The 52,591-nt window shown below is 45.7% G+C and carries 42 protein-coding genes; 25 read left to right on the top strand and 17 right to left on the bottom strand.

Annotated elements, in window-relative coordinates:
* From H6F98_RS00245 to H6F98_RS00215, 7 genes are all read left to right on the top strand, one after another.
* On the top strand, positions 1-507 hold a 507-nt coding region (locus H6F98_RS00245; RefSeq protein WP_199348225.1), incomplete at its 5' end, for a hypothetical protein.
* Between the two features lie 42 nt (positions 508-549).
* On the top strand, positions 550-1,182 hold the full coding sequence (locus H6F98_RS00240) for a restriction endonuclease subunit R (protein ID WP_192216666.1): 633 nt from the start codon (positions 550-552) through the stop codon (positions 1,180-1,182).
* 10 nt (positions 1,183-1,192) lie between these two features.
* Positions 1,193-1,822 (top strand): type I restriction endonuclease, encoded by a 630-nt coding sequence (locus H6F98_RS00235; RefSeq protein ID WP_192216665.1) that lies wholly within the window; start codon positions 1,193-1,195, stop codon positions 1,820-1,822.
* A 120-nt stretch (positions 1,823-1,942) separates the two neighbouring features.
* Positions 1,943-4,852, top strand: a complete 2,910-nt coding sequence (locus tag H6F98_RS00230) for an ATP-binding protein (protein WP_192216664.1) — start codon at positions 1,943-1,945, stop codon at positions 4,850-4,852.
* A gap of 168 nt (positions 4,853-5,020) precedes the next feature.
* Positions 5,021-6,106 carry a hypothetical protein gene (locus H6F98_RS00225; RefSeq protein ID WP_199348224.1) on the top strand — a complete coding sequence of 362 codons (1,086 nt, stop codon included), beginning with the start codon at positions 5,021-5,023 and terminating at the stop codon, positions 6,104-6,106.
* A gap of 328 nt (positions 6,107-6,434) precedes the next feature.
* Positions 6,435-7,961, top strand: a complete 1,527-nt coding sequence (gene xisF, locus H6F98_RS00220) for a fdxN element excision recombinase XisF (RefSeq protein ID WP_192216663.1) — start codon at positions 6,435-6,437, stop codon at positions 7,959-7,961.
* Between the two features lie 16 nt (positions 7,962-7,977).
* A complete protein-coding gene (locus H6F98_RS00215; RefSeq protein WP_192216662.1) occupies positions 7,978-8,370 on the top strand; it encodes an IS1 family transposase in 393 nt (130 codons plus the stop codon).
* Between the two features lie 29 nt (positions 8,371-8,399).
* Here H6F98_RS00215 and H6F98_RS00210 read toward each other — a convergent pair whose 3' ends face one another.
* Positions 8,400-12,815 (bottom strand): plasmid replication protein, CyRepA1 family, encoded by a 4,416-nt coding sequence (locus tag H6F98_RS00210; RefSeq protein WP_192216661.1) that lies wholly within the window; start codon positions 12,813-12,815, stop codon positions 8,400-8,402.
* Positions 12,816-12,820: 5 nt separating this feature from the next.
* Positions 12,821-13,012 carry a hypothetical protein gene (locus H6F98_RS00205; RefSeq protein ID WP_192216660.1) on the bottom strand — a complete coding sequence of 64 codons (192 nt, stop codon included), beginning with the start codon at positions 13,010-13,012 and terminating at the stop codon, positions 12,821-12,823.
* Positions 13,013-13,704: 692 nt separating this feature from the next.
* Here H6F98_RS00205 and H6F98_RS00200 point away from each other — a divergent pair.
* The 3 genes from H6F98_RS00200 to H6F98_RS00190 all read left to right on the top strand — a co-directional run bounded on the left by H6F98_RS00200 (position 13,705) and on the right by H6F98_RS00190 (position 14,817).
* A complete protein-coding gene (locus tag H6F98_RS00200; protein ID WP_192216659.1) occupies positions 13,705-14,088 on the top strand; it encodes a helix-turn-helix domain-containing protein in 384 nt (127 codons plus the stop codon).
* Between the two features lie 82 nt (positions 14,089-14,170).
* A complete protein-coding gene (locus H6F98_RS00195) occupies positions 14,171-14,404 on the top strand; it encodes a hypothetical protein (RefSeq protein WP_192216658.1) in 234 nt (77 codons plus the stop codon).
* Positions 14,405-14,463: 59 nt separating this feature from the next.
* Positions 14,464-14,817, top strand: coding sequence for a hypothetical protein (locus H6F98_RS00190; RefSeq protein ID WP_192216657.1), 354 nt, complete (start codon positions 14,464-14,466; stop codon positions 14,815-14,817).
* Positions 14,818-14,928: 111 nt separating this feature from the next.
* On the opposite strand, the gene H6F98_RS00185 is transcribed toward H6F98_RS00190, so the two are convergent.
* A complete protein-coding gene (locus H6F98_RS00185) occupies positions 14,929-15,231 on the bottom strand; it encodes a hypothetical protein (protein ID WP_192216656.1) in 303 nt (100 codons plus the stop codon).
* A 294-nt stretch (positions 15,232-15,525) separates the two neighbouring features.
* On the opposite strand from H6F98_RS00185, the gene H6F98_RS00180 reads away from it, so the two are divergent.
* Positions 15,526-16,389, top strand: a complete 864-nt coding sequence (locus H6F98_RS00180) for a tyrosine-type recombinase/integrase (protein WP_192216655.1) — start codon at positions 15,526-15,528, stop codon at positions 16,387-16,389.
* Between the two features lie 111 nt (positions 16,390-16,500).
* Here the strand turns inward: H6F98_RS00180 and H6F98_RS00175 are convergent, their stop codons facing one another.
* From H6F98_RS00175 to H6F98_RS00140, 8 genes are all read right to left on the bottom strand, one after another.
* Complete coding sequence (locus tag H6F98_RS00175; protein WP_192216654.1) at positions 16,501-18,369, bottom strand: aspartate kinase; 1,869 nt, start codon at positions 18,367-18,369, stop codon at positions 16,501-16,503.
* 53 nt (positions 18,370-18,422) lie between these two features.
* Positions 18,423-19,289 carry an LD-carboxypeptidase gene (locus tag H6F98_RS00170; RefSeq protein ID WP_192216653.1) on the bottom strand — a complete coding sequence of 289 codons (867 nt, stop codon included), beginning with the start codon at positions 19,287-19,289 and terminating at the stop codon, positions 18,423-18,425.
* Between the two features lie 65 nt (positions 19,290-19,354).
* Entirely contained in the window at positions 19,355-20,641 is a 1,287-nt protein-coding gene (locus H6F98_RS00165) for a succinylglutamate desuccinylase/aspartoacylase family protein (protein WP_192216652.1), read from the bottom strand.
* Positions 20,642-20,658: 17 nt separating this feature from the next.
* Complete coding sequence (locus tag H6F98_RS34560; protein WP_192216669.1) at positions 20,659-20,979, bottom strand: GNAT family N-acetyltransferase; 321 nt, start codon at positions 20,977-20,979, stop codon at positions 20,659-20,661.
* Positions 20,980-21,002: 23 nt separating this feature from the next.
* Positions 21,003-21,842 carry a class I SAM-dependent methyltransferase gene (locus H6F98_RS00155; RefSeq protein ID WP_192216651.1) on the bottom strand — a complete coding sequence of 280 codons (840 nt, stop codon included), beginning with the start codon at positions 21,840-21,842 and terminating at the stop codon, positions 21,003-21,005.
* A 93-nt stretch (positions 21,843-21,935) separates the two neighbouring features.
* Positions 21,936-23,198, bottom strand: a complete 1,263-nt coding sequence (locus H6F98_RS00150; RefSeq protein WP_192216650.1) for a homoserine dehydrogenase — start codon at positions 23,196-23,198, stop codon at positions 21,936-21,938.
* 40 nt (positions 23,199-23,238) lie between these two features.
* Positions 23,239-24,831, bottom strand: coding sequence for a lysine--tRNA ligase (gene lysS, locus H6F98_RS00145; RefSeq protein WP_192216649.1), 1,593 nt, complete (start codon positions 24,829-24,831; stop codon positions 23,239-23,241).
* A 190-nt stretch (positions 24,832-25,021) separates the two neighbouring features.
* Positions 25,022-25,549 carry a GNAT family N-acetyltransferase gene (locus H6F98_RS00140; RefSeq protein ID WP_192216648.1) on the bottom strand — a complete coding sequence of 176 codons (528 nt, stop codon included), beginning with the start codon at positions 25,547-25,549 and terminating at the stop codon, positions 25,022-25,024.
* 458 nt (positions 25,550-26,007) lie between these two features.
* Here H6F98_RS00140 and H6F98_RS00135 point away from each other — a divergent pair, with 458 nt between their 5' ends.
* Positions 26,008-27,519 (top strand): tetratricopeptide repeat protein, encoded by a 1,512-nt coding sequence (locus tag H6F98_RS00135; protein WP_192216647.1) that lies wholly within the window; start codon positions 26,008-26,010, stop codon positions 27,517-27,519.
* 108 nt (positions 27,520-27,627) lie between these two features.
* Here the strand turns inward: H6F98_RS00135 and H6F98_RS00130 are convergent, their stop codons facing one another.
* Positions 27,628-28,137 carry a glycine-rich domain-containing protein-like gene (locus H6F98_RS00130; protein WP_192216646.1) on the bottom strand — a complete coding sequence of 170 codons (510 nt, stop codon included), beginning with the start codon at positions 28,135-28,137 and terminating at the stop codon, positions 27,628-27,630.
* Positions 28,138-28,334: 197 nt separating this feature from the next.
* Between H6F98_RS00130 and H6F98_RS00125 the strand changes: the two genes are divergently transcribed.
* Positions 28,335-29,183, top strand: a complete 849-nt coding sequence (locus H6F98_RS00125; RefSeq protein ID WP_192216645.1) for a DUF1822 family protein — start codon at positions 28,335-28,337, stop codon at positions 29,181-29,183.
* 33 nt (positions 29,184-29,216) lie between these two features.
* On the top strand, positions 29,217-31,301 hold the full coding sequence (locus H6F98_RS00120) for a CHAT domain-containing protein (protein ID WP_192216644.1): 2,085 nt from the start codon (positions 29,217-29,219) through the stop codon (positions 31,299-31,301).
* Positions 31,302-31,340: 39 nt separating this feature from the next.
* Here the strand turns inward: H6F98_RS00120 and H6F98_RS00115 are convergent, their stop codons facing one another.
* The 3 genes from H6F98_RS00115 to H6F98_RS00105 form a co-directional block, all read right to left on the bottom strand.
* Positions 31,341-33,206, bottom strand: a complete 1,866-nt coding sequence (locus tag H6F98_RS00115) for a serine/threonine-protein kinase (protein ID WP_242058245.1) — start codon at positions 33,204-33,206, stop codon at positions 31,341-31,343.
* 72 nt (positions 33,207-33,278) lie between these two features.
* Positions 33,279-34,631 carry a serine hydrolase gene (locus H6F98_RS00110; protein ID WP_199348223.1) on the bottom strand — a complete coding sequence of 451 codons (1,353 nt, stop codon included), beginning with the start codon at positions 34,629-34,631 and terminating at the stop codon, positions 33,279-33,281.
* Between the two features lie 15 nt (positions 34,632-34,646).
* Positions 34,647-36,197 (bottom strand): IMS domain-containing protein, encoded by a 1,551-nt coding sequence (locus H6F98_RS00105; RefSeq protein ID WP_192216643.1) that lies wholly within the window; start codon positions 36,195-36,197, stop codon positions 34,647-34,649.
* A 461-nt stretch (positions 36,198-36,658) separates the two neighbouring features.
* Between H6F98_RS00105 and H6F98_RS00100 the strand changes: the two genes are divergently transcribed.
* The 6 genes from H6F98_RS00100 to H6F98_RS00075 are packed head-to-tail and all read left to right on the top strand — an operon-like array spanning position 36,659 to position 43,308.
* Positions 36,659-37,957: an FHA domain-containing protein gene (locus H6F98_RS00100; protein ID WP_192216642.1), complete on the top strand. Its 1,299-nt coding sequence runs from the start codon at positions 36,659-36,661 to the stop codon at positions 37,955-37,957.
* A 41-nt stretch (positions 37,958-37,998) separates the two neighbouring features.
* Entirely contained in the window at positions 37,999-38,274 is a 276-nt protein-coding gene (locus H6F98_RS00095) for a hypothetical protein (RefSeq protein WP_192216641.1), read from the top strand.
* Between the two features lie 41 nt (positions 38,275-38,315).
* Positions 38,316-38,744 (top strand): hypothetical protein, encoded by a 429-nt coding sequence (locus tag H6F98_RS00090; protein ID WP_192216640.1) that lies wholly within the window; start codon positions 38,316-38,318, stop codon positions 38,742-38,744.
* Positions 38,745-38,796: 52 nt separating this feature from the next.
* The gene (locus H6F98_RS00085) at positions 38,797-41,889 is read left to right on the top strand and encodes an ATP-binding protein (protein ID WP_192216639.1); all 3,093 of its coding nucleotides are present in this window, start codon (positions 38,797-38,799) and stop codon (positions 41,887-41,889) included.
* A 27-nt stretch (positions 41,890-41,916) separates the two neighbouring features.
* A complete protein-coding gene (locus H6F98_RS00080; RefSeq protein ID WP_192216638.1) occupies positions 41,917-42,456 on the top strand; it encodes a hypothetical protein in 540 nt (179 codons plus the stop codon).
* A 57-nt stretch (positions 42,457-42,513) separates the two neighbouring features.
* Positions 42,514-43,308, top strand: a complete 795-nt coding sequence (locus H6F98_RS00075; protein ID WP_192216637.1) for a hypothetical protein — start codon at positions 42,514-42,516, stop codon at positions 43,306-43,308.
* Between the two features lie 172 nt (positions 43,309-43,480).
* Here H6F98_RS00075 and H6F98_RS00070 read toward each other — a convergent pair whose 3' ends face one another.
* A complete protein-coding gene (locus tag H6F98_RS00070) occupies positions 43,481-43,870 on the bottom strand; it encodes a hypothetical protein (protein ID WP_192216636.1) in 390 nt (129 codons plus the stop codon).
* Positions 43,867-44,454 (bottom strand): ParA family protein, encoded by a 588-nt coding sequence (locus H6F98_RS00065; protein WP_192216635.1) that lies wholly within the window; start codon positions 44,452-44,454, stop codon positions 43,867-43,869. The genes H6F98_RS00070 and H6F98_RS00065 overlap by 4 nt, the downstream gene beginning before the upstream one ends.
* Positions 44,455-44,544: 90 nt before the next feature.
* Between H6F98_RS00065 and H6F98_RS00060 the strand changes: the two genes are divergently transcribed.
* From H6F98_RS00060 to H6F98_RS00040, 5 genes are all read left to right on the top strand, one after another.
* A complete protein-coding gene (locus H6F98_RS00060) occupies positions 44,545-48,096 on the top strand; it encodes a helicase-related protein (protein ID WP_192216634.1) in 3,552 nt (1,183 codons plus the stop codon).
* Between the two features lie 33 nt (positions 48,097-48,129).
* A complete protein-coding gene (locus tag H6F98_RS00055; protein ID WP_192216633.1) occupies positions 48,130-49,299 on the top strand; it encodes a pentapeptide repeat-containing protein in 1,170 nt (389 codons plus the stop codon).
* A gap of 91 nt (positions 49,300-49,390) precedes the next feature.
* Entirely contained in the window at positions 49,391-49,735 is a 345-nt protein-coding gene (locus H6F98_RS00050) for a DUF6883 domain-containing protein (RefSeq protein ID WP_192216632.1), read from the top strand.
* Positions 49,732-50,136: a DUF2281 domain-containing protein gene (locus H6F98_RS00045; protein ID WP_192216631.1), complete on the top strand. Its 405-nt coding sequence runs from the start codon at positions 49,732-49,734 to the stop codon at positions 50,134-50,136. The genes H6F98_RS00050 and H6F98_RS00045 overlap by 4 nt, the downstream gene beginning before the upstream one ends.
* Positions 50,133-52,591: DUF1156 domain-containing protein (locus H6F98_RS00040; protein WP_192216630.1), on the top strand; the 2,459-nt coding region annotated here is incomplete at its 3' end. The genes H6F98_RS00045 and H6F98_RS00040, both read left to right, overlap by 4 nt.

Here is a 52,591-nt window from a genome sequence, read left to right as displayed (position 1 = left end):
CGCTACGAATATGGAGAAGCGATCGTAGAGTTTGACGAAGCCAATACCTTAGCGCGGGGTGTCGGTATCGAACTTGACGGTGCTGGTGGCTTAACTGATGGCAAACTCGCCCTCGTCAAAAAGACCAAAAACCAAGTACAACTGCAAGATTATAGTGATCGCGGTGCTTTTGAAGACTTAGGCATCCAGAAAACCGAGAAACAACAGACTTTCAACGTCAAACCCCAAGCCATTGGTGCTGCACCCACCCTCATCGACATCCTGCACCGCCTCTTGTGGCTGTCCGAACACAAACCCCTAGAAATTCCTAACTTCCTCGCTTTAGCACAACCCGACGCCACCCAACTGCGTCTGGTTGCCCAAGCTTTAGCCGGACGCGCCCTTACCCCAGAACCGGGACAGGAAGATGGGATACAAGGGCGCACTCAAGAACAACAGGCGATCGATACCCTACTCGCCTCTTGGAAACGAGTTGTAGAAGAGAACTTGTTTACTCAAAGAAAGTAACCTTTCCTTGTTCTATTCCCTATTCTCCATTCCTTAATAACTATGGTTCAGACAATTCAAGCCAAAGATATAGACTTACGCTACTTAATCGACAATTTTGGTCTTCTACTCGTTCAGGATGACCAATTTTTCTCAGAGTGGCAAGAGAACCTACCAGAAATCACGGATTTAGACAAGCGACTTCTAGATAAAGTAAAGGCGGGTTATTTTAATCTCCTTAATTACCCACCTCTTTTAGAAGATGTTATTAGAATGGCAATCCTCGACCCGCTTCTCTTCATTGGAGACTTTTATTTAGCTCCCTTTTATGTGAAATCAGAAGAATCTGTAGATATTGCTGTAGAAGATGAGGGGACTATTGTCAAGGGAAAAATTGATACGTTAGTTTTGAAAGACCAATTTTGGGTGATGGCGATTGAGTCAAAAAGAGCATCTTTTTCCATAGAAGCAGGACTCTCGCAGATTATTACTTATATGTTGGCAAACCCCCATCCAGAAAAACCAAGCTTCGGCATGATTACCACAGGTGGGAGTTTCATCTTCATCAAATTAGTCAAAGGCGAAACACCACAATATGCCACATCTGATATTTTCGATATTCGCAATCGCGGCAATGAGCTATACAGCGTCCTCAGTATCTTAAAAAAACTAAGTCAAATAGTCATTAGTAATTAACGCACTCATTATGGTTAAAACTCTTCAAGCCAAAAACCTTAGCCTGTACGACCTAGAAAAGAAATTTAACCTCACCCTAGCTGAAGATGAGCAATTCTTTACCGAGTGGAGAGAGGACTTACCCGCCATCACTGACTCCCAAAAGCAAGCCCTAGACCGGATTAAAGCCAACTATCTCAATTTAAACAGACGCCGCCCCATGTTAGAAGACATGGTAAAAATGGTGGTGCTGTCTCCCTTGCTGGATTTAGCCGATTTTTATAATCAAGATTTTGATATTCAAACCGAGGCTGAGGTCGAAATTTTTCTGGAAGATGAAGATGAAATTATCAAAGGATATATTGATGTCTTGACCCTCAAAGACGACCTCTGGATACTGGTTATCGAGTCCAAGCGAACTCAAGTCGATGTCATGTCGGCACTTTCCCAACTTCTATTTTATATGCTCAATAATCCCAACCCGGTTCAAGAAACGTTTGGATTAATGACCAATGGTCGGGAGTTTGTTTTTATCAAACTGACCCAACAAGAAACTCCCAAATATGCTTATTCTAAAGCGTTCGATATCCAGACTCGTGAAAATGAGCTGTACTCTGTCCTGAGTATATTAAAGCGTCTCGGTTCGCGGGTAAGCAGATAGCTGCCACCCACTTCTTCAGGAAAAAAAGTCAGAAAAGTTGCGTCTACCCCAATCAGATGGGAACACTCTTAAAAGAGACCTCCATGCTGACCGACCCCCAATCTCTCCCTCGAAGAATATATGAGTAGCGCCTATCAAATCAAACCCTGGACGCAAGTCGTTACCCCCCACCCAGATATCCTGGCGGGTAACTTAGATAATGCCACCTATGCCGCAAGCCTGGGTGCTGTGATTCGTCAAGAACCCAAATGCCCCAAGGTTTACCGTGACGCTCGTGACTTCTTCGCCGCCACCTATCTTACCAAGGAACTGAGAAAGTTACTCGAAGATGTTCTTAAAGGCTTGCGGGGAGAACCTGGCGATCGCGTCCTGCAACTGCGTACCCCCTTCGGCGGCGGCAAAACCCACGCCTTAATTAGCCTTTATCACATTACCAAACATCGCCAGGAACTACAAGGATTTCCGCAATTAGACACGCTTCCAGAACCCGGTACGGTACAGGTTGCCACCTTAATCGGTCTGGACATCAGCGCCAGTACCGGAATTCAGATTGAAAACGGTCCCCGCATTCTTACACCTTGGGGCTACTTTGCATGGCAGCTCGGTGGACATCAAGCCTACTCCCTGGTAGAAACCGAAGACCAGCAGCGCATTGCCCCTGGTAACGACGTGCTGCGGAAAATATTTGGCGATCGCTCTATCCTACTCCTGATCGACGAATTTCTTGTCTATATCGAGAATGCGATGGGGTTACAGGTAGGAGACTCAACCTTCGGTCGGCAGGTTCTCACCTTCGTGCAGAAACTCACCGAACTGGTTCGAGACCTCCCTAAGACAGTTTTAGTTTATTCCCTCCAAGCCAGCGTTCAGGAATCCTTTGGCAATGAAGGTTTGCTGAGTGCTTTGGATAAACTCGTCAGCCGAATTGATGCTAAAAAAGAACCCGTTTCCGGCGATGAAGTGATGAAAGTCGTCCAGCGGCGTTTGTTTACCGATGTGGGCGATCCAGCGATTATCACTGAAGTCGCACGGCAGCAAGCCGAACTCTACCGCAAGTTCCGCGAGAGTTATGCCGATACCAACCGGGAAAAACAGGAAGTCCAACAACAAGCTGATTTACTGGCAGATCGGATTCAATCCAGCTACCCCTTTCATCCTGACTTACTGGATTTGATGTATCACCGTTGGGGTAGTCTTCCCAGTTATCAACGCACTCGCGGTGCGCTGCAATTCCTCGCCAGTACTGTTTATGCTCTCCGCGAAGCCCAAGACCCCTCCTGGCTGATTAGTCCGGGCAATGTTCTCTTTAGCCATGAAGCGGTGAGAAATGCGTTCTTCACTCAGGTGGGAGAGCGAGATGCCTACACTTCCGTGCTAGCGGCGGACATTACGGGGCGTAAGGCGAAGGTGAAAATCGTCGATAACCGCATTGCCCAAGATGCACCCGCCCTCTCGCAGTTAAAGGTGGGAACTCGTCTGGCTTCAGCTATCTTAATGTATTCGTTCGGGGCAAGAAGCGGCGAAGACCGAGGTGTTTTGGAACAGGATATAACCGGGGCTTGTTTGACAGCAGGGCTTGACCGCACGACGATAACGGCAGCTCTAAGTGACTTGCGGGAACAGTTACTTTACTTGCACTATGTCGGGCGTCGCTATCGGTTTGAAACCAAGCCGAATCTCAACAAGCTGATTACCGACGAAGAAAGTAAAGTGAGCGGGGATGAAGTTTTAGAACAAATCCGCTCTGAGCTAGATAAGGCATTGCAGACTCAACGCGGCAAGGTGGTGGTATGGCCTGCCCAGTCTAGTCGAATCACTGACCAAGTGCCGCAGTTTAGCGTAGTTTATCTCGACCCTAGCTGGGCACAGAAGAGTCCGGAGGCGGCTATCGAGGATGCCCTCTCATGGTTGGAAAACCGAGGCAACGACAAGCGAGAATACAAGAATGCGATCGCGTTTGTGGTTCCCAATCGAGCGCAGATGGATAAAGCCCGAAAAGGTGCGAGAATGGCACTAGCGATCACCTCACTCATCGAGCAGAAGAAGAAGTACAAGTTCACTGCTGAAGATGCCGATGAACTGACTGCCAAAGGCAGAGATACTGCCAACGAAGTGAGCGCCGCGATTCGCCGCCTCTATGACTATGTTCTGTTACCACTGCCCGACCCTAATGGCTCCAAACCCGTCCGCCTAGAAACAATTGATTTACAGTCCCAACTCAACACCAGTCAGAACCTACAAGACCGAGTGTTAGACGCGCTGAAAAATCACGTCTTTGAGTCCATTACCCCTGGCAAATTGGTACGGCTGTCTGGTTTAGAGAACCCGGATACTGAATATATTACGGCAGAGGAACTGGTCAGTTATTTCTTCCGCTTCCCCAACTTTCCCAAGATGTTAGGGGTAGAACCCATTAAAAGAGCCATTCTCAAAGCGGTAGAACAAGGCATTCTGGGTTACGTCCCCTCGATGACGGTTTCCTCCGATGGCACGCCGCTGGTGGAAAATCCCAGTCTAGTTAGCTTGAACCAAGTGATTCCGCCTGACGAGTTAGACATTTCCGGCTATCTATTGTCACCCAGCCTAGCCACTCAACTGCGTACTCCGACTTTAGCTGATGAAGAACTGGATAGAACATCAGAGGACGATTCCGAAGATGACACCAACCAGCAAAAAACCACACTTGACTATCGGGGTGGCATCAGCACGGCTCAAAAGACGGTAAGGGAAGATACAAAGGCTGTTGAATACAAGTCTCAAGGCAGCAGCGTCAAACGTTCAGTCTTAGTAGACATTGTTAATGGTAAACAACCCGCTCGCCACTACAAACTGACTTCTACAACGAACAAATCTCAAATCTTTCAACTGTTTGAAGTGCTGCAAGCGTTATCTGACAAAGCTGATGATATGACAATCAGCATTGAAGTGCGAGCGCATACGCAAAAGGAATTTGATGCCACTTGGATTCGCAATGCGATTGAAGAACCGCTGGATGAGATGGATATTCAAGCGTCTACTCAACTGGAATAGTTAGAAGAAAACAGAGAAACAGCAGGAAGATACTCACCAGAAGCGGGAACACAGGTAATGAAGTCCTGAGAATTAAAGAGTTCAAGACGGCAAAGTTTTGCGAACAAGTGTACTATTCTCCGTCAAGGTAATAAACTAATTCTGAACTGTTCGCTTCACTTGCAACCCGTGCTGCATTCCTACAAAGTTCCGACTGACGTAATTCCAACTACCGAACAAGACAAAAGAGCTTTTGCCGAACGGATATTGCAGCGGCAACCAGCTCTGCTGGAATTACCTCTTATTCTCGTCCCAGAGCATCTTCTTCATATCCCAGAAGAATTTCGTCAGCAGAAGGCAGTTGTAATATCTGCCTTAAATCGATGGATGACACGAGCAAAAGAAGAAGACTTGCGACTGAATATTGAGCGACCTTGGATTCCCACAGCAGAGATATACATCCCTAACACTCTTAGGGGAAAAAGATTTTTCAAAATCGCTAAAGCGATCGGAAAAATTCCCTCCACCCTTAATATCGTCCCTAAAAACCAGAACCAGGCTTACTGGCTTCTAACTATGCGCTACTTCTGGCAGGCAAGAGGAGTACTTTTCGCTCATAAGCTTTTGGGAATCATTCCCAACCCAATAGAAGAACAAGGCGTTCTCTTGCGTTACTTACCAGAAACGAGCCTTAAAAACCTGGAATTAATTACGGACATAGACTTGGCTTGCTTCAAACTTCTAGTTAGGGGAGGGCGATACATCAGAGAGTGGGCAGCAACCAAGAAGATTCGCTACCCCTTCAAAAGCCCGATGGATCTATTCCTGAAAATTCAAAGGCAGAGTTTTCTAATAAGTTGGATACTGGGTCCATGTGACTCAGAACCCAATTGGCTATCTAATGCACAACAAAGAGATAACATCTCTGCCCGGATACGACTTCTAAAAAAGAAGCGTTGGCTAGAACCTGCTGCCATGAGACAGCCTTACTTAGAGATGGAACAAGCCTATCTTGACTTTCTTCAGAAAGTCGGCTGGTACGGTTACTGGCTCCTGGCGCTGCGAGACCACTTTGACGAAGAGCAATTTGAGGAAAAGCTTCTCAGCGGTCATTGGCAGGATTACATCAACGCCTTGAGAGCTGGGAAAGAGTTATTTATCTCGGAGTTCGACTGGCGTGGGGGACAACCCTACAAGACAAAGACAACCAGCAAGATGCAACGAGTTGAAGGATTTATAGACTTACTGGGCTATATTCACTGGGTCTGGACGTAATATTTCTTAACAAGTTCAAAAAAACCGCTTCCCTAAGTGTTCGGGTTGGTAGTGTCTATAGCAACCTCTCAAATGTTGATAGACAACAGCCCGTCTCATGATTAGTTTGCTCCTACCAAGAAGATTATTAATATTAGATACTTTAAGGACTTACTTTCTTAAAGCTAAGCCCGAACAATTCAGACTAATTAACTTAGAGAAAAAGAGATTCTTTCGAGTTCTATTCGAGAGTTTTTGACGAATGTTTGTGCATATCCAGTGGGCAGTGGATATGCACAAACATCGGTTAAAATTTTTCAATGTACTGCCGAAATTTAGGATTGATAAAATGGCAAAAGTTGTTGGTTATGCTAGAGTTTCTTCCCGCGAACAAGCTGTTGACTCTCATGCTTTAGAGCAACAGATAGCCAGATTGGAAGCGGCTGGCGCTACGGAAATCTTTAAAGATATCCAATCGGGGAGCAGAGATGACAGACCTGCACTTAATGAGCTAATGGATTTGGTTCATCAACGGAAAGTTGATGAAGTCATTATTACCAGAATCGACCGACTTGCTAGGTCTTTAACTAAACTGCGCGAGTGTATTGATGTCTTTCAAGAAGTTGGTGTCAATCTCAGAATTTTAGACCAACAAATTGACTTAAGTACATCGCAAGGCAAGTTGATGGCTAATGTCTTGGGGTCTCTTGCCGAATGGGAAACCGATTTGCTATCAGAACGAACTCGACATGGCAAACAACACCGTAGAAATAAGAGAACAGCCTGTGACACATCTCCTTGGGGTTATCGAGTCGTTAAAGACAAATATGAACTAGATTATCGCCTCTTCCTCTGCCTGATTGAAAACCGTCCTGCCAACTATCTAGACCTTTATAGTGAAGTTCCCGAAAAGCTTCCAGGTCTGACAATCAAACAGATTGCTAGAGACTGTATTGATATTTTTCTCCAAGAGAGAGGGGTTAGTCGGGCAGTTCGAGCGATTTTCAAAAAATATGGCATCGCCAAGACAAGTGCACACAAAAATGGTGAAGACGGAATCTTTCATTGGACACCTGGTGGCTTCAATCGCTGGTTAACTAACCCCGTGTTATGTGGGCATACTGTTTATTTCAAGAAGCTTACTATAGGCAAAGGGAAGAGAAAGCTAAATGACCCAGCTAATTGGCAAATTATCTCTGATACTCATCCTGAACATCGCTTGCTTACTGATGAAGAAGCTACCGAGATTAAGCAAATCATTAAATTTAACTCAAGAGTGGGACATTTTAGCCTTAATAAAGACCCTTCTCAGCCTGATATTTATCGAGAACATACCTATCAGAGCGGTCTGGTTTTTTGTGAGGAATGTGGGTCAAAATGCATCTCAAAAAGTGCTAAGAAGAAGCAAGGACATTATTACTATTTTGCCTGTAGATATGCGGGAATGGGATGCGGAAACCTCAAATCCACTCGCAAACAAACAATTGAAGATGTCCTAATTAAGACGTTAGTGCAGACCTCTGCAACCCTCGGTCAGGAATCCAACGCTCAACGCTTATCCTCCCCAGAAAAATCAGACAAGTTGAAGCAATTGGAAGCTCGGCTAGAGGCTCTTGAAAAGATTCCGGGCTTTGACCCTGATCTGGAAAGTCTCAAAGCTAAGACTCGTCAACAAATTACCGAAGAAATTAATCCATTTTTGTCCGAGTCCCTAGCTTCTAAAACAGCAGAAGAGATTATTCGAGCTGGTAACAACTTAGCCATCTGGCACACCCTGAGTAACGACGATAAGTTCAAGATTTACCGCAAAATTATCCAGCGAATCACTATCCACAACGGAGAAGTGAAATCGGTAGTTCTCAAAATTTCTAATTGAATTCATTGAGGTTTTTATGAATCCACAAGAAACTTTTTATCTCAATAAGCTGCGCTGTGAAGTAGCCATGCAGCAAGCTTTGAAAGACTGGCAATCCTCACCCCAATTTTCGGGTATCGAGTGTCCGAGGTGTCAATCCCGGCAGATTGCTAAAAATGGTAGTCCTGGGGGTACACAACGTTACCTCTGCAATAGTTGTGGGCGAGCTTTTAAGGAAAGACCCAAAATTGAGTGTCATTGTTTGATTCCTGGTCAACAGCCTTCTTGTCAGGACTGTCCGCATTTTAAGAAGTTTTTGGGGAGTGTCAAGCAGAGGGTAGATAGTTTGCGAGGATTAACTCTCCAAGAGTTACAACGCCTTCAATCTGACGCAACTCCCTTAAAAGAACCTGAGTTTGATATAGGATAGGCTTGCCGCTCAAAAAGACCATCACGAACTCAGGGTGCTACTCCCGATAAAATTAGGTAGGATTCAGGCGACAGTTTTGCGATCGCAGCTTTCAACTTCCTGGACGAGTAGTTCCAAATCTGCCGTCGATACTCGTGAAACCATTCAGCATTAATTAGCATCTTCACCACTTTAGCAAGAGTTTCTTGACCTAACTCAACGCTAGTGGTTAAGATATCAGCGACATCTGGCAGCACAGACTCATCAAAAACTGGCTCCGGTGGTAGCCAGGAGCGCTCTATGCCCCAGTTCTTAAAGCGCTGCTGCACTGTTACCAGTTGCTCTGGCTCAAGGGAATCTACCAGAGCCTGGAGGTCAGCTGATTTTCGTTTTCGCTCAAACTGCTCAAGTTCATTGAGCGATCGCACTCCTAAAAGCCAGTTGCGCCAAGTCATAAGGGTTGAGCCTGGAATTCTTGGAGTGTAGGCATTAGGGTCACGACGCACGGGCAAACCATCGGGGGAAACAATCCACTCGGCAGGAACCCAGTAGGCTTCACCGTCTTTTGACTTGATTTTGAGATAATCGTGATACTCGTCGAAGTCATCCCGCCCGGTCGCAAGCTGCTCAACAGTCAGCCCTGCAATCGGCAGCCGTGATACTGGTTTGGCTCCAAATTCCGTCCTAGCCCTCTGGCTGATTTCGACGGTTTGACCGGAGGTAACTGGCTCAGGTTGGGTAACACCCCCCCCTAAAAAGTCATAAATACTAATATCATGCGGGGGGTGTGACGAAGCTTCTGATGAGGCTGTCTTAATTAGACACTCCGCCAGGAAAACGAGAGGCGGAATATCCTGCCGCCGATTATCTTCAATTTCGGCTTCGATTTTTGCCTGCATCTCGTCAGAGTGCAGATGCTGAAATCTTTTTGCCGACTGTTCAAGTTCCTTCTCGCGCTCATTCATCCATTGTTGACGCTGCTGTTGGCGGTGTACTAACACTCTTGAAGCCAACTCCCAAGATTCAGCGGTGATTTGATAGAAGCGTCCAACTCTTGTCTGACGAGTCTGCCTGCGCTTGATGCCCACCGTTGCACATAAGTCAGCATGAATTTGAGAATCTGTGGATTCTCGTGCCTTGAAACGCTTCTCAATTGCGCTCGCCTCACAAATTAACTGGGTTACTGGGGACAGCCTAGAGCAATACTCGTTAGCCTGCTCCTGATTCTCAAACTGTTTGCCTGTGAAACTGGCAGTTGTGCCATCTGACAGGGCAGATAACAGCCACTTGGCTTGCAGGGTATTGCCAGGAGTCAGAATGGCTCTGAGCGCTTTATGGGCAAGTATCCTGCTTTCTTTGAGGTAACGTGGGGCAACAGAGATGGTAATTCCCAGTAGGCTCTTAATCTCCACTGCTTTTAGTCGCGCCCGTTCTCCGAGTGCTACTAGGTTTGATGAGTGATACTCGCACTCTGGGTCAATAAACTCCAGTAAGCCAAGGTCTGATAGTAAGTCACGCTGTAATTTGTAGTGTTTCAGGTCGGTGATGACATGATGTTTGCGGCGATCGCTTAAATCCATGCGACGAGCCATCGACTCCGGGTTAAGCAGCAGATCCAGTCGAGTCAGCTTGTGCCGCAGCTGCCCAAAGTCGTCTAGTTGGATTAAGTCTTCAGTGACCGCCATCCCGTAAAATTCATGCAGGTCAAACTTCTGTAACTGGCAGCGCTCGTAAAAGTCAGGATTGGGTTTATTACTCAGGCCCTGGTACTGTTTGGAGGTCAGCAGAGGGGATTTGCAGATAGTTGCTATTTCAGCCGCCTCGACAATCCACTTGCGTTGTTTGAGTTCTTCATTTACCCCCTCTAAGCCTGTCAGCAGCTCTTCATCGGGATGCGGAACAATTTGATATCCCATCTTCTCTAAATGCGCTTTAAACACCGCTTGGATGTTCATCAGCGACCAATTGCGACGGGCTTCTAAGGAACTGACTAGCTGCAAGAATTCTGGGTTATCGATGCCCACCATTCCCGTGTTAGGGTCAATTTTCAGGGATAACCCAGAAGCCCAATTCTTGTGGAGCAAGTTGCTGGCAATCTTGTAACAGTTAGTCTCAAGTCCGGTTCTGCCCTCAGCAATCCAGAAATTAATCGGTACAACAGGGCGGTAACGGTGCGCCAATTGACCCAGCTCGGTGTGACTTAGGTTGAAGCTGGTGAATAAGCAAATTACCTCGTCAAACGCCTCATAATCGATGCTAATGCCTGATTGCATTGTTGAGTTGTAAGCTAGGTAATCCAGGCGAATGGACTGAAGTGAAGCGTTGATGTTCTTGATAAAATTCCGAACATCTGGGTTGCCACTATTGTCTCCGTGAATGACTTGACCTTTTTTGTGAGGGAAGCGAGTTGCCAGCTTGTCTCCTAAATCAGAAGCTAAGTTTTCAATTCCCTCGATGGTGTTCACTCCAGAAAGCAGCGCTCCTGATTTTTTCACGGTAGTCTTGGAATCGCAGACAAACAGAACCCGCTTGCCTTCCTCCAGCAGTTGACAACCGTACTCAAACGCTGCTGCTTGAGATAAAAACTGGTAGGCTGTTCGCCCCTGGTTGGGTTGGAAGGTATTTTTGAGGATGAATGGGGAAGTTCCTCTTAGGGAACAATGCCAGTCAATCACTGGACCTGATAGGTCGGCATCTGCCAGGATGTATTGTTCGGCAGTAGCAGCAAAGTAGGTGAAGACTGCTAGAATTCGTTCTCGGTTGCGCTTGCAGGTAAACCCGTTCGTCAGGTGAGCCGTGACTTGATCGGCTTCGTCAATTACTACCCGTTTGAAGCGTTTGTTGAAGGTAGGCACCCGCCAAAGGGAATCAGCGGTAATCGCCAGTCGGTCAACTGCACCCAGGTTGATACCATCTTCGTTGTAGCATCGGCAATTATAACGTGCTGCTAATGCTTCAGTTAGGGCGATGGTGTTGCAGATAATTAGCAGTGAGTCTGTATCAGCAAACTCAGCTAGGGCGTGAGTCTTCCCAGTGTTCATGGCACTTACCACACACAGGAAAGAAGCATCAATGTCAGCCAGGTTCAAATAACGCTGATGTACCGTTAGAGAGGGTTGGTATCCTAGTTCCCATAAACTTTGAGGTGATGGGGCTTGACTTTCGCGCTGACCCCAAACAAAAGCATCTGGATGGGGGTTAAGTTCGCGTTCAAGCCGACGCAGCCACTGCTGCTTGCGGCGTTCCTTGTCGAAGGCAGCAGCAATATCCTCGATTCGTTCTTGCTTGTCTTCCCAGGCTGTATAGGCTGCATAGGCAGCGGTGTCGGGTTCAATATCTGGTTCTGGGTCAGGCAAGACCCGGTATTGTTCGGGTAAGTAACCCGTGTATTGAGCGCCCAGGGCAAAGAATTCTTGAGGTGAGATGTACGCGATCGCGCTAGTGTCTTCTAGCTCATCAACGTCACATTCATTTTTCGTAACTTGCTCCCACCATCCAAACCGGAGGTGTGAGTAGCCCCAGGTAGAGAGTAGCTCGACAAGAGCGACCCATCGGCGTAAGACTTGACGATTGCAGACATCACCTGCATCTGGGTACAGATCGATGGGTTCTCCAGCTTTAGCCTCCGCTGCTTCTAGGTATTGACGTAACTGTTCCGGACTAGACTGGTGCAGACCACCAGACGCACCAATGCAGATTTGTCCTAACTTCTGGGCTGCGATGAACGACTTGAGGAACCCTTCAGCCAGTGCTGGATTGCAACGCTTTACTTCCCCAAGAGGGCGGCAGAAACTGAGCGGCAGCTCCCCATTGGGTAGGTGGGATGACTTCTCGCCGTTGCCCAACCATCGGTAGCGTCCATCGTCGCTTGGATTGTCTCGTCGTAGCTGGGCACCAATCAACCGCTCTTCTGGGTCGAAGGCTGGGCAAATAATACCCGCATCCTTGAGCCAAAGCTTCTGCCCAGAGAAGTCCACGCCGGGAAAGTTGAGTGGGATACCATAGGGAATTTTTTGGTAGGGTACTACAGAGAAGAAATACCCAGCGTTAATCTGGCTGTCTGAAAGACCGCGTTCGCGTAAGTTCTTCCGGTGTCGGTTTGATAGCTGGATATAGTTATGCAGCTTGCGGAGTGTCTTATCCCGCTCCTCAACTGAAAGCGCTAATGATAGCCGCTGTTGTTTTAGGCGATCGCGTTCCTGCCGTTCCTGAGTAAGGCGCTCCCATTTGCTCTGTATGAGTGCTTCAGACCAATCGGTGGCTTGAATGTACTTACCCCACAATTGGTCTTTGGTCAATCCCAGGTATTTGAATTGGGAGTCGCGTACATCATCGGGGAAGCCCATACACAGATGCAGGGTTGTCGGTTTATCCCCAAACTTGATTTCACTCGTCCGGCATTTACTTGAAGTGTTACCGCAGATGAGGCAGGGATTGTTTTTGCGAGTGGGAGTAAACTTAGCCATTAGCTTCACCCCTCAACTCCAGTTCCATTTGCCGCGCTATCCAAACCAGAGGCTGATCGGATGCTTATTTCCTGGTAGAGAGATTTTTTGAGTCGTAGCTGGTAATTTCTCAGTTGTGGAGGCTGGGGCGCTGGTGCTGGAAATTGCACTACAGCAAGAGTTTGTGGGATAATCGCGCTAGAAATATTTCGTTTCATGAGATGCTGTCGGATATGTGGGTATCCGGCAGCTCTCTGCATTTATCCCTACTTGCGTCGTAGATTCTAACTGTTAATCTTGAAATTACACAAATAAACGTTTTTGGTGCTCGGTTGGTTGTCGAGCGGGTTGGTTAGAGGTGGTACTCTGACCATTTAAGAGTGCGACAAGACTTCTCAGTTAGAGAATTTACGGCGCTTTCAAGAATTCGTGCAGACAGCTAACCGACTTTTTTTGGTTGACTTTGGCAGCTTTGAGGCGACCTGCCTTGCTCTTCTCGCAAGCTATCGCGTTTCTCTTGCCGCCGCTGACAGTTCTTGAGTGGGCGTTCGCCCAAGGGCGATTGCTGGGGCTCGAGTTTGAAGCCAAACTCGATTTCAAGATGATGAATCGAAATTTGATCTAAGCAAAGTGTTCATGGGTAGCCTCGAACTCTGAAATCAATTCCACTTGGTTGTCTACCGCACCCATTTTTTTAGATGTGGTTCCAACCCTTTGGGGTCTACTGAACTGTATACTTGTGGTGAACTTGAGCAGACCCTGCCAGTTGAGCAAGGCGAGGAGCTACTCATGATTCGTTAAAATTTTAGATGATTATTCACTCAAATTTGAATATTTGCCTATTCAATACTTTACTGCATCTACTACGCAGAGAAATGTTGAGCAAGCCTGCATCGCCTAAGATATTCTTATGGACTTAAAAACTGAACGATTAGCTAAATTAGTAGTTGAGCTACGAGGCTCTAAGAGTCAACGCCAGTTTGCTAGAGAACTGGGCGTTAGCCAGTCGTCGGTCAGATTTTGGGAGTCTTATCTAGCTTGGCCTGAGACAGAAAATCTGGAGAAACTAGCAGCCTTAAAAGGGTGGACTCTTTCCCACCTCCAAGCCTACCTGGTAAAAGGGGAGCTACCTGAGGAAGAACCGCTACAACAGGTCTTGAAGACAGTACGATCACTTCCCTTAGAGGCAGTGGCTCAAGTGGCAACGGTGGCGGTGGAAACATTAGCAACCAGAAGTCTTGCCGCCCAAACCTCAAAGTCGATTTACAAGGTAGCAGGCAATAAGGTTGGGTGACCTGAACTGGTCACTAGGAACCTTCGGATGAGAGCAGAGGCTCTCTAATTCACCATCTACCCAGTTTTGGCAACACAATTACTTGGCAGTACCATTATGTCAGGTTGCTGATCCAATTGGCGATCAGTTATTAGCTGAGATGACTAAGCGCATAGTTAACCGTGCCTCGGAAGGATACGGCGAAAACCTGCGGCAGCTCACGAAAACCAGATTCGGGTCGAGTTACCAGAGGCAATTCCTCTGGAAGAGAAACACCAGCATTATTTACCAGAGGAGTTACAGAAGAGTTCAGGCGATCGCTTGGCAGTCAGATTGATTGCTCTACATCGCACGGGGAAGCACAGCATCAGAGTCATCTACGAGTAAACCTCATGTTTGATTTCTTCAAAAGATGCTGGTTTAAGTAAACTGACGTGGCGCTCTTTCCTTGGTAGTACCACCACAACCGACAATGGTCATAAAAACACGCGCTTACACTACGCTTTACACCACATGACCAAAGACCCGGATGATCGAGATACACCGCCAAAGGAGAGGCGACAGCGCATCAAACAGACTACCAAGAGTATCAATGTCAGGCTGACCCACAAGGAATGGTCTTTTCTAAACGCTGCCTCCAATGCTCTCAACAAAACCATATCGGTTCTCTTACGCGACGGAGCTAAGGAGAAGATAGAGCGAGAGAGTGACCTGCGCTTTGACGAGTTTGAGGAAGATGACCCGCCATAGATGCAAGCCCCAGTGACTGACTCACAAGGCATCAACCATTGCTACCTGACAACAGAGGCGAGCGCCACGTATCGTTGAACTCTCGAATTTAAGCACTGATGGGGGTCAGCTCTAACCTTGTGGGGGTTCTCTGTCTTCGCTCTCATCTCCCCACGGGTTGTACAGCTCCCCACGGTCATAGAGGCAAATAAACAGAGACCCATTGCTGGGCACTCGATGCCACCCAGCCCAGCACTCCATCGGAGCCTTTGCCTCCGCATTGTCTGTGTATACATACAGCGCCCGGTAATCATCGTCTCTTGCCCCTATGGCTTTCAATACAGATTTAATCGCCTGAGTATCCGTGACCAGTTGCCACCTCTCTCCTCGAAAGGTCATTGGGCATAACTTCCGCTGTTGTCCTATCTGAAACATCTAGGTTACTCCTCTCACTCTTTCAATAATGGTGCCACTTAAATTGTGCCATTAAATGGAAAACAGTGCTAATCTACTGGGGTAAAGCAAAAGCGTAGTGTTTAACAGTTCATCACCGCCCACCATCGGCACTAGACTCGATGGTGGGGTTTACTCTGGTTGTGTCTATTTAAAGAAGCTGTGAGCGTAACAATCAGGTCTAATAGCGCAACATAACTTTTATCTTATGTTGTAAAAAAGCGGGGTGATGGAACTCTCCTGGTAAAATCGGGAAACCCACGCACTTGGTACTGGATGGGAGCAGTTTCCTCTAATGAAGCAAATGCGCTATTAGCTACTGACGCTGTTGCTCAGTTGGTAGAGATGTGGCTGTTTGGGCGCCCGCCTAGAACACAAGATGTTTACCGCCGTTATACTCATCGCTTTTTGAGTTACGTCAATAAGCAACTTCATTTGGTGGAGCTAGCAGACATCCAGGGGTGGCAGAAAACCCTTGAAGGCATGGCTCCCAATAGCCAGCGGATTGCGATCGCAGCGGTCAAATCTTTCCTCAAGTTTGCCTTAAGTACTGGAGTATTAGAGGTCAATCTCGGCGTGTTGATGCGAACGCCTAAGGGGAAGGATGCCCTGACTGAGCGGCTGTTGACGGAGCCGGAAGTGGCGGCGATGATTGCAGAGGAGAAAAATTTGCGAAATTATTTGATTCTGCGCCTTCTCTACCTAGCTGGCTTGCGCGTTAGCGAACTTTGTCAGCTCTGTTGGAAGGATACAGTGCCCAGAGGCCAGACGGGACAGATTACCGTTCTTGGTAAAGGGGGAAAGGTTCGCACCATTTTGTTACCAGCGACGCTTTGGACACAACTGCAACAGCTAAGGGTTGATGCCGGTGTCAGTGACCCGGTGTTTCGCTCGAAAAATGGTAAACCCCTCGACCGCATCCGGATTTATCGGATTGTCAAGGCGGCTGCTAAAAGGGCTGGGATTAACGAAAATGTTAGTCCGCATTGGTTGAGACACGCTCACGCTTCTCATAGTCTCGATCACGGCGCTCCGCTGCATCTGACTCAGCGCACTTTGGGGCACTCCAGAATTGGGACGACCGAACGCTACCTCCACGTTAGACCTAATGACAGTTCTGCTATGTATCTGCCTGAGTGATCAACCTATTACTAAATATTGACCGCGCTCCCTCCCAAATCCTTATTTGGAAGGTCAAAGGGGTGTTCCTGCCTAATCTTTTCGCGCCACTTTTCTACATATAGAGAGGAGTTAACTTGTGAAACGGTCTCTAATATTTTGTAAACCTGAAAGCCCGAAGGCAGCATGAATAGCTTGTAGCGCCAAGGTTCCCTGATGTTCAGCTACAACACAGCTAATACTGATCTCTGAAGTTGCAATCATTTGAATATTGATCTGACGTTTAGCAAGTGCTTCAAACATACAGGCAGCTACGCCAGGTCTCCCAATCATCCCGATGCCTACAGCACTGACTTTGGCGATTGCTGGTTCAACGACGATCTCACCACAAACCAAGTCTGATACTGCCTTCTCCAGGGTAAGTCGAGCCATTCCTACATCCATCTGCGGTAAAGTGAATGCAATATCTCGCGTAGGAACACCATCAATCACGCGGCAGCGCCCTGACTGAACAATCATGTCTACACTGATATTCTGTTGAGCTAATGGTTCAAATAACTTAGCTGCCACCCCGACTTGGTTAGGTACATCACAAATTGCTAAGCGTGCTTGGTTGCAATCGAGTGCCACTCCACGAACTGGTAGCGTGTCAAGAAATAGCTGATTGGAGGTATTTGTTACTGACAGAAGTTGTGAGCTGTTGACTTGGAAGGTTTGGCATAGGGCAGCAATAGCGCGATCACAGTCGGCGGCATTGATAATGCAACTAACCCTGACATCTGAAGTGGAAATCATCTGAATGTTGATGTTAGCCTCAGCGAGAGTAGCAAACATCTGTGCTGCTATACCAGGACGCCTAGCCATCATACCAACACCGATGATGCTAATTTTCACAATCTGTCGGTCAACCATCAACTCAACTTTTTGAGGTTCAGAACTTGAGAGTTGAAAGTTAGAGTCATCCTTGCTGATGACAGACCATTGTGTATGGAGGTTTGGGATAATCATATCAGCCACTACTTCCGCTCGCTCAATGGCACTTTTGCTAACACTAAAGGCAATGTCGTTGGTATTGCCTGTGTGAATCGATTGAATGATTAAATCAACGTCTAGTTCTTGACGCGCAACTTCGCTAAACAAATATGCTGCTACACCAGGATAGTCCGGCACATGCAATAACGATACTTTCGCTTGAGTCGTGTCAACCTCTACTGCTTCCACGGGTCTGGCAATCTCCAGACCTTGCAGACAAGGGGACTTAGGAATTGAAGAAATCACTCTCGTACTAGGAGCATCCGTTAGACTAGAGCGCACTACCAGCAGCACTCCGTATTTTCGAGCCATCTCCACAGCGCGAGGATGCAGGACTTTTCCCCCCAGGCTAGCTAACTCTAGCATTTCATCACAGGTAATTTCATCTAATAGCTGGGCATCTGGCACAATTCGCGGGTCTGCTGTAAAAAGGTCGAACGTACCCGTGTAAATTTCGCAACGACTAGCTTGCAATACAGCAGCTAAGGCTACGGCCGAGGTGTCAAGTCCCCCTCTTCCCAGAGTAGTGATTTCAAGTTCTTCTGTACTGCCAATACCTTGAAAACCTGTGACAACAACTACTTGACCGTCGTTCAGATGACGTTTAATTCGCTCTGTTTGGATGTGCAAAAGGCGAGCACAGGTATGTTCGGCTTCTGTCACCATCCCAATCTGAGCGCCAGTAAGAGAAATTGCTGACTGTCCTAGTTCCTGCAAGGCAATAGTAAGCAAGGCGATCGAAACTTGCTCTCCAGCAGCCAGCAGCATATCTCTTTCCCGTGATTTTGGATTTGCAGAAATTTCATCTGCAAACTCGATCCAAGGGTTGGTAATTGTAACCATTGCAGGAACAACAACCACCACAGAGTTTCCCGCTTGGGTGGTTTGACAAATGTGCTGGGCTACTGTCTGAATGGTTTCTATAGATGCCACATAGGTGCTGTCGTATTTCTGAATAATTAATGTCATAAGCTCTGGTAACTTAATTGCATAAATAGAGCTAGATACCCAAAAAATGAATGTTAAATTTCCAAAGCATACCGGACACCGAAAGGAATGCTAATGGGATTTGAAATATGACCAAAGTCTGCCTCGATTAACACAGGAAAATCGTATTCACCAATTACAATTTCTAAAATCTCTCTAAAAGATGACTTAGTTTGAAAGACAGTACCTTCTTGAACTTGACCAAAAACTAAACCGCTGATTCTATCAAACACTCCTACTTGCTTGAGATGAGTTAGATACATTTGCCAGTAATAGCCGTTGGTTTCGAGGTCATCCTCTAAAAATAAAACAGCTCCATCTGGAATTGTGGGAGCAAAGGATGTACCCAGTAACCAGCACATCACCGCTAAGTTGCCCCCTACCAAAGGTCCAGACATACGTCCCGAACGATAAATTTGAAAGCCTTGAATTGGCTTTCTAGTGAAGCCACAAAACTGTTGTGGATTTGCTAAAACTTCCTGAAACTGCCAAAATCCTGAAAGGAGCTTGTTCTCAGCAAAGCTGCGAAAATTCAGACCGTAAATAGTGGGAATGTTAGCTTTTTGCCAAAGATTCCATACTAAAGTAGTGATGTCGCTCATGCCAATAAAAAGCTTGGGATATTTGGCGATTAAACTGTAGTTTAAATGTGGCAATATCTCATTGGAACACCATCCTCCTACAGATGCCATAACAACATCATATTGAGAATTAGTAAAGCCCTCGTGTAAATCCGATACTCGCATTGTAATGGGGCTGGAAGTATTGCCCCAATTATCCAGCGCGTGGAGAGATAAGGTCACTTCATAACCCAATTTATTGAGAGTTTCGATGCAAGCCGTGGGGTTAGATAGATTAGGATCAATAGGCTTGGACGGAGAACAAACGTAAATGTGAGGCATAGTTAATATGGCTGTTATGAACAGTGATTACGACTGTAGACTTCCTGCTAAAGCGGAGTCCAAGTTTAAAAATCTTCCATAACCTGAAACAAGGTCATTCCTTGAAAAACCATAGCTGAATCGATGTGATTCAGGACAAAAGCTTTCTCGCGTGCGTATAGGCTAACACTTAAGTTTTCATACATTTTTTCTGGAATTTCACATTGCTTCGCATATTTTTTTAGTTGATTCAGCGACACAATTTTTCCTAGTTCATCACCGGCTTCAAGAACTGCTCCAGGTTTCACAGATGGATAAAAAAAACCACTACAAGGAGCAGAATATTTAGTATCTGCTAAATTGACACCTTCTCTCGATATATAAACTTCACTAGATAACTTCTGTGGATTGCCCGGAATAAATCCTCGATAGCACAAATAATTCATAATTTTATCGGCATAGAGTTTGGCATCCTGACGATTGATATTATTGCCTGAGCCTAACTCGACTGTCCAAAGTTCCACTGGGGGATTAAAATCAGGGTAGAATTTATGCAAATCATTGTTATCTATAAATAGCCGCCAAAGTGCCGCCCAACCTTGCCCGTTACACTCATCGAATGCTTTGCTCTCAGACTCCATCATCTTGAGTCCGCAATCAACTCCCAGGTAGGGTAAAGATTTTCGCTGCCACTCAAAAAAGTATGTGTAGAAGGCTCCCACACCTGAATTGGTGTGCAAGTCCATGATGGTATCAGCACCAAAGGAAAGCTTTTCTAACTCAAAACCTAGTAATTCAGAACTGGAGAGATAGTAGGGAATTTTTTCATTATGCAAGCCTGATAAAGCATTCCATAGTATGTCATTGAGTTCCTTCTGAATCTGTGAAATATCACTGGTTGTATGATGAAGAGCAAAGGATTTGAGACTAATCACTATTTTCTCAGCATCCGATGACTTAGTAATTTTGCTCCAGCGAGCACGCAATTCAGAATCGCTTGTGATAATCTTCACTTCATAGTCACAAGAGTCATCATGTCCAACCTTTTTGACCAAGCGATGGAAAATTCGATTCCAATCTTCAAAGTCAGTTAGATTAACCCTTCCCACTTGAGCGTTAAATACCTTGGTTCCAATACCTACAGGATTGCAAGCTGGAACTAATCGGATGAACCCATTGATAGAAGATTCTAGAGAAATCAGCCGTTCAGCCAGTTCTAAAATGACTACAGAACCCATCAGTTCAGCACCATGAAGTGACCCCTGTATATAGGCTGCGTGTGCTGAGTTTGGGTTGCCAAACTCAATAACTGTGACTCCAAGCTGTTCTCCTGAGCCATGAGCGATAATTGGGTGAAATCTAATTTGCGGCATAGAGTTTTCAAGTATTACTAAACAAATGATGGTTCAGCTATTTGCTTGTAAAGGAAATGAAAGTCTATCCCTAAACAGTATTGTGGAATCAATCCAACTACACTAAACCCATTCTTACGATAAAAAGTGATATTATCGTCTTCGCAGATCAATGTTACACAGTGGCTTGAATGACTTGCTGCATACTGTTCCCAAGCTGCTAAAAGCTGTTTTCCAGCCCCTTGACCTCTATATGAAGGTCTAACGCCTAACCATTCACAATTTGACACGCCCAGATTGGGTGTCGAGAAGCTGATAAACCCTATGGCTTCAGAGCCTTGAAACGCCAGAATTCCAATAAAAGCTGAACTGAGTAGTTTACCTAGCCATACTGGGTCTTTTCCTTTTCAAGTCGAACTAGAAATTCCCAAACACAGATATCTGGCTCATCGTATCCGTATATATCCTTGGTGTTGAAGTATTTAGAATCACAGAAGTAAACCTCAAAGTTTAGGCGTTTGAATCCAGTCTCCTTAAAGATTCGATTCAACCGTAGAGGAGTATAGAAAATCTGATGCCGATTCTGTTTTTCTTCATAGAAAGCACTGTATGATAGATTGATATTTCCATCTATCAACCAATGAGCTTTATCTTTAATAAGATAAGCAATTTCTAGTCCACAAAAAACTGTTGGGAACAATCCATAAAGCTTCCCACCTGGCTTTAAAGCTTTATAAAACTCGCCGAGCATCTTGCGGTTGTCCTTATCTTTACTCGACAGAACTGAATTAACGACTAATACGTAATCAAATTGATTACGCCAGTCGGGTTTTAGTTCAGTCAGTTGAGTAGAATCAAGCTTTTCAAAACTTACAGGATTACTAGATAAATTAGATTGCACTGCATATTGCAACCAACTTGCCTCAGCCCGCTCGATTGCTTTTGATGAAAAGTCTGTGCAGCACACTTGTCCGATATTGGGGCAAGCCTCCAGTAATTTTTTCTGAAGCTCAATTAGAGAGCCGCAACCTGGAATTAGGATTCGCGTCTTTGAAGAGTCTGGAATACCTGCTATGAGTGTCTCGCACAGTGATGGATCACAAGTCAAGCTAAAAACATTAGCCTTATAGTCTTCGTGTTCTTCCCACAGTTCAGGTTCAGGAGCAAGGCGACCAGATGGAATTAGCCATTTGTAGTGATTCGCTTGATTTTGTGTTTTCATTTTTCCCTTTCTTAAATACAAAGGTGCGATTAGACATTAGCAGCTATATTCTGCTAAACACACTGTCATTGCCAGAGCAAATCAAACACTAGATTATGCTTCTAGAATCGGCAGAATATTAGCAACTTCTTTGAAGTACGGTAAACCAACTATACTTCTGATAGCATTGTCCAAAGTACTTCTAAAAACTGACTGGGTAACAATCACAATTTCCAACAGTCCTTCTTGTGTAAGATTCTGTTGAACAGACAGAGGAACAACATTAAACATTCCTAAAGACCAGGTAATACCACCTGCGGCTGTTGGGCTGTTGTCTGTCAATAACCGAAGGTAAAAATGGCTATGCGCTTCTTGAGAACAAGTAGCCGATTGAAATGAAGTTGTAGGGAGAACTGGAAAGGCGGAACTATTGCCAACAATATTGAGAATGTCTGAAACAACTGCACTAGCTGTTGCACCTGCACCAGCCCCTTTACCATATAACATCAAGCTACCTACTGGTTCACCCTCCAGGAAAATAGCGTTAAAGGCATCATTGACAGAAGCAAGAGGGTGAGAATTAGCAACTAAATGAGGCTGCACATGAAGGCATAGACTATTTTTCTCTTCTATTCGAGCCGTTGCTAAGAGTTTAATTGTATAGTTTAACCTCTTAGCATATTCAATATCCCGCTGCTTTATTGAGCGGATGCCTTGCGTAAAAATCTGAGGGCAATCTATCTTTAAATTCCAACCAATAAGAGTTAGAATCGCTAATTTTTCAGCCGCATCTATACCGTCGATATCAGCACTGGGATTAGCCTCCGCAAATCCTTTTTCGATGGCTTCTTTTAGTGCTGGCTCGAAATCAACACCTTCACGAGACATCTGAGCCAATATGTAGTTAGTTGTGCCATTCACGATGCCAGTAATTGCCCTTAGTCTGTTGGCTCCCAGGGATTGCTTCAAGCACTGAATAATTGGAATTCCACCTGCTACTGCTGCTTCAAAAGCAATACAAACTCCCTTGTCTTTAGCTAAGGCAAAAATTTCGGAACCGTGGGCAGCGATTAAGGACTTGTTAGCGGTAACAATGTGCTTACCCCGCTCAATTGCTTTTAGAACAAGTGTCCGAGCGGGTTCTATGCCACCCATTACTTCAACAACAAGGGCAATTTTTGGATCGTCAATAACTTCCTCCGGTTGCGTTGTAAATATCCCTTGTGGAAGACAAACATTTCGTGATTTAGCTAGATCCCGCACAGCTACTCGACTTAATTTAATTTCAGGTAACAATGGGCTTCTGCCAGATGGAGATTCCAGAATCTGAGCAACTCCTCCCCCTACCGTTCCCAATCCCAACATTCCAATTTTCATAAATACCCCCTGTACAGCCTTAAAGTTTTTACCTGGGACTTTAATCTTTCACGGGTCGCATCGTTGGAAACATCACAACATCTCTGATACTTTGAGTGTCTGTAAGAAGCATGACAAGCCGATCAATACCAATCCCCAATCCTCCACAATTTGGCATTCCCAATGACAACGCTTGAATGTAGTCCTCGTCTAATGGATGAGCTTCCTCGTCTCCCGCTTCTAACTGGGTTAGTTGTTGCTCGAACCGTTTCCTCTGATCTTCTGGGTCATTCAATTCTGAAAAGGCGTTAGCAAATTCTGTACCATTAATGAAGAGTTCAAACCGTTCTGCAAAACCTGGCTTGCTGCGGTGCTGCTTGGCTAGGGGACTCACTTCTATTGGAAAGTCAATTATGAAAGTGGGTTGAATCAAGGTTGATTCTACGCACTTATCAAACATGGCGTAGAGCAAGTAACCCAAACTCTGTTTGTCCAAATCCGAAAGAGTTAGTTTCTTCTGTCCCTCGGAAATTTCAGCATTGACAGTTTCCAAGTAGTTTTCGGCTGCATCAATAGCTTCCGAGATGTTTAAGAAGCATTCAAAGTTTAGCCCTGTTACATCTCTAACAGCCTCTACCATCGTTTTTACTTGCCAGTGCTTGCCAACGAGGTCAGGATATTTATCGCTATGATCGAACTGACGCTCCAGACTAATTGTCTTGCCCTGGTAATTGATTTCTTTGACATCACTGTGAGCGGCAACGGCGGCGTAGCAGATAATATTTTCTGCTAGCTCTATCATGTTGAACTGATCTGCAAAGGCTTGGTAGACTTCTAAGGAAGTGAATTCAGGATTGTGGGTACTATCAATCCCCTCGTTGCGGAAGACCCGTCCTAGTTCAAATACTCGCTCGAAGCCTCCACAAATTGCCCGCTTTAGATATAACTCTGGAGCAATTCTTAGGTACAAATCCATGTCCAGAGCGTTATGGTGAGTAATGAAGGGTTTAGCTGCTGCCCCCCCGTAAATGGCTTGCAGCATTGGGGTTTCAATTTCATAGAACCCAGCTTCATGAAGGTAGAAGCGAATGCTTTGAATAATGCGGCTGCGAACTATGAAACGTTTCAGAGACTTTTGATTGCCAGCCAGATCCATTTCGCGGTGTCGGCGGCACTGTTCGGGGTCACTGACTCCATAGTAGGAGTCTGGGAAAGGAATAGTGGCTTTTGATAGAACCACTAACTCTCTCACCTGGATAGATAGCTCACCCCGCAAAGTTCGGCATCCAATCCCTTCGACACCAACCCAATCTCCTGTGTCTAGTAGTTCGATCTGCTCAAAGGTTAGTCCCTTACCAGCCTGCAAGAACTGTGGTTCAATCTTGAGCTGAATACTGCCAGTGATATCTCGCGAGTCGATAAAGATAATATTGCCGCTGTCACGCTTGGAAGTGATACGTCCGCAAAGTTTGAGAGACATTCCGCTCTTGTCTGCTTCCCCTTTGCCTAATTCTTTCCCAGGCTGACTAAACAACTCTTTAACTTGCTTTGCCGTATGAGTCCGTTTGTAGTGGAAAGCGGGATAAGGCTCAATGCCCTGTTCGCGTAAACGTTCTACTTTCTGGCGACGGACTTCTGCTTCACTAAGAATCATGATTAATATCCTCTAGATGTCTAAATACGTAAGCGAATTTGAATGCCCAAACTTCGAGCTTTATTTTCGTGAGTCTGGTAACCTTACCTTTGACATGAAAATCGAGACACGAATCTTGTTGATGAATGCAGCATTTACCAGTCAGTAAGACTGGCAAGAACTGCAAAAACTACTCCAGCCAGTCAATGTTCTATGCTGCACTGGTGTCCTGTTTAAACAGTCCAGCTGCTTGTTGGTTAATTGCTTCAAGCTCTTTGTGAGTGAGGCGGCATAATAGCCATTCTTCTAACTCATTTGCACCAAAACCTTTGTAAAATTCCCTAGCTGGCGTGTTCGAGTGCAATACTAGCCACTCCATTCGCCCACACTTCTGTTCCAGTGCTATCTTGACGCAGTGTGTAAACAGCGCCTTTCCTACTCCACGTAAGCGATACTCCGGCAATATGAAGATATCTTCCAAATGTAAAGAGGGTAAGGCTAGAAAAGTTGAATAGGTGTAGAACGTGATAGCGTAGCCAACTGGCTTTCCATCAACTTCAGCTAACCAGATGTCAAAAGATGAAGATGGATTGTTGACCTCATGTTTCAGCCGTAAACGTGCCTCAGCATCCGGTCTTGGCAGTCCTTGATTGTCTGCTAAGGCGCTGATCAAGTTGCAAAGGGTTTCTTCATCAGATGTTATACCTTTGCGGATTGTTATGTCTGGAGTGTCTTTCATGCCTTATCTCTATATAGATGAATTAACGGTTTAGCTTTAAAACTGTTTTTCTTAAACATGCTGTGAGCAATTATGAACCAAACCTATTTTTTCGTTTTTTCATCTAGTGGTATTGATGTGAATTGAATTTACATCAATAAAAAAATGCAACTCAAGCTACTAAATAAACAATATCAACTGTAAATTTTACTTAATTAACTAACATTCAATCCAACCTGTTTTTTAAGGATAAACTTATTCCTTTATTTCGTAAATACGGGTTGAACAGCTAAACTGTTTACCTGTTTTTGACCGATTAATTGAGCAGTGCAACTTAAAAATTAACTCGTTGCTCAACAGAAGATTTGAAACTCTCAGCAAGCGTGAAGACTGAGCGAGTTGAACTGCTCAACTTTTTTTAGCTATAGTGAAATATTAAGGAAGCTGAAGAAAATTTGAGCAGTTAACAGCAGTTCCCAATGGCAAAGAGGCCTAAAATCAATCAGCAGGCAGGAAAGGCGCTTAGAAACTTGATTCTAGAAATGGACTTTAAGAATGGCGCTGACCTAGCAAGAGCCGCTGCTCTGAACAAGAGTACTCTCAGCAGGCTCCTCGCTGGTTACACGGGTAAGCCTGACGTACCAAACACTCTAAAAATAGTGAAGGCTTTCAGCGAGAGAAGTCGTAAGTCGCAGAATCAGGTAATGGAGCGGGTGATTGAGATATATAACCGCTCAAATTACCCGTTTAGCCCTGAAGAAGTAAATTTATTGAGGACAAGCGTCACAAACTCTAGTTTTAAGGAGTCTGGGGATACGACATTTAACATGTACCGAAACGAGGTGGAGGATGTTAATAGCTCAGCACTAAAGCAACGGAACGGAAAACCAATACCTACTGACCTGCGGAATGGGAATAATTCACTTCTTTCTGCTCCTGGAACCGAGGCGACATCGACACAGGGCTTCCTGGAAACAGCTTTGCTTATCTCACCTCCACTACTGCAAACCCTTGAACACACTCCTGCTAAGTTAAATACTCAACCCAATTTTGAACTGAAGTCATGGGAGCGTTTGATCAGGTGGTGTCTGAGATTTTCGGAGCAACATGGACGCAAGGATTGGAGAGAATGGGATGAATACGGACTTTTAGAGAAAGAATGGGTACAAATACAAGCAGTATTTGAATGGTGTGTATCCCACGAACGATACGACGATTTTAGGGAGTTATGGCACCATCTCAAAGGATTTACCCATTTTTTTGGATATTGGAATGAGCGCTTACGCTGGATGGACTGGTTGATCGAGACAGCTGAGCGGCGTCAAGACTGGTCAACAGTGGCAGAAGCAAGATTTGACAAAGGTCGAACCCTCACCCTGATAGGTCAACCGGAGCAATTAGAAGAAGCCGCTAAACTTTTTGAAACAGCAGGAAAGTACCGCAATCCTCAAGATTTTACTCTCCAGATTGATTTGGCGATTCATACAGCCATCGTTCGTATCGAGCAGCGTCAATTTCTGGAAGCGCAAAACTGTCTTAACCAAGCGCAAGAGCTGCTGAATCAATCTCCCTTACAGGGACATAGACGCGACTGTTTACAGCTCCAGATCCTGTACTATCATGCCGCAATCTACAGAACCACTGAACATTACGAGCAAGCTGAAACCCTTTATCAACAAGCACTAGAACAAGCTGAGGCTATCGGTTGGCAGCGAGCTGTTAGATACATACAGATCCGGGTAGCCTCTGTTGCCATTGAGCAGGGGAGCTTAGAGGAAGCTGAAAACTTATTAACATCAGGTCTGTCTATTGCTGAGAAATACAAAGATCAACGTTGCATTGCCTTCTGTCAGCGCTCTTTTGCACTCTTGGAGAAAGAACGCGGGAAACGAACCGAATCTCGTCAATGGGCAGCTAAAGCAAAGATTAGCTTTGATCGTCTGAAGATGAGGCAAGAAGCAGAAGCCATGCGTGCCTTACTCCAGGATTGATGCACAGACTGCATGGTTGTGGCAGTGTTCAGTGTAACTAGAGAAAATGAAAGGTGCCCGATTCGGACACCCTTCTATAGATTAGGTAACCTAGTTAACACTCACGGCTTAAAAAACGCTTTTCAAATTGAGAGAGACGCTAGGGCGAGTCTGTTGCGAATCATTATCGAGCAAGACGCATCCACTAAGCTGTTTGTCGAGTAAGATGCATCCACTAGGCTGTTGCCACCATCCCTCGGTTATTGGTATATCCTGATACTGCTCGGAGAGTAGCTGGGTCTCGGCAAAGGAAATGCTCAGTTGTTCCCGATCTGCTTTCCCGCGTAGCCCATAATAGGGAAAATGATGAATAAAGCGACCAAACAGCAAATGGCAGTCCTGTGCATACTTCTGTGTGTCTAGAATGTGACAATGCCACACTTTGTCAATTTCTCGTGTTGGAACCAGCTTGGCTGTGGGGTGAAGAGATTTCAGGCGCAAAAATCTTATGTAATCAGCGATCGCTCGGACAGTCTGCTCATAAGTCCACCCATGCCCCTCATCGGAATACATGAGCTTGTAAGCGATTGGTCCAAGAGCGAGTCCGTTTGCCTTTTGTGTGAAGGTTAGCTCTTCCACAACTTCAACTCCTATATAATCTAAATCTTTGGCGTTACAGGAGAAGCTTGCGGGCCCGGTTTGCTTTCCACATCTACCATCCTTGATTTGACAGGGTTGCACCAGACTCATCTTTTGCTCACAAAGAGGGTGATCCTTTGATCAGGAAAAGGGTGATCTAGGATTGATCATCGATAATTACTCGACTCAGGTGTGAAATGCTGACTCTTATAGCTTCTCAGCAGGGACTTGAAAGAATTAGACAAGCCAGAAATGAAAAGGGATGGATTATAGAGGACGACAGATGGCTGAGGGAAGCGAGTAAGGTTCTAGAGCCAGATACCAACTGGGAAGCTGAGGACTATGTAGCTGGACGCATCTTTGCCCCAGGCATTTCATTACCGACTTGGAAACGCTTTTTGGAAGGAAAAAGGCGCATTAATGCTAAAGCTTTCAAGGCTTTTTGCCAGGTTTTAGAAGTGAATTGGGAAGATGTTCGCAGTCCAACCCCATCAACAGATCCACTAGGGTATTTCCCCCCAATCGTGGAACCATCTCATGTTAGAAGTTTTATTGTGTTGACTGGCACGATTCAGGAAGTGAACAGACCGCGAGTTGAGGTCATAGTTACGCATTTAAAACAACTTATGGAAGACGATGCATTTGTGACAATAGAGCCTTGGAATTGGCAGCCTGTGGAACAGGTGCTACCTCGTCGTACTGGTCGTTCCCGCTCAATTGACGCTGAAGCACCAGAAGGCAGCGTGAGACGGGCTAAGGAAGTTGACTTAGGGGCGGAGCAAGTGGTGGTATTGGTTGTCCAGATAACGCCTGAATCTGAAGAAGTGGGGGTATGCGTATGGGTTTATCCTGCGGGTGATGCCCTTCATCTGCCAGTAGGTTTGCAATTGTTCGTACTAGATGAATTTGGAATTCTTATCCCAGAGTTGCAAGATCAGGCTAGAAGTGTTGCTGATTCGATGCAACTGGAGTTTGGGGTAAAACCTGGAGAGCCGTTCAGTGTCGGAGTCGCTCTAGGGGATGTTAGCATCACAGAAGATTTTTGATTTGAGTGTATTAACACTTGTTGATAGCAAGCAATGGGGAAGTTAGTCGTCCTTAATCTGCTAGAGGGCAACTTTAAAGGAGGATTTCCCGCCATTCTGGAGATTGGAGAAGATGGCGCTCGACCTGCGATCGCTCTTCGAGGTCTGTTACCTTCAGCACCCCACATTCCTGAATCATTTCGCAAGTGGCAAGCCGCCTTTCGTGACAAAGTAAATCCATCCCCTAATGAGCAATCTGCAAATCGTTCTCGCATCACGCCCAGAAGGGTGACGCAATTTTCCTGCGATGAATCAGCCAAGGAGTTAGCAGCACAGCTCAATGCTTGGCTCAACTTCGGGAATGGCGAGTGGCGACAAATTCGGGATGGTCTACGAGAGAACTTGAGTAGAGATGACGAGATTCGGGTCATCATCCAAACTAAAGACATTCAGCTACGGCGGCTACCCTGGCAGGTGTGGGATTTATTTGCCGATCGCTACACCAATGCGGAAATTGCTTTAAGTGAGCCAGACTATGAATCTCCAAGTGGGATGCCTCCTATTCAGAGGCAGTCAAACGTCAGAATCCTCGCTCTCTTGGGCAGAAGAGACAACATTAATATCCAGTTTGACCAACAGGTGCTGAATGATTTACGCGATCGCGGGGCAGAAATTGAAATCCTTGACCAACCTGAACGATACAAATTAATAGAAAAGCTTTGGGACTCTCAAGGCTGGCATATCTTCTTCTTTGCCGGTCACAGTTCTAGCCAAGAAGATGGTCAAATCGGTTGGATTGATATCAATCAGAACGACAGCTTAGAAATTGACGAGTTCAAGAAGTCCCTAAGGAATGCCATTAAACGCGGGTTGCAATTAGCTATCTTCAACTCTTGTGATGGGTTGGGGTTAGCAAACCAGTTATCTAAGTTGCACCTGCCGCAGAGTATTGTCATGCGAGAGCCAGTACCAGACCAAGTGGCACAAGAATTTTTACAGCATTTCCTCGCTGCCTTTGCCAATAAAAAATCTTTTTATGTCTCGGTACGCGAAGCACGGGAAAGGTTGGAAGGCTGGGAAAAGCAATATGCGAGTGTCAGCTGGTTGCCAGTGATTTGCCAGAATCCAGCAGTAGAACCGCTAACTTGGGAAGGGTTTCTCCCTAAGCCTGAGGTCGGAGTACCGCCTTCATGGGTACTTAAATATACTCTCACTGGACATTCAGACACCGTTGTGTCAGTGGTAATTAGCCCAGATGGGACAACTCTTGCTAGTGGCAGTCTTGACCATACCATCAAGCTATGGAACCTAGCGACTGGAGAATTGCTCTCCACTCTCACTGGACATTCAAGCGTAGTTCTTTCCCTCGCCTTCAGCCCGGATGGGAAAATCCTCGCTAGTGGTAGTAACATGGAATTTCAGGATGGTAACATCAAGCTGTGGGATGTAGACACAGCCAGACTACAACAAACGCTCGGAGGTTCATTACTTGCTCTGCGCGTTAGCTGCATCGCCTTCAGCCCCGATGGGCAAACCCTAGCCAGTGGACATATTGACACCACAATTAGACTTTGGCATCTGGGCAGTGGGAAAGTACGACGCACCTTGAGGGGCCATGGGTGGGATGTTAGGTCTGTCGCCTTCAGTCCTGACGGACAGTTCCTCGTCAGTGGTGGCATAGATGGTGCAATCAAGATTTGGAATTGGCGAACTGGGGAATTACTGCACACCCTCAATCGACCTTCACCTTCAGACTTAATCGGTTCCTTGGTATCCTGGTTTGACTCCTCTATTGGGTCGCTTTGGTCTGTCGCTATTAGCCCCGATGGACAAACGCTCGCCAGCGGCGGTTCTGACCAACCAATCATGCTGTGGAATTCAAGTACTGGAAAACTTCTGCGTACTCTCACGGAACACTCAGGTACAGTTTTGTCTGTTGCTTTTAGCCCAGATGGGCAAACCCTTGTGAGCGGTGGTGATGACAACACGATTAGGATTTGGAATTTTCAGACGGGAGAGTTGCTTCATACTCTTAGGCATTTAGGTCCGGTTAAGTCTGTTGCTTTCAGCCCTGATGGACAGACTCTAGTCAGTGGCAGTGCAGATATGACAGTAAAGATTTGGCGTCTGTCTTCCTAAATGTACCCGACCAGAATTGAGGATTTATGGATTTTGGTGTTAGTTTGTTTGTGCTTCTGTAGCAGCAACTTCAAGGGTATAGGTCGTATTATGGTTGCGATCGCTCGGATAGACTCGGAAGATGTAAGTTCCTGCCCCCAAAGGTCTGCTAATCGAAGCTGAGGATGAACTACCCGTGTCATACAGAACCTCACCTCGATCCACCTGACCGTTGCTGTTGCGGTCTAGAATTAACTCCAGGTAAGTGTACTCGCTCAGACTGTTAAGTGAGAGTTGAACGTTGCCGGTAGTGTTTAGCTGGAAGCGGTAGTAATCTTCAAGGTCAACACTCCCCACAAAGTCATTGTAGGTGCGAGTATCCCGAAGGATGCCCAGGTCAAGCGCTTGGCTAAGGGTATTGCCAGGGTCAGTTGGGTTTGTTGATATTTGTGTTGCTGAGGCTTCCAGAGTATAGGTTGTGTTATGGTTGCGATCGCTCGGATAGACTCGGAAGATGTAAGTTCCTGCTCCCAAGGGTCTGCTAATCGAAGCTGAGGATGAACTGCCTGTGTCATACAAAACCTCACCTCGATCCACTTGACCATTGCCATTGCGGTCTAGAATCAACTCCAGGTAAGTGTACTCGCTTAAACTGTTAAGTGACAGTTGGACATTGCTGGTAGTGTTTAATTGGAAGCGGTAGTAATCAGCCATATCAACACTGCCTACGAAATCATTGTAGGTGCGAGTATCTTGAAGGATGCCCAAGTTAAGCGCTTGGCTAATCGTGTTGCCGGGATCTTGAGTAGGAGTGGGAGTTGAATTTAGAGTCGGCGTGTTGATGGTTTCATTCTCCGATTGAGAGGAATCAGTAGGTAATGGGCTACTATCTGGGCTTCTACTTTCAATTGGGGTAGCAGTCGGTTGGTTAGGACTGCCTTCGCCCTCGATAGGGCTAGAACTAGAGGTGATATTAGAAGTTACATTATTATTAATCTGAGAGACAAAATACAGATAGATTTCAGACCCCTTAGTTAATCCCAATACAGAGATTGCACTGCCTGCAAGCAATGACAGACCTATCCGAACAGTTGAAAGTATCCGAGATTTCGGCGAACGGACAATAGAAATTGGTTTGAGTGCTGCTAAGGCAGAAGCTGCGTTGCGAAAGCGGTTTTTTAGGTTGGGTTCAACCATCTTTTCTAACCAGCTAGTGAAGCGCGGACTGATGTGTTCAGGAACCTGAGACTTGAAACGAACACGATAATGTTCGCGCTTATCAATTAATTCCTGAATCGTGGTCGTTGTTTTCCCCGTCAGCAAGCAGATTAGCGTTGCTCCTAGACTATAAACATCTGATGCTGGAGTGAGTTTGTGTAGATGTTCAGGAGACATAAAACCAGGAGTGCCAGCTACCATGCTGCTTTCGCTAGCTGCTTCCCCACCAATCCGACTAAAACCAAAGTCAATTAGATAAACCTTAACCTGTTCATCAACCAAAATATTTTCAGGTTTAATATCCCGATGGAATACTGGAGGAATATACTTTTGTAAGTAAACTAAAATTTCTAGAGCAGAGATGGCAATTTGTTTTATTTGTTCGGGTGTAAAGGGACGTATTTCGGCTAAGGATCGTGCATTTACATATTGTTGAACTAAACAAAAACCATCTCGATTTTCAAAGGAATCTAGATAACGTGGGATGCCTGGATGATCTAGTTGTCGTAGCACATTGATCTCGCGTTCATAAGCTTTAAACCCTGACCAGCTAGAGCCAGATTGAGCAAAGCAAAACTGCTTAAGCACTACCTGATATCCTAGGCTGGTAGAAGTTGCTAAATAGGTAATGCGTCCTCCTTCGCGATTCCGTCCTAATTCTTGGCTTATCTGGTAGCCCTGATTGGAAAAATCTGGAAGTCTCATCATAACTAAGCCTTAAGTAAGTGGCTTTCTATAATTGTCTAATTCTGCGGATATAAAGTGATTCATTTATTAAGATTAATTTTTCATCCTATTTAACACATTAATAGACATTTTAGGAAAAATTTTCCAATCATAAGCGTAAGAGGAATGTTCAGCAAAAATCACTAAAATATAAGCAGATTCACCATCGGGTGTTGCTATATAAGCAGCTTCTTGACGTGACCTAGAAGTCCAACCAGCTTTAGCCGCAAAATAAATATTATCTGGCAAAGACTGGCTGAAAAAACCTCGTACAGGATTAAACCGCTCCGGGTCTTGCAGCTCACGATTTTGAGTTCTGGTTGCTGCATCTAGGGTCAACAGGCTCATCATTTTTTCACTATATTCTTGTGAAATAGCCTGCATGGTAACAATTTCATATAAAAGTCGAGCCGCTTGGAATGTTGTTATTTTGTTCCGAATAGGATGCGTTGGATTGCCTCGCATTTGCTGTTCGCGCCCCTTAGGCTCATAGAGTTTTAAATAGGGGATTGGAAAAGCTTTTTGACTGACATTAATATCCTCATAACCGGCTTCTTGGAAAAAATTGTTGAGTTGCTTGCGCTTGCTCAGCCAAATTTGATAGTTTTCTCCCTCTAGTTCTGATGCGGATTCGGTATTGGTAATTTCGTCAAGGATGCGACTAGCTGCCTCGTTATCTGATTTCTTAATCATTTTTTGCAGATCCGCCGTAAAGACTTCTTCGTTTGGAAAGATACCTTTTTGTAATGGAGCATAGAGAGCGACCATCCAAAACATCTTGACCACACTGGCAGGAAATCTTGGCTGCTCTTGTTGATATCCGGCAAATTCACCTGAGTTCAGGTCAATTAAGGTGATTGATAGCGGTGTGGTTGGCAGTCCTTTCGCCGCAGCAATATTAACTACTTCGTCAACAATTATTTGTAACTTCTGGCTTGGCTTTAAGTTGGGGGGTTTCCTCACGTTGTACACTAGTCCTGAAAGAGGTGATAACGTTGCTGGAGGAGAAGCTGGAGAGACTAGCGGTGCCAAAGGTGATCTAGAAGGTTTGGACAGATGCTTGGTTATCAAGTGAAGCGCCAGTAATCCACCCAGAGTTAAACAGCCAGCTACAGCTGTTGCCAAGGCAGCAAATTGCATCTGAGAAAGTTTAGTAGCGCTATTGCGAGAAGTAACGGTTGGATTCAGTGCGTACTGTCTGGTTTCTGAGGATGGTAGGGAAACTTCATCCACCAAAACTTGAGATTGCTCATCCTCACTCTTGTACCAATGAGTAATTTGGTATTGTAGCTGATCGTTTTGTTGCTGTAGCTGCTGAATGATTTGATAAGCGCGATCTAGTTCTGCTTCCAGTTCAGAAATTTTGCGATCGCGTCTCTTCCATCTTGACAGGGGTTGCTGATTCACAACTTTACACCTTAGTTACCTCGTCTTGATGACTCTGACGGTATGGTAATCAGCTATCTTCCATTGCCCGTTCTCAGACTGTAAGCTGTAGCGCACCAACCTTGTATCAAAGGCAGTGTTTTCACCGCGAACTACCCGGCCGTTCTTATAGAAGGTACGCTCCTCGGTAACTACAACATCGATAGTTGCTTGCTCACCACTCGTCTCGAAATGCTCAACTGAATCAACCCGCTGTACGCCATAGTTGTAGTAGGCATCATTGCTTTGTAGCCAATCGATAGAACTATTAGAACCGAGATTATCGTTATAGGCTTTGCCTGTCAGCAGTTCCACGCCTCGTTGGCGATTAAATGGAGGAGCAAATATGTCTCGTTTGGCGCTTTGCCACTTCTGAAGGAGGTTGATCGCCTCTTCTTGTGAGATTGATGGTGATGGAGAGGATTGTTGTGGGCTTATCTCTTGTTGTGCAATGGTGGGTTGTTGTGTCGGTTTCACAAAAGGCAAGATTTGAAACTTAGCTGAAACGACAAGAGCCACTAGAATAAATGCTCCAATGATGCCGCCTGTAATAACCGCTTTTTGCCAATCCTTTAAATCTGAAGTCCTCGTGTTAGTTGGTTCTGGCTGAAAATACGCATCAACAGGTGGTTGAGGAACGACTGTTGGCGATTGATAGTAAGTGGCAGTGGGTTGAGTGTAAGGTGCAGCAAGAGGAATAGGCGGAACTTGATAGGCAGTAGGTGCCACAGGGACAGGTGCTGGCGCAGGAGAGTTTAAGGCTTGTAGAACAGCGTCAGCACTGGAGAAGCGGTTTGTCGGTTGCACCGCCAACATCCGATTCAGCACCTCAGCGAATTGATCGCTAACAAGTTTCCAACGCTCCCAGTCCCACGTTTGAGTTTGAGAGTTGAACAAAACCTGGATATCTTGACCTGTCAGCAGTATTATCACTGTTAAGGCAAGAGCATATAAATCTTCGCCCGAACCGGGTGAAATAAAACCCACTGGAAGTTCTCTCACCTTGTCTAAGAGTTTTGTCTCAGTGGTTTCTATTCCCATCTGTTTCCTGATGTCTTGCATGACCCCAAAATCTGTTAGGACGGGCAGATTGTCATGAATTCTTAACAGAAGATGACTGGGTGAAATGTCTCCGTGGGTAATCTGCTGATTATGTAAGTAGGTCAGGACTGGTAGAATTTGATTGAGTAGCTGAATAGCTTCCGGCTCTGTCAGCGACGGACGTGAGCGCAATAGTTCTTGATAAGTCTGTCCCTCTACGTAGCTTTGAACAATGAACAGCTGTTCGCCTTCCCAAAAGAAATTCTTAACTAGCTGAACTTGAGGATGTCTTAAACCTTGGAGAAGAGTTAATTGTTGCTGGAAGTATTGTCCAACTATTACTCCTCCATCAGATTCTATTGATATGAATTTCTTTAAAATACAGGTCTCGCTGTATTGCTCCCGATCTTCTACCAAGTAAATACGTTCAGACTTAGCTTGGTTGATGACTTGTTGTATTTCATATCGATTGTTGACTAGGGAACCCGGTTCTAGAGTAGTGGACATAACCAGGGCATTTTTAGACTATAGTTACTAGAGATACTACAAGTATACTTACTAGTTATCTATAGGTTATACGTAATTTCACTGATTTTACAAGACATTAGTCAACTCCATTAAGTAATTTCACCGTAGCCTTTCATAGTGATTGCATAATATATAGAAAGTTGAGTAACAAAGACCTAATTAGTCATACATCTGTAATACAGTTTTATCTACTTAGGACTTACATAAAAAGGTTATCTTCACGAATTCCTCACAAGTTCTCTATAGGATTCAGCAGCAGAGTTAGAGGAATTTATGCAATACACATACAAGCGTCATTGCATAAGGTTTTAACCGGAGGATTAATTCTACAGGAGGTATCTGCTTAATCAAAGTACGTTGGTTGTATTACTCAAAAATTGTATTACTTGAAGCTTTTTGCGACTATTCACTAGCATCCTAGTAGTTCTTCACGCAAGCCAATGAAACTCAAGCTCTTCCTTGAACAAACAGGTCAAAGCTGGACTATAAAGCCTAATCGCGAGTATGTCATTGGCAGTAGCTCTGACTGTGATATTCCTCTTCCCTACGTCAATGTTGTCTCTGACCGTCATCTAAAGTTCAGTTTCAATCAACTCACTACTTCTTGGCACGTATATGACTTAGGAAGCAGCAACAGCACCTTTGTTAATAATCAGCCGATCACCGACTACCCGATCAAAGCTCAAACGCGAATTGCTATAGCAGGTGGAATTGTCCTGGTAGCGACACCTGAAGGCAGCGAAACCAATGGACACCAACAAACAACAACATCAATAGCAAACACCCAGACCGCACCAGCAGTACCAGTACCGCCGCCGCTTTACTCATCATCGACACAGCATCCTAATTCTGTGACTCCAACTCGGGGTCTTGTCCGCCCAAATGTTCAAGAGCCTGTTTCGGCTAGTGATAATAGTGGTGCTGCTATTTTTGATCAATTTATAACTACAAGGTCGCCAATTCAAGAACCTGGTGTTAGAGGTCAAACCTCTCCACTGAAGGTATTGAACTGGAAACATTATGTAGATGAGCAAGTAGAAAAACAGCCAGATGGACTCTCGCGTTTAGCAACACGATTTTACATGGTCACTGGTTTTCGGAATACGCCTTGGATACGAGCTTATGGTTCAAAGGACAATGGGTTCAATGCTTTTGATGGTTACATCATTCCTGACTTCAATGAATCTGCTGAGACAGTAGCAGCAGTTATTGAAGAAAAACTGGGTCAGATGAGGCAGTATGAAGAAACTGATTGTTTTGAAGCTAGACTGACAGATGCTCACATAGCTGACTCAGCTACTCAGTCCTTTATGGGCGTAGAACTATTTCCGATTCGACGGGGCAGATCGCCTAGAGGTGACTACAGAAGATTTTGTGTAGTCTCATACCATCGAGTCAGAACTTACTTACTTGTCGAAAACTATGGCTCCGATCTATTTGTCAGCTGGATAACAAGATTTGAACCTGAACCAACTCCAGCCATTATGGGTTTGTGGTTATTTGTAGCAATTGTCCTGACTTTATTTACATTCGCTACTCAGAACTTATTTTTGATATGCACCCCGTTAGTCATCTGGAGTGAAATTTATTTACTTGTTCCCAGTATCATGCAATCTATGGAAATCGTTCCCAAGAAAGCGAATGCTCGTTTGGTTACAGCTTGTGTACTCTTACCTACTCTGTTCTTGCTGCTATTCCTTGGTGGTGCTACTGCTATGGCTATGAGTAACTTCTTTTAACAGTAGAAACTACGACGATTAACAATTACTGGACTAAATTTATGGGATTCTTTTTTAGCAGCATTATCGCCGCTTTGAGTGGAATAGTCCCGGTAATAGGGATTATCTTACTCGTATTCTTCTTAAGGCAACGTAAAGGGCAAGAGATAGATATACCACCTCTAGATTTAGTTGATGCGAAAAAGCTTGATGACATGGTGTCGAAGCAAGTAGAGGAAGTTCTTAGACCGATGTTGCAATCTAAAGGTTATAAAGAAGAGCAAGTTAAAGAAATTTTGACGCGAACTTCTCTGGGTGGGAAGACTTTCCGACGGTGAAAGTATTACAAAACAGCGTAGTTTTACAAAAGTGAAGACTGATGCGCTCACCAATTGTTTCTCTTCAACAGCTAGATTCTGATTTATCTGTCTCTAACCTTTGGGCAGCGGCAAAACTGTGTCTCCAAATGGGCAGGCTCAATCAATCACTAACTATTGCTTATAGTGCTGCTCAGCAAGACCCAACGCAACAGCAACTTTACAAGAATCACTACGTTGAAGTGGTGAAGTTAGGAGCTGAGTTTGCTGAAGAAATTGGAGATTATTCTAGGGCGGCGTATTACTGGGAGCAGCTAACGCAACAACTACCACAGGATGCGAGTGCTTGGCATGGGCTGGGACTTGCTAAGGCGAATTTGCAGGACTATCGGGGAGCAGAGATGGCGCTGAATAAATGTTTGCAGCTAGAGCCGGAGAATCAGAAAGCGCGATCTCACTTTATCGAGATTCAGCAGATGCTCAAAGGCTAAAGGCTATGCAAAACTCTACAGACTCTAATCAGTTCCGATCTTTGACATTGTCATGAGCAACACACTAATCAGGTGGGAAGCCACTTCTGCCCCAGCAGTCTCCGTTGAACCCACTGAACAGCAAACGCTCACAGTCTTGTGGGGAGCTATCATCCCAGCCGTGCCCGATTTGCTTTCCCTAGAACAAGCTCGCACTGGGATGAGCTATGACACCGCCCTGAACCAGCTACTACAATCCCAACAACGCTGGATACAACAACTGCATGGTGAAAGCCGCTTTACCCTCTCCCTCCGCCTCATCACTACTGGCGATCCAGAACAAGACTTAATCTTTGGTCTAGTCGGCAAAACCGAAGGGCAAGCTGAGGCTGAAACCATCAGCGCCGCCCGGAACTTTTTTAACAAAGTCCGTGATACCTTTCCCAATGGCTATCTCCTAGAACCCTGCCACGATATTGAACAATTAGCCCTGCTACGATTACCTTTTTTACCAGCTAATACTAGCTCTCTCGCAGAATTCCGCCGCACGATTACCCCGCTGCAAACAATCACCAGTGCCGACATTCCTAGTGCTGTAGGTATCCGTATCGACCCCTGGATTCCCAATCCTTCCAATTTCCAAGACCTGTTTCGTGCCCTCTTGTGCCATCCCACTCCAGCCTCAGTTGCCATTAACTTACGTCCTACCCAACTGACGCGCCAAGAAGCTACTTACCTAGCAGACCAAGCACGGCTTTATGCCAACATTGCCAGTATCAGCCGCACTGAAAGTTCCCAAAATCGCGTACTCTCTAGCAGTATTCAATATCAAGAAAAACTCGTAGAAGCCGAACAGGCATCCCAGGCTTGGACGAGGTTGCAGACGAACTGGCGATCGCCTTTTGAAATGACCATCAGCATCATCGCTGAAAGTACCCTACCGCAGTCCGTAACAGCCGCCTTTCAAACCGCTATCGACGGCAAAGCGCAAAATGAACCCCAACGGTTGGGTGGGGGTGGACAGGTTGTAACTGCCCAAACCGAAGCCCAAAAAATGGCAGTGTGCCAGAACTGGGCAGACCTCACTCTCCACCGCTGGGCGAACACCTATGACTTGGAGCGCCTCCCCTGGCTATTTAGCCCCGAAGAAGTTCACAGCGTCTTCCGCCTTCCCATCGCTGACCGTGCCGGAGTCTGGGGTTTACCCTCTGCCCCCGGTGCCAAAGATGCCCGACGACCTCAAAAAATCAGCGAGATTCCCGCTGAAATTCGCATTGGTGCCTTACAACTAAGTAAAAAACAGCTAACTCAGCACTTGCTCATTAGTGGCGTTCCCGGCAGCGGCAAAACCAACACCTCTCTCTATTTATTGGAAACTTTGTGGCGAGAATACCGCATTCCTTGGATGGTTTTAGAACCAGCTAAAACCGAGTATCGGGGACTCAAAGCCGTTAATTCCCTAAAAGATGACCTGCTCATTTTCTCATTAGGAGACGAGCGAGTTGCACCGTTGCGCTTCAATCCCTTTGAGGTGCCAGAAGGAATTAATCTCGATAGCCATCAAGGGGCGCTGCTTGATCTATTTTCCGTTGCCATGAGTATGTGGGGACCACTCCCCAACGTCGTGGAACAGCTAATTCAAGAAGCTTACAAACGCCAAGGCTTTACCATCCTGGGGGACAACAGCAAGCTTACGCCTCCTCGCTTCTCTGACTTAGCCGCCTTAATTTCCGAAATCGTTCCCAAACTCGGCTATAAGAAAGAAACCACCGATGAAATTACCGCCGCCCTCTCCGTGCGCCTGAATAAGTTCTGTCGCGGTGCTTTGGGACGAATGCTGGATACAACAGAATCCGTTCCCTTTGAGCAATTGATGCAATGCCCTGTGATTCTGGAAATGAGCCAGATTACCAACACTGATGACCGGGCGTTTATCATGGGTTTAATTTTGAATCGATGCTATCAATATTGGACTGCCAGACGCCATGAAGCCACAGGAGAACTCAAGCATTTGCTATTAGTTGAAGAGGCTCATAACCTTTTAGCAAATGTATCTGAGTCCACCAATCAGGAGACGGCTAACCCCAAAGGCAAAGCGGTACGGAACTTTGCCAATATGCTGGCAGAAGTCCGGGGGTTTGGACAGGGAATTGCGATCGCAGAACAAAACCCCGAAGGCTTAGTCCCCGATGTTATGGTCAACACTAACATCAAAATCGCTCACCGCGTCGTCGAAGCTAAAAACAGGGAAACCCTCGGTCGTTCCATGCTGCTTACCCCCCAGCAGGAAAAATCCCTCGCTTCCCTCGGCACAGGACAAATGCTTTACTACATCGGTGGCAACCCCGAACCCAGCGTCACCAGCGCCCCTAACTTCAAGGATGCTGACAACGGCTTTAATCCGCGTTTGCGCGACGAAGAAATTCATGCCCTCTTCCAAGCTGAATTTCAATCCCAGTATCCTTCTTTGTATGCTCCTCTGATTGGCTGTCCAACCGATTCGCGATCGGCAGCTTGTATCGAGCAGGGTGCTGACTTAGTGCAAATACTATCGGAGCATCCTCAATACAAATCTCTCAAATCTAACCTAATCCTTCAACTCCTAGCGGCTCCTTTTGGCGCACCAGCTGCCGATACTGCCCGTCCAATCCTCGGACGCATCCTCATCGAGCGCGGTGCTAACCATCTAACTACCGACCAAATTCAAGGCATCCTCAACAGTGCCATTTCGTTTTTAGCCTTAGAAGCCGTCCAGGAAAAAGGCAAGGTACATGGCTGGCTGGGATGCCAAACCCAACACGCCCACCGCTTGCTCATTGAGGCAATTCTCAATCCCAATCCTCAAACTCAAACCAACTGGATTGACATCTGCCGCATCCCGGAGCATCTGCTAAAAATCGGACTGCCTCACCCAGAATACGCCAAATGTGAAGCGCCTGGGGTATTTCGGTATGAGAACAGGATGTTGTTGGAGGGCGATCGCACTTCTTTCTATAAAGATATGCAAGATGAAAACATTAGTCCATTTACGGCATTACAAAATTGGATGACAACTACTCCTATCTTCCCTTACTTAAGTGATGATTTGAAACCCTCGCTTGCAACTTGTTTGGCAATTCAACTGACAGGAAAAGAACCAGAAGATTTGCCATATTTTCTGCCTTAACTAACCAGTTTACAAGAAACAAACTTCATGTCTGAAAATTTCCCTAAACCCAAGCAAAAGCCTAAAACAACAGCAGAAAATCCTAAAGGTGATGTTTATCCAGACTCAAAAAGTATAGATGAAAATGCGCGTGATAAGAATGAACAAGGGAAAGAAACTGGAGCGAGTCCAACAAATAACGGTCAGCAAAAAAGTACACCTGAACCCCAAGACAGTCAAGAAGCTCATGCTAAGAAACTTTTAGATAATAAGAATCTTAAAGATGAACCCAGAGCGGCATTAGAAAAAAAATTTCCTCACCTCAAAAACCAAGATAACCCAGCCGATAATCTGCCGCCTTCAGAGATAGGTGAGGCGCAAGCAAAACCAGAGTTGAAAGGCAACTATGGGCAAAGCCTATCAAACCCTGAAGAAAACAGTGACCCAACTAAAAGCGAGTTAAGTAGTAGCCCTGCTCCTGGTTCTGATCCCTTTGCCAATCTACGCAAAAAATACATCGAACCAACCCCAACTGAGACATCGAAACTAGTTGAGCCTCAAGAATCGGGAGATCAAAGTAGACCTTAACTTGAACGGTTAACACCTTGATAACTCAATCGATGAAAAGATATTGAAGGTGAACTTATGACTCCTGAAGAGTTGCAAGCCTTGCGCCAAAGAATAGAGAAGTCAAAGCTTGGTAAAATCTATTCGGGGGACTCATCTGAAAATCAAAATAACCCTAATCCTGAAAATGAGCAAGTCATTAGCACCAGTAAAGGGGAGAGCGAAAATCCATTCCATCGCCCGATTTCTCAGCCTGAAAGAGCTAATTATCCCAAATTAAATAACTTAAGAGCATTTCACGATTGGCAGAAAAAAGCGTGTGAAGAGTATGAAAATCAAGATGCGCCCAGAAGAAATGGTTTTAAGTCAGGGATTAACCCTTACACAAGATCTTATGAGGGACTGAAGAAAAATACAGAGACTCCCACTACTGGAATTCAGTCGTCCGAAAGCCAGGGGGAAAATGAACGAGCCACAAAGCCTGAACTGAAGGGTAACTACGGACAAAACTCAACTCCGGAAAATACCCAAACCCACAAAACTGAAACTCAAAAAGAAATATCTCCCTACTTGCACAGTAGACTGGATGAGCTGAAAAACAGATGTTTAGGCAAAGTCAATCACTCCTCAGATACAATTAATCAAGGAGAATTCCAAGGAAATCAACAAGAGAGCAAGAATCAACAAGAGAGCAAGAGTGAGATTCCTGCTAGCAAGTCTGCAAATGTAGAGAACAGTCAACCAGAAAAGGTGATCGCTCCCCAGGAGCCGGGAAAGAAACAGGAGCTTATTGATCGCTATTGCCCTCAACCGCCCCAGTCTGAACAGCAGCAACCAACCAGCGATGGCGATGAGTTTCGAGGTAAGGGATAAGAGATAGGTTGTTGCAGCATATCATCACGGCAGTGGCGATGAATTTAGTTCGAGTTTGGGCTTGGTGGACACAAACTTATAGTCGGTGAACCTGACCGTCACGATTTGCGGCGCTGGCTGCTTATGAATGTGTCTGAGAATTCGCCAATAAAGTCGCTTGCTACACAAACGCCTATTCTTTATCATCTTTTCGTATTGGCGTAATTTCAGATAGCCGAATCTCTGAATTTTCATCCATTCGCCATTTCACCCAGGCATTGAGCAACTTATCAACTAGCTCTGACTTATCTAGCTCAATGCCTTGTCGCTTGAGCTGTAGCAGTTCATCCTCAACATCTAAATCGGTTTCTTTGCGGATGTAGTAAGTTCGACCAATCCAGTTAGGGTCGCTCCGCTTGCCCGTAGCTGGTCTGCCACGTCGTTTCGGTTCAGGTATGTCAGGCGGTGTAGCAAGAGATTCAGATTTAGGCGAGGTGGGTTGAGTTTCAGAGCGATGGGCGCTTCGCGCACCGCCGCTGGCATCGCGTACCAGCTTCTTGAATAAATCCGTTGGGTCGGTCATGGCAAAATTTCCTTACCGACTGCTAGATAGTCTTGCCAAGCGAGCTTTGCCATCCGGTCTTTGACTTCATACACGGGTACGCCTTCTAAAGATGCCTTCTCATAGCAGATATAGCGCCGGATATCTCTCTTAAACAATGGCAACTCTGATAAGGCGGCTCTAGCCTGCGCTGCCGTCTTCACGGGTTTGGGGTGAACCATCGTCAGCAAGATGCGGTAGCGATCGCTCCCCAATGCCTGGAGTAAGTCTACAGTTTGTAGCAAAGCGTCAATCGCCAGGGCGTCTGGGGTAGTCGGCAGAACTAAAAGGTTGCACCCGTCCGCCAAGGCTTCCAACTCGTCCCGGTTGGGTCGGGCGGCAGTGTCGATGACGATATGTTCATACTTGGGACTGTACAGGGCGGCTTGCATCAGGTCTACTACTTTGAATGGCAGGTCTCCTCGCTTACACCACCCCGTCGCACTCCGGTTTGGGTCGCCATCGACCAGTAACGTGTCGCCCTTCTTGGCAAAGTAACAGGCTAAATGGACGGCGGATGTGGTTTTCCCCACGCCCCCTTTGAACCCGGCAACTGTGATCAGCAAGCTCTGTACCCTCAACCCATATCAACAGCTTAAATCGCCTTTCCGCCTTTGTCCATTGTCGAATTTATGAATTTATGACTTTTTGAATTGGTGAAAATTCAGCAAGGCGAAGTAGAGGATTATGCGATCGCTCCTTGTTCTAGATCACACTGTTCTTGTGGGGAGAGCGAAGAGAATGAGAACAGCCGACGAGTGCGTGTAAAAGAACAGCCGATGATCGAGCAACTAATTGGCAGACGGATTTCCATCCCCGAACAATTCACCGGGGCTGTTACTGTCGAGTCCACCAACGTTATTGATGAAACCGTACTGCTACAGGTTCGCACCGCAAGTGGCGAATTACGGGAAGCGCTCTTGAGTAGTGCTGAGGTTGAGGAGATTCTCGCTCGTCAGCAGCAAACCGACTCGGCTCCCGTCGATGCCAATTCATTTTTCTTGTTCGTTGAGTCGGCACGGATTAAAACCGCCTTCGCTTACGATCCTCACTTCGCCGTCAGTCTCAGCGGCGTTCGTCCCTTACCCCACCAGCTAGAAGCTGTTTACGAACGAATTTTGCCCCAGGTTCGGCTGCGGTTTCTGCTGGCAGATGACCCCGGTGCTGGGAAAACGATTATGGCTGGATTGCTACTTAAAGAGCTTAAATTACGCAACGCCATTGACCGAGTGTTAATTCTCAGCCCTGCACCGCTAACGATTCAATGGCAAGACGAACTTCGCAGCAAGTTCTCTGAAACTTTTGAGGTGATAACGTCCACTCTGGCGAAGAACCAGTTGGCGGGTAATCCTTGGGACAGGTTCCGCCAGTGTATTGCTTCGATTGACTTTGCCAAGCGGGATGATGTCATGCCTGGTATCCTGCAAGTGGACTGGGATTTAGTGATTATTGATGAAGCCCATAAATGTTCCGCCCGAACCCACGGCGATGACTTGCGGCGCACAGGGCGCTACAAATTAGCTGAAGAATTATCCCGCAATAGCGAGAGGATTCTGTTGTTGACGGCAACTCCGCACCAGGGGGATGTCGATCAGTTTCACAACTTCCTACGGTTACTCGATCCAGAGCAGTTTATCTGTGATGAACTCAATCCCCAGATTTTGAGCTTGGAAAATAGTCCTTGGTTCCTGCGTCGGATTAAAGAGGAATTGAGAGACTTTAAGGGGCGCAAGCTCTTCAAAGCACGCCATGCCCAAACCGTGCCGTTTAATTTATCCCCAGAAGAAGAGCACCTGTACAAACAGGTAACGAAGTACATTAACAAGTATTTGGGGAAAACCCAAGGGCGTAAGCAAGCGGCAGTTGCTCTGGCTCGGACGGTGTTGCAGCGGCGATTAGCCAGTAGTTTGAATGCCATTTTCAGTTCCTTGAAAAGGCGACAGCGGCGCTTTGCAGATTTGTTGGCGGAACTCGATGAGCTATCTCCGGCAGAACAGCGCGATCGCTTGATGAACTTGGGGAAACCTGTTGATGCGGAGCAAGAGAGTGATGACTGTGACGAAGAGCAGTTAGAAGCGCTAGCGATCGAGTCTACCGTCGCCGAACAAATAGACCAGTTGCGAGAAGAGTTACGGGAACTGGAGCGACTCGTCAAACTCACTCAGCAGACTATTGATGTGGGGACGGAAACCAAACTCAATGCCCTGAAAGAATGCCTAGAGGGAGCTGACTTTGATGAACTTAAGGATGGTCGCGGCAAACTGCTGATTTTCACCGAGCATCGGGATACCCTGGAGTATCTTAAAAAGAATCTGACCGATTGGAGATATAGCACCTGTGAGATTCACGGGGGAATGAATGTGCTGGCACGAAAAGCCGCACAAAAGGATTTCCAGTTCAACAAACAGATTTGTTTGGCAACTGAGGCAGCGGGAGAAGGAATTAACCTGCAATTCTGTCGGTTGATGATTAACTACGACCTGCCTTGGAACCCGAACCGCTTGGAACAGCGGATGGGGCGGATTCACCGGATTGGTCAGGAACATGAGGTTTACATCTTCAACTTCGCGGCAGTGAATACTGTCGAAGGGCGGGTGCTGAATCGGTTGCTGACAAAGCTGGAAGAAATTCGCATAGCAATGGGCGATCGCGTTTTTGATGTCATCGGTCAACTGCTGCAACTGAATGACATCCGCTTTGAGGACTTGGTGCGGGAAGCCACCTACACTCCAGCTTTGGAAGACGAAGCGCTAGAGCAAATTGAGCGCTTGAACCCCGGACGATTGGAGGCGTTAGAACAGGCAACGGGTGTGGCACTGGCGACAACCCATGTGGATTTATCCCAAATTCGGCGCACCCAAACTCAGGATTACGTTTCTGAAGAACAGCGGTTGATGCCGCGCTATGTGGAAGAATTTTTCAAACGCGCTTGCGAACACCTGCGGGTGAACTTAGAACCCCGTGCCGATGGGTTGTGGCGCGTTCCCTACGTTAAAGAGGAGTTTCGCTCTGATCATCTAGAGGCAATCCGTCGCCTGGGAACCCCAGAGAAAAATTATCCCAAGCTGACATTTTATAAGGAAAATCTGGCGACTGCTGCTCACCAGGATGCCGATTTATGTTCGCCAGGGCATCCTCTATTTGCCGCCGTCGCTGAACGACTGGACGCTCAGCTTTCTGAAACTATCTCCCATCAAGCGGCTGTATTTATCGATGCCGATGCCGAACATCCCTACTGTATTCACTTTTTTGACGTGCAGGTAGGCGGTCAAGGGCGTAAGGGAGAAGATAGCGTTATCAAGGCTCGTATGTGTGCGGTTGCCGAGGACGCTTCTGGAGAACTAACACTCATTCCGCCCGACTGCCTGCACGATTTAGCCCCTGCTCAATCTTTGAGTAACTCTGCGCTTCAGCCGCCGACTCCTGCCGAACAGCAGCGAGTGGAAAACTGGCTGAAGGTGAAAGTTCAACTGCCGTTGATGAATCAGGAGCGATCGCAGCGGCAACGGGAGTTGCAAATCCGGCAGGACTACCTGAAGCAGGCGATGGAATCAGCGATTCGGGATGCCCAACGCACCCAGATGAAGTTAGCGGCGAAAGTGGCAGCGGGTGATGAAACCTACCGAGTGGCACGAGATGCGGCTCAGAATAAGGTGCGCGACTTGCAAGAACGCTATAAGTATAAGCAGAACGAACTGGACTATCTCAAGATTGTACGTCCTGGGCGAGTCGCATATTTGGGAACGGCTCTAGTCCATCCGGCACCTGTGGAAGTGTCCAGCTATCCAGGGATGCGGAACGATCCAGAGGTTGATGCTTTTGCCATGCAGTACGTGATGGACTATGAGCGCCAGCGGGGATGGGAACCGGAGGATGTTAGTAAGAATCGGGATGGCAGTGGTTTTGACATTCGCAGTGTGGGACCCGTTGACCCAGAAACGGGCATTGCACCCGTGCGTCGGATTGAGGTGAAGGGACGGGCGCAGCGGGAGTTGGAAGTTTCTCTGACGGTGAATGAGTGGCGCAAGGCACAGCAGTTAGGGGATTCGTACTGGCTGTATGTGGTTTGGGGCTGCAAGACGCCGAATCCAGAGTTATTGAAGATTCCGAATCCAGCGAGAGTCTTGGCGGGGGATGCCAAGGAGATTAAGCAAGTGACGCGGTATATCGTCGGGGCTGAGGCTTTGTCCAAAGCAGTAGCTAGTTAAATTCTTAGTTGTCTTGAAAAAACAATGAGTAAAATGGAAAACCAAGAACAAAATAATAAACTTACTAGAGAAGAATTTATCAAGCAAATTGAGGAAGGAAAAAGACTATTTGAAGATATTGATTTAAGTGGCGTAGACTTAAGTGGAATTAAAATAAATAAACCAGCCAAGATTGCTGAAGGAGAAACAAATATAAAGCTAAAGCGAGTCAATCTATCAGGTGCTAACTTGAGCGAAGCTGTGTTAGTCGAGCTAAATTTTGAAAATTGTAATCTAGAAAAAACTCAATTTATTGAGGCAGCCTTAGCTGATCTCATTATTGATTGTTGCAGTTTCCAAGAAGCAGATTTACAAAAGTCTTTATTCTATAATGTGTACCTCCTGAAATCTAACTTGGTTCAAGCCAATCTTCAGGAATTAGAAATGCAGGAATGTCAATTATCAAACATCAAGTTTACAGAAAGTATCTTAAAAAACGCAAAAATTAATTCTTCATTTATTAACAATGCTGATTTTTTAGATGCAAACCTGTATAAAATAAGTTTGAAATATTCAGAACTAAAGCAATCTAATTTAGCAGGAGTTAATCTTATTGAATCTGATTTATTTAAAGTTAAAATGGACAATGTAAATTTATCATTCGCTAACTTAGAAAAATCTAACTTGTCTGAATCTAGATTGCAAAAAGTTAATTTAACATCTACCAACTTGAGATACTGTGACTTGACTAAGGTGATATTCAAGAATGTTACTTTGATTAAAACTCTCTTAGGATTTGCAGATTTAAGTGCAGCAGATTTAACAGGTGCAAAATTAATTGATACCGATTTATTTAAGGCTAAATTAGTTAAAAGTAAATTAAGTAAGACAATTTTAGAATCAGTGAACTTAATTCAAGCAGATTTAAGCGATGCAAATCTTGCACGAGCAACTCTGTCTCAAATTAAATTTAGTAATAAGACTAAATTGACCAAGGCTAATGTCCAAGATATTAATATTAAAGATGACAGTATAACTCTGGAAAATATAGAAAAACTTAGAGAACAAAAATCTCAGCAAAAACCCAAAAGTAAACCAAAGAAATCCCCTAAATCGGCTTCTAAGTCAAAAAGAGCTAAAAATGAAGTTTTTAAGGATTTTAATTATAGGAATTATGATGAACCGAATTGGTTAGTTCGGACAATTAAAGATCTCTTCTTTTAATACCAGTGGAGATTAAACAGGTGACGCGGTATATTGTTGGGGCTGAGGCGTTGCTACGTCAGGCAGTGAATCAGGAGGGAACCCGGACTCGATGACTTCACCACTAGGCTTAGAGTTTCCTATAGCCAAAGCGGAATATCTCCTCAACCATACAACTGCATCGGGGGAAGGTGGCGATAAGCGAAAATTCTGGCACGAGGTGATGGGATTTCAGTCGGCAGAGGACATTCGAGAGGCAATACTGGCTGAGGTATCCCTGGACAGGCTACAACCCCAAGGACAAAATGCCTACGGCGATCGCTTGTCTGTCGTTATTCTGGTTACAGGGCCGTCTGGGGTATCTTGGCGGATTCGGACAGCTTGGATTGTGCTGTTTGGTGAGACTGTAGTTCGGTTTGTCACCGCAGTTCCAGAACAATATGGGAGGCAGCAATGAGCCAGTTTCAGCTATTTGATTCTGTCAAATTAAAGGAAGCGATCGCTCTTACAGACGGGGGTACGGCACCAGAAGGAACACCAGGAGCAATTGTTGAGGTTTTTAATGATGGTGAAGCCTTCATGGTGGAATTGTTTGCGGGTTGGGTGAAGGCGGATATCCAAGGAGATTTTACACCCGCTAACCGCGATGAATCTGATTCATTTATGGAGACGATTGGAGTAGAAACGGTTTCTCCTCAACAGTTACGGCTAGTTAAACCTGCACGAGAAACGATAGGGGTACGGGGACAAATCCTCGCCGTTTTAGATAATTTATCTGAAGACAAATTGGCAGAAATTCTAGATTTTGCCGAATTTTTACAGCAAAAACAGCAACAAAGCAAAGTAACGCAACTATGACCTCAGACCGTCGCCTGATTGAAGACTTTATCCCGATTCGTGAAATTTCTCTTGAAGCCGCACGGGAAAAGTCAATTCGTAAAGGTCATATTTCTACACTGCATTTGTGGTGGGCGAGACGACCTTTAGTTGCAGCAAGGGCGGCGGTCTTTGCTTCGCTGGTTGCTGCACCGGAGACTCCCCAGAAGCGTAACGCTTTGAGTAAGGCGATGATTGAGCTTTGCAAGTGGCAAGCTGGGGAAGCGACTATTGCCAAAGCTAGAAAACAAATATTGGAGGCACAGCGAGAACGCCTCAATCTCCCCTCTGACACACCCCTCAATCAAGTGCCACCGCCCAAGGTGTTGGATATGTTTTCTGGGGGAGGAGCAATTCCCTTAGAAGCGCTGCGATTGGGCTGTGAAAGCTATGCAATAGAACTTAATCCAGTCGCCCATATTATTGAGCTTTGTACTCTAGTTTATCCGCAAAAATACGGTAAAAAACTCGCTGATGAAGTCGATAAATGGGGCAACTGGGTAATTAAAAATGTGCGGCAAGAAATTGGAGACTTGTATCCTAATATTAAGGTTGGAGAGCCTCTAGCTAAAGAAGCTGAACAACTAGAAATGTGGGAGGAACAAAAGCCCAAACAATTAAATTTATCGTTTCATCAGGAGTTAACACCTGTTGCTTATCTTTGGACGCGGACGGTTAAATGTCCTAACCCTGGTTGCGGTGCAGCAGTCCCTTTAGTCCGTCAAACTTGGCTTTGTAAGAAGAGCAAAAAGTATGTTGCGCTAAAAGTTATCCCGAATCATGATACAAAGCGGGTTGAGTTTGAAGTAATAGAAGCCACTACGGAAAAAGGGTTAGGTTTTGACCCTGCTATTGGTAGTTCAAGGGGTACTTCTACTTGCCGACATTGTGGAACAACGTCTAAGACAGATTATATTAAAGAACAGGGAAAAGCTGGCAATATTGGTCAGCAATTAATGGCGATTGTCTGCACAACACCAGGCGCAAAAGGTAAAACTTATTTAGCAGTGAATTTATATAATCGCTATATTCCTGATAACGATAAATTAAATAATCGATTAGAAAAGCTTTGTGCAGAAACAGGCTTAACCGTTCCTAATGAGCCTATTTTTTCTGGAGATACGAGAGCATTTTTCACGCATCTTTATGGCTTAGATAATTTTGGCAAGTTATTTACTTCACGACAATTGCTGTCGCTAATGACTTTTGTGAAGTGGGTGAGGCTGGCACATGAGGAGATATTGCAGCAGGGGTATGAGGAAGACTTTGGGAAGGCGATCACTACTTATCTTGGCGTGATGATCAATAGAGTAGCTGATAGAGCTAGCACCCTTTGCCGATACGATCCAACTCCTACTCAAAGTGGCATCAACAATACCTTCGGAAGGCAGGCTTTACCAATGGTATGGGACTTTGGCGAAGGCTGTCCCATCGGTGAATCGTCTGGAAGTGCTAGTAACTCATTACCTTGGATTACAAACTTTATTCAACAAGAAGCTAGTTGCGGAAATCCTGCAATATGTCAACGTAGTTCAGCAATGGCATTGCCCATCCAACCTGAATCTTTAGATGCAGTCATTACAGACCCGCCTTACTTTGATTCTGTACCTTATGCTGACCTTTCAGACTTCTTTTATGTCTGGTTAAAACGCTCAATTGGACACCTTTATAAAGAACATTGTTCTAGCCAACTCACCCCCAAGAAAAATGAAGCCATTATGGAACCTTCACGGCATGGGGGAAATAAAGCCGAGGCAGCGAAGGCTTATGAAGACATGATGCACCAGGCATTCTGTGAAGCCAGCAGAGTGCTGAAACCCAATGGGATAATGGTTGTCGTTTATGCCCACAAAACTACTTCAGGTTGGGCGACACTGATTGATTCCCTCAGACGCGCAGGATTTACTATTACCGAAGCATGGCCCCTCGATACTGAAATGGGGTCACGGCTTCGCGGTCAAAACTCAGCCGCCCTTGCCTCTAGCATCTTCCTAGTTGCCCGCAAACGCAAAGATGCCAAGGTGGGCGATTATGCAATGGATGTGCGTCCCCTGCTGGCAGAGATTGTGCGCGAACGAGTCAAAAACCTTATGTCAGAGGGTGTCACGGGTGCGGATCTAGTCATCGCCTGCATCGGTGCTGGACTCCGCGCCTATACCCAATACGACTCCGTAGAACTGCCCAACGGTGAAGAACTCGATGCCAGTTCATTCCTCGACGAAGTGCAAAAAGAAGTCCTGGAAGCCGTCTTAACTGACGTGCTGCTGTGCGACAGACGAGGCGTAACTGCCGTCGATAAACCCACCCAATATTACATCCTGGGACGCTACGAATATGGAGAAGCGATCGTAGAGTTTGACGAAGCCAATACCTTAGCGCGGGGTGTCGGTATCGAACTTGACGGTGCTGGTGGCTTAACTGATGGCAAACTCGCCCT

The organism is Microcoleus sp. FACHB-SPT15 (assembly GCF_014849525.1).
Taxonomy (GTDB): domain Bacteria; phylum Cyanobacteriota; class Cyanobacteriia; order Cyanobacteriales; family Coleofasciculaceae; genus Symplocastrum; species Symplocastrum torsivum.
This window is presented reverse-complemented; position numbering and strand designations above follow the sequence as displayed.

Bases quoted from the DNA above. Each gene is read 5' to 3' on its own strand.
- H6F98_RS00240 (WP_192216666.1), top strand. From the start codon at position 550: ATGGTTCAGACAATTCAAGCCAAAGATATAGACTTACGCTACTTAATC.
- H6F98_RS00235 (WP_192216665.1), top strand. From the start codon at position 1,193: ATGGTTAAAACTCTTCAAGCCAAAAACCTTAGCCTGTACGACCTAGAA.
- H6F98_RS00230 (WP_192216664.1), top strand. From the start codon at position 1,943: ATGAGTAGCGCCTATCAAATCAAACCCTGGACGCAAGTCGTTACCCCC.
- xisF (WP_192216663.1), top strand. From the start codon at position 6,435: ATGGCAAAAGTTGTTGGTTATGCTAGAGTTTCTTCCCGCGAACAAGCT.
- H6F98_RS00215 (WP_192216662.1), top strand. From the start codon at position 7,978: ATGAATCCACAAGAAACTTTTTATCTCAATAAGCTGCGCTGTGAAGTA.
- H6F98_RS00210 (WP_192216661.1), bottom strand. From the start codon at position 12,815: ATGGCTAAGTTTACTCCCACTCGCAAAAACAATCCCTGCCTCATCTGC.
- H6F98_RS00205 (WP_192216660.1), bottom strand. From the start codon at position 13,012: ATGAAACGAAATATTTCTAGCGCGATTATCCCACAAACTCTTGCTGTA.
- H6F98_RS00200 (WP_192216659.1), top strand. From the start codon at position 13,705: ATGGACTTAAAAACTGAACGATTAGCTAAATTAGTAGTTGAGCTACGA.
- H6F98_RS00185 (WP_192216656.1), bottom strand. From the start codon at position 15,231: ATGTTTCAGATAGGACAACAGCGGAAGTTATGCCCAATGACCTTTCGA.
- H6F98_RS00180 (WP_192216655.1), top strand. From the start codon at position 15,526: ATGGGAGCAGTTTCCTCTAATGAAGCAAATGCGCTATTAGCTACTGAC.
- H6F98_RS00175 (WP_192216654.1), bottom strand. From the start codon at position 18,369: ATGACATTAATTATTCAGAAATACGACAGCACCTATGTGGCATCTATA.
- H6F98_RS00170 (WP_192216653.1), bottom strand. From the start codon at position 19,289: ATGCCTCACATTTACGTTTGTTCTCCGTCCAAGCCTATTGATCCTAAT.
- H6F98_RS00165 (WP_192216652.1), bottom strand. From the start codon at position 20,641: ATGCCGCAAATTAGATTTCACCCAATTATCGCTCATGGCTCAGGAGAA.
- H6F98_RS00155 (WP_192216651.1), bottom strand. From the start codon at position 21,842: ATGAAAACACAAAATCAAGCGAATCACTACAAATGGCTAATTCCATCT.
- H6F98_RS00150 (WP_192216650.1), bottom strand. From the start codon at position 23,198: ATGAAAATTGGAATGTTGGGATTGGGAACGGTAGGGGGAGGAGTTGCT.
- lysS (WP_192216649.1), bottom strand. From the start codon at position 24,831: ATGATTCTTAGTGAAGCAGAAGTCCGTCGCCAGAAAGTAGAACGTTTA.
- H6F98_RS00140 (WP_192216648.1), bottom strand. From the start codon at position 25,549: ATGAAAGACACTCCAGACATAACAATCCGCAAAGGTATAACATCTGAT.
- H6F98_RS00135 (WP_192216647.1), top strand. From the start codon at position 26,008: ATGGCAAAGAGGCCTAAAATCAATCAGCAGGCAGGAAAGGCGCTTAGA.
- H6F98_RS00125 (WP_192216645.1), top strand. From the start codon at position 28,335: ATGCTGACTCTTATAGCTTCTCAGCAGGGACTTGAAAGAATTAGACAA.
- H6F98_RS00120 (WP_192216644.1), top strand. From the start codon at position 29,217: ATGGGGAAGTTAGTCGTCCTTAATCTGCTAGAGGGCAACTTTAAAGGA.
- H6F98_RS00115 (WP_242058245.1), bottom strand. From the start codon at position 33,206: ATGATGAGACTTCCAGATTTTTCCAATCAGGGCTACCAGATAAGCCAA.
- H6F98_RS00105 (WP_192216643.1), bottom strand. From the start codon at position 36,197: ATGTCCACTACTCTAGAACCGGGTTCCCTAGTCAACAATCGATATGAA.
- H6F98_RS00100 (WP_192216642.1), top strand. From the start codon at position 36,659: ATGAAACTCAAGCTCTTCCTTGAACAAACAGGTCAAAGCTGGACTATA.
- H6F98_RS00095 (WP_192216641.1), top strand. From the start codon at position 37,999: ATGGGATTCTTTTTTAGCAGCATTATCGCCGCTTTGAGTGGAATAGTC.
- H6F98_RS00090 (WP_192216640.1), top strand. From the start codon at position 38,316: ATGCGCTCACCAATTGTTTCTCTTCAACAGCTAGATTCTGATTTATCT.
- H6F98_RS00085 (WP_192216639.1), top strand. From the start codon at position 38,797: ATGAGCAACACACTAATCAGGTGGGAAGCCACTTCTGCCCCAGCAGTC.
- H6F98_RS00080 (WP_192216638.1), top strand. From the start codon at position 41,917: ATGTCTGAAAATTTCCCTAAACCCAAGCAAAAGCCTAAAACAACAGCA.
- H6F98_RS00075 (WP_192216637.1), top strand. From the start codon at position 42,514: ATGACTCCTGAAGAGTTGCAAGCCTTGCGCCAAAGAATAGAGAAGTCA.
- H6F98_RS00070 (WP_192216636.1), bottom strand. From the start codon at position 43,870: ATGACCGACCCAACGGATTTATTCAAGAAGCTGGTACGCGATGCCAGC.
- H6F98_RS00055 (WP_192216633.1), top strand. From the start codon at position 48,130: ATGGAAAACCAAGAACAAAATAATAAACTTACTAGAGAAGAATTTATC.
- H6F98_RS00050 (WP_192216632.1), top strand. From the start codon at position 49,391: ATGACTTCACCACTAGGCTTAGAGTTTCCTATAGCCAAAGCGGAATAT.
- H6F98_RS00045 (WP_192216631.1), top strand. From the start codon at position 49,732: ATGAGCCAGTTTCAGCTATTTGATTCTGTCAAATTAAAGGAAGCGATC.